Origin of the sequence: Streptomyces sp. CG4 (genome assembly GCF_041080655.1) — a bacterium.
In the GTDB taxonomy this organism is placed as follows: domain Bacteria; phylum Actinomycetota; class Actinomycetes; order Streptomycetales; family Streptomycetaceae; genus Streptomyces.
Genome location: NZ_CP163525.1, coordinates 3,772,104 through 3,828,032, shown reverse-complemented (window position 1 = coordinate 3,828,032; position 55,929 = coordinate 3,772,104). Strand labels below are relative to the sequence as shown.

Annotated in this window: 53 protein-coding genes (2 of these 53 running past the window's edge); 27 read left to right on the top strand and 26 right to left on the bottom strand. The window is 71.1% G+C overall.

Going from position 1 to position 55,929, the window contains the following annotated elements:
• The 3 genes in view from AB5L52_RS17305 to AB5L52_RS17295 are tightly spaced (at most 1 nt apart) and all read left to right on the top strand, a layout consistent with a single transcriptional unit that may run on beyond the window.
• Positions 1–946, top strand: partial view of a glycine betaine/L-proline ABC transporter ATP-binding protein gene (locus tag AB5L52_RS17305; RefSeq protein WP_351021441.1) — the 3' portion only. It extends 119 nt beyond the left edge of the window; 946 of the gene's 1,065 nt are visible here — the last part of the coding sequence; the start codon falls outside the window, past its left edge; the stop codon is at positions 944–946.
• Positions 946–2,895 carry an ABC transporter permease subunit gene (locus AB5L52_RS17300; protein ID WP_351021439.1) on the top strand — a complete coding sequence of 650 codons (1,950 nt, stop codon included), beginning with the start codon at positions 946–948 and terminating at the stop codon, positions 2,893–2,895. The genes AB5L52_RS17305 and AB5L52_RS17300 overlap by 1 nt, the downstream gene beginning before the upstream one ends.
• Before the next feature lies 1 nt (position 2,896).
• Positions 2,897–3,850, top strand: a complete 954-nt coding sequence (locus AB5L52_RS17295) for an ABC transporter substrate-binding protein (RefSeq protein WP_351021437.1) — start codon at positions 2,897–2,899, stop codon at positions 3,848–3,850.
• 6 nt (positions 3,851–3,856) lie between these two features.
• Here the strand turns inward: AB5L52_RS17295 and AB5L52_RS17290 are convergent, their stop codons facing one another.
• Genes AB5L52_RS17290 through AB5L52_RS17280 form a run of 3 tightly spaced genes read right to left on the bottom strand, consistent with a single transcriptional unit; the run spans position 3,857 to position 5,540 of the window.
• Positions 3,857–4,579: an isocitrate lyase/phosphoenolpyruvate mutase family protein gene (locus AB5L52_RS17290; protein WP_351021435.1), complete on the bottom strand. Its 723-nt coding sequence runs from the start codon at positions 4,577–4,579 to the stop codon at positions 3,857–3,859.
• The gene (locus tag AB5L52_RS17285; RefSeq protein ID WP_369368909.1) at positions 4,576–4,974 is read right to left on the bottom strand and encodes a carboxymuconolactone decarboxylase family protein; all 399 of its coding nucleotides are present in this window, start codon (positions 4,972–4,974) and stop codon (positions 4,576–4,578) included. Before AB5L52_RS17285 ends, AB5L52_RS17290 begins: the two co-directional genes overlap by 4 nt.
• 38 nt (positions 4,975–5,012) lie before the next feature.
• Positions 5,013–5,540, bottom strand: a complete 528-nt coding sequence (locus tag AB5L52_RS17280) for a carboxymuconolactone decarboxylase family protein (protein ID WP_369364888.1) — start codon at positions 5,538–5,540, stop codon at positions 5,013–5,015.
• Positions 5,541–5,587: 47 nt separating this feature from the next.
• Here AB5L52_RS17280 and AB5L52_RS17275 point away from each other — a divergent pair, with 47 nt between their 5' ends.
• Positions 5,588–7,000, top strand: a complete 1,413-nt coding sequence (locus tag AB5L52_RS17275) for a PLP-dependent aminotransferase family protein (protein WP_369364886.1) — start codon at positions 5,588–5,590, stop codon at positions 6,998–7,000.
• 119 nt (positions 7,001–7,119) lie between these two features.
• Here AB5L52_RS17275 and AB5L52_RS17270 read toward each other — a convergent pair whose 3' ends face one another.
• Positions 7,120–7,407, bottom strand: coding sequence for a hypothetical protein (locus AB5L52_RS17270; RefSeq protein WP_369364884.1), 288 nt, complete (start codon positions 7,405–7,407; stop codon positions 7,120–7,122).
• An 11-nt stretch (positions 7,408–7,418) separates the two neighbouring features.
• Between AB5L52_RS17270 and AB5L52_RS17265 the strand changes: the two genes are divergently transcribed.
• Positions 7,419–7,676 carry a hypothetical protein gene (locus AB5L52_RS17265; protein ID WP_369364882.1) on the top strand — a complete coding sequence of 86 codons (258 nt, stop codon included), beginning with the start codon at positions 7,419–7,421 and terminating at the stop codon, positions 7,674–7,676.
• A 68-nt stretch (positions 7,677–7,744) separates the two neighbouring features.
• On the opposite strand, the gene AB5L52_RS17260 is transcribed toward AB5L52_RS17265, so the two are convergent.
• The 3 genes from AB5L52_RS17260 to rocD form a co-directional block, all read right to left on the bottom strand.
• Complete coding sequence (locus tag AB5L52_RS17260) at positions 7,745–8,575, bottom strand: DMT family transporter (protein WP_351021664.1); 831 nt, start codon at positions 8,573–8,575, stop codon at positions 7,745–7,747.
• 79 nt (positions 8,576–8,654) lie between these two features.
• On the bottom strand, positions 8,655–9,659 hold the full coding sequence (locus AB5L52_RS17255) for a hypothetical protein (protein WP_369364880.1): 1,005 nt from the start codon (positions 9,657–9,659) through the stop codon (positions 8,655–8,657).
• A gap of 29 nt (positions 9,660–9,688) precedes the next feature.
• Positions 9,689–10,894, bottom strand: a complete 1,206-nt coding sequence (rocD, locus tag AB5L52_RS17250) for an ornithine--oxo-acid transaminase (RefSeq protein ID WP_369364879.1) — start codon at positions 10,892–10,894, stop codon at positions 9,689–9,691.
• A 266-nt stretch (positions 10,895–11,160) separates the two neighbouring features.
• Between rocD and AB5L52_RS17245 the strand changes: the two genes are divergently transcribed.
• The 3 genes from AB5L52_RS17245 (at position 11,161) to AB5L52_RS17235 (ending at position 14,548) form a co-directional block, all read left to right on the top strand.
• Positions 11,161–12,612: a glycine hydroxymethyltransferase gene (locus AB5L52_RS17245; protein WP_351021422.1), complete on the top strand. Its 1,452-nt coding sequence runs from the start codon at positions 11,161–11,163 to the stop codon at positions 12,610–12,612.
• A 164-nt stretch (positions 12,613–12,776) separates the two neighbouring features.
• Complete coding sequence (gene trpS, locus AB5L52_RS17240; protein ID WP_351021420.1) at positions 12,777–13,793, top strand: tryptophan--tRNA ligase; 1,017 nt, start codon at positions 12,777–12,779, stop codon at positions 13,791–13,793.
• Positions 13,794–13,963: 170 nt separating this feature from the next.
• Positions 13,964–14,548, top strand: a complete 585-nt coding sequence (locus AB5L52_RS17235; RefSeq protein ID WP_351021418.1) for a 2'-5' RNA ligase family protein — start codon at positions 13,964–13,966, stop codon at positions 14,546–14,548.
• 4 nt (positions 14,549–14,552) lie between these two features.
• Here AB5L52_RS17235 and AB5L52_RS17230 read toward each other — a convergent pair whose 3' ends face one another.
• Positions 14,553–15,317 carry a decaprenylphospho-beta-D-erythro-pentofuranosid-2-ulose 2-reductase gene (locus tag AB5L52_RS17230; RefSeq protein WP_369364876.1) on the bottom strand — a complete coding sequence of 255 codons (765 nt, stop codon included), beginning with the start codon at positions 15,315–15,317 and terminating at the stop codon, positions 14,553–14,555.
• Between the two features lie 116 nt (positions 15,318–15,433).
• Between AB5L52_RS17230 and AB5L52_RS17225 the strand changes: the two genes are divergently transcribed.
• Positions 15,434–16,345: a YihY/virulence factor BrkB family protein gene (locus AB5L52_RS17225; protein ID WP_369364874.1), complete on the top strand. Its 912-nt coding sequence runs from the start codon at positions 15,434–15,436 to the stop codon at positions 16,343–16,345.
• Here AB5L52_RS17225 and AB5L52_RS17220 read toward each other — a convergent pair.
• On the bottom strand, positions 16,293–17,507 hold the full coding sequence (locus tag AB5L52_RS17220; RefSeq protein WP_351021412.1) for a D-alanyl-D-alanine carboxypeptidase: 1,215 nt from the start codon (positions 17,505–17,507) through the stop codon (positions 16,293–16,295). The genes AB5L52_RS17225 and AB5L52_RS17220 overlap by 53 nt on opposite strands.
• Before the next feature lie 91 nt (positions 17,508–17,598).
• Here AB5L52_RS17220 and AB5L52_RS17215 point away from each other — a divergent pair, with 91 nt between their 5' ends.
• Both AB5L52_RS17215 and AB5L52_RS17210 read left to right on the top strand, forming a co-directional pair.
• On the top strand, positions 17,599–17,838 hold the full coding sequence (locus AB5L52_RS17215; protein WP_351021410.1) for an SCO4848 family membrane protein: 240 nt from the start codon (positions 17,599–17,601) through the stop codon (positions 17,836–17,838).
• A gap of 239 nt (positions 17,839–18,077) precedes the next feature.
• Positions 18,078–19,622, top strand: a complete 1,545-nt coding sequence (locus tag AB5L52_RS17210) for an ABC transporter substrate-binding protein (protein ID WP_351021408.1) — start codon at positions 18,078–18,080, stop codon at positions 19,620–19,622.
• Here AB5L52_RS17210 and AB5L52_RS17205 read toward each other — a convergent pair whose 3' ends face one another.
• From AB5L52_RS17205 to AB5L52_RS17175, 7 genes are all read right to left on the bottom strand, one after another.
• Entirely contained in the window at positions 19,623–20,402 is a 780-nt protein-coding gene (locus tag AB5L52_RS17205; protein WP_369364871.1) for a TetR family transcriptional regulator, read from the bottom strand.
• A 47-nt stretch (positions 20,403–20,449) separates the two neighbouring features.
• On the bottom strand, positions 20,450–20,860 hold the full coding sequence (locus tag AB5L52_RS17200) for a VOC family protein (protein ID WP_351021405.1): 411 nt from the start codon (positions 20,858–20,860) through the stop codon (positions 20,450–20,452).
• 144 nt (positions 20,861–21,004) lie between these two features.
• Positions 21,005–21,766 carry a succinate dehydrogenase iron-sulfur subunit gene (locus AB5L52_RS17195; protein WP_351021403.1) on the bottom strand — a complete coding sequence of 254 codons (762 nt, stop codon included), beginning with the start codon at positions 21,764–21,766 and terminating at the stop codon, positions 21,005–21,007.
• The gene (sdhA, locus tag AB5L52_RS17190; protein ID WP_351021401.1) at positions 21,766–23,520 is read right to left on the bottom strand and encodes a succinate dehydrogenase flavoprotein subunit; all 1,755 of its coding nucleotides are present in this window, start codon (positions 23,518–23,520) and stop codon (positions 21,766–21,768) included. The genes AB5L52_RS17195 and sdhA overlap by 1 nt, the downstream gene beginning before the upstream one ends.
• 19 nt (positions 23,521–23,539) lie before the next feature.
• Positions 23,540–24,022, bottom strand: a complete 483-nt coding sequence (locus tag AB5L52_RS17185; RefSeq protein WP_351021399.1) for a succinate dehydrogenase hydrophobic membrane anchor subunit — start codon at positions 24,020–24,022, stop codon at positions 23,540–23,542.
• 5 nt (positions 24,023–24,027) lie between these two features.
• The gene (gene sdhC / locus AB5L52_RS17180) at positions 24,028–24,408 is read right to left on the bottom strand and encodes a succinate dehydrogenase, cytochrome b556 subunit (protein ID WP_076087831.1); all 381 of its coding nucleotides are present in this window, start codon (positions 24,406–24,408) and stop codon (positions 24,028–24,030) included.
• A 190-nt stretch (positions 24,409–24,598) separates the two neighbouring features.
• A complete protein-coding gene (locus tag AB5L52_RS17175; protein WP_369364867.1) occupies positions 24,599–25,171 on the bottom strand; it encodes a 2-oxo-4-hydroxy-4-carboxy-5-ureidoimidazoline decarboxylase in 573 nt (190 codons plus the stop codon).
• Positions 25,172–25,364: 193 nt separating this feature from the next.
• On the opposite strand from AB5L52_RS17175, the gene AB5L52_RS17170 reads away from it, so the two are divergent.
• The 5 genes from AB5L52_RS17170 to AB5L52_RS17150 all read left to right on the top strand — a co-directional run bounded on the left by AB5L52_RS17170 (position 25,365) and on the right by AB5L52_RS17150 (position 30,099).
• Positions 25,365–26,978 (top strand): glycoside hydrolase family 20 protein, encoded by a 1,614-nt coding sequence (locus AB5L52_RS17170; RefSeq protein WP_369368907.1) that lies wholly within the window; start codon positions 25,365–25,367, stop codon positions 26,976–26,978.
• Positions 26,979–27,152: 174 nt separating this feature from the next.
• On the top strand, positions 27,153–27,722 hold the full coding sequence (locus AB5L52_RS17165) for a hypothetical protein (RefSeq protein ID WP_351021395.1): 570 nt from the start codon (positions 27,153–27,155) through the stop codon (positions 27,720–27,722).
• Between the two features lie 168 nt (positions 27,723–27,890).
• Positions 27,891–28,277, top strand: a complete 387-nt coding sequence (locus AB5L52_RS17160; RefSeq protein WP_351021660.1) for a hypothetical protein — start codon at positions 27,891–27,893, stop codon at positions 28,275–28,277.
• A gap of 214 nt (positions 28,278–28,491) precedes the next feature.
• Entirely contained in the window at positions 28,492–29,133 is a 642-nt protein-coding gene (locus tag AB5L52_RS17155; RefSeq protein WP_351021658.1) for an RNA polymerase sigma factor, read from the top strand.
• A gap of 114 nt (positions 29,134–29,247) precedes the next feature.
• Positions 29,248–30,099, top strand: coding sequence for a hypothetical protein (locus tag AB5L52_RS17150; protein WP_369364865.1), 852 nt, complete (start codon positions 29,248–29,250; stop codon positions 30,097–30,099).
• Between the two features lie 70 nt (positions 30,100–30,169).
• Here the strand turns inward: AB5L52_RS17150 and AB5L52_RS17145 are convergent, their stop codons facing one another.
• The gene (locus AB5L52_RS17145) at positions 30,170–33,115 is read right to left on the bottom strand and encodes a FlgD immunoglobulin-like domain containing protein (RefSeq protein WP_369364864.1); all 2,946 of its coding nucleotides are present in this window, start codon (positions 33,113–33,115) and stop codon (positions 30,170–30,172) included.
• Between the two features lie 362 nt (positions 33,116–33,477).
• Here AB5L52_RS17145 and AB5L52_RS17140 point away from each other — a divergent pair, with 362 nt between their 5' ends.
• On the top strand, positions 33,478–34,353 hold the full coding sequence (locus tag AB5L52_RS17140; protein ID WP_369364863.1) for a helix-turn-helix domain-containing protein: 876 nt from the start codon (positions 33,478–33,480) through the stop codon (positions 34,351–34,353).
• A gap of 120 nt (positions 34,354–34,473) precedes the next feature.
• Complete coding sequence (locus tag AB5L52_RS17135; protein WP_369364861.1) at positions 34,474–35,805, top strand: cytochrome P450; 1,332 nt, start codon at positions 34,474–34,476, stop codon at positions 35,803–35,805.
• 60 nt (positions 35,806–35,865) lie between these two features.
• Here AB5L52_RS17135 and AB5L52_RS17130 read toward each other — a convergent pair whose 3' ends face one another.
• The 3 genes from AB5L52_RS17130 to AB5L52_RS17120 form a co-directional block, all read right to left on the bottom strand.
• Complete coding sequence (locus tag AB5L52_RS17130) at positions 35,866–37,092, bottom strand: MAB_1171c family putative transporter (RefSeq protein ID WP_369364859.1); 1,227 nt, start codon at positions 37,090–37,092, stop codon at positions 35,866–35,868.
• Between the two features lie 59 nt (positions 37,093–37,151).
• Positions 37,152–37,643 (bottom strand): hypothetical protein, encoded by a 492-nt coding sequence (locus AB5L52_RS17125; protein WP_351021383.1) that lies wholly within the window; start codon positions 37,641–37,643, stop codon positions 37,152–37,154.
• A gap of 458 nt (positions 37,644–38,101) precedes the next feature.
• Positions 38,102–39,280, bottom strand: a complete 1,179-nt coding sequence (locus AB5L52_RS17120) for a family 1 glycosylhydrolase (RefSeq protein WP_351021381.1) — start codon at positions 39,278–39,280, stop codon at positions 38,102–38,104.
• 709 nt (positions 39,281–39,989) lie between these two features.
• Here AB5L52_RS17120 and AB5L52_RS17115 point away from each other — a divergent pair.
• Together AB5L52_RS17115 and AB5L52_RS17110 are read left to right on the top strand one after the other, a co-directional pair.
• Complete coding sequence (locus AB5L52_RS17115; protein ID WP_351021379.1) at positions 39,990–40,652, top strand: RNA polymerase sigma factor; 663 nt, start codon at positions 39,990–39,992, stop codon at positions 40,650–40,652.
• The gene (locus AB5L52_RS17110; RefSeq protein WP_369364856.1) at positions 40,652–41,761 is read left to right on the top strand and encodes a hypothetical protein; all 1,110 of its coding nucleotides are present in this window, start codon (positions 40,652–40,654) and stop codon (positions 41,759–41,761) included. Before AB5L52_RS17115 ends, AB5L52_RS17110 begins: the two co-directional genes overlap by 1 nt.
• Positions 41,762–42,048: 287 nt before the next feature.
• Here the strand turns inward: AB5L52_RS17110 and AB5L52_RS17105 are convergent, their stop codons facing one another.
• On the bottom strand, positions 42,049–42,906 hold the full coding sequence (locus AB5L52_RS17105; protein ID WP_369364855.1) for a L,D-transpeptidase family protein: 858 nt from the start codon (positions 42,904–42,906) through the stop codon (positions 42,049–42,051).
• 80 nt (positions 42,907–42,986) lie between these two features.
• Here AB5L52_RS17105 and AB5L52_RS17100 point away from each other — a divergent pair, with 80 nt between their 5' ends.
• Together AB5L52_RS17100 and AB5L52_RS17095 are read left to right on the top strand one after the other, a co-directional pair.
• Positions 42,987–44,567: a methylmalonyl-CoA mutase gene (locus AB5L52_RS17100; RefSeq protein WP_369364853.1), complete on the top strand. Its 1,581-nt coding sequence runs from the start codon at positions 42,987–42,989 to the stop codon at positions 44,565–44,567.
• Positions 44,568–44,659: 92 nt separating this feature from the next.
• A complete protein-coding gene (locus tag AB5L52_RS17095) occupies positions 44,660–45,241 on the top strand; it encodes a Uma2 family endonuclease (protein ID WP_351021371.1) in 582 nt (193 codons plus the stop codon).
• A 5-nt stretch (positions 45,242–45,246) separates the two neighbouring features.
• Here the strand turns inward: AB5L52_RS17095 and AB5L52_RS17090 are convergent, their stop codons facing one another.
• Entirely contained in the window at positions 45,247–46,617 is a 1,371-nt protein-coding gene (locus tag AB5L52_RS17090; protein WP_369364850.1) for an FAD-dependent monooxygenase, read from the bottom strand.
• A 71-nt stretch (positions 46,618–46,688) separates the two neighbouring features.
• Here AB5L52_RS17090 and AB5L52_RS17085 point away from each other — a divergent pair, with 71 nt between their 5' ends.
• Positions 46,689–47,339, top strand: coding sequence for a TetR/AcrR family transcriptional regulator C-terminal domain-containing protein (locus AB5L52_RS17085; RefSeq protein ID WP_369364848.1), 651 nt, complete (start codon positions 46,689–46,691; stop codon positions 47,337–47,339).
• Between the two features lie 4 nt (positions 47,340–47,343).
• Here AB5L52_RS17085 and AB5L52_RS17080 read toward each other — a convergent pair whose 3' ends face one another.
• The 4 genes from AB5L52_RS17080 to AB5L52_RS17065 all read right to left on the bottom strand — a co-directional run bounded on the left by AB5L52_RS17080 (position 47,344) and on the right by AB5L52_RS17065 (position 51,928).
• Positions 47,344–48,285, bottom strand: coding sequence for a class I SAM-dependent methyltransferase (locus AB5L52_RS17080; RefSeq protein WP_369364846.1), 942 nt, complete (start codon positions 48,283–48,285; stop codon positions 47,344–47,346).
• A gap of 92 nt (positions 48,286–48,377) precedes the next feature.
• Positions 48,378–49,529, bottom strand: a complete 1,152-nt coding sequence (locus AB5L52_RS17075; RefSeq protein ID WP_351021363.1) for an acyltransferase — start codon at positions 49,527–49,529, stop codon at positions 48,378–48,380.
• Positions 49,530–49,619: 90 nt separating this feature from the next.
• A complete protein-coding gene (locus AB5L52_RS17070; protein ID WP_351561659.1) occupies positions 49,620–50,954 on the bottom strand; it encodes an alpha-2,8-polysialyltransferase family protein in 1,335 nt (444 codons plus the stop codon).
• Positions 50,951–51,928 carry a glycosyltransferase family 2 protein gene (locus tag AB5L52_RS17065; protein WP_351021656.1) on the bottom strand — a complete coding sequence of 326 codons (978 nt, stop codon included), beginning with the start codon at positions 51,926–51,928 and terminating at the stop codon, positions 50,951–50,953. Before AB5L52_RS17065 ends, AB5L52_RS17070 begins: the two co-directional genes overlap by 4 nt.
• Before the next feature lie 198 nt (positions 51,929–52,126).
• Here AB5L52_RS17065 and AB5L52_RS17060 point away from each other — a divergent pair, with 198 nt between their 5' ends.
• The 4 genes from AB5L52_RS17060 to AB5L52_RS17045 all read left to right on the top strand — a co-directional run.
• Positions 52,127–53,449 (top strand): DUF6716 putative glycosyltransferase, encoded by a 1,323-nt coding sequence (locus AB5L52_RS17060; RefSeq protein WP_351561661.1) that lies wholly within the window; start codon positions 52,127–52,129, stop codon positions 53,447–53,449.
• A 17-nt stretch (positions 53,450–53,466) separates the two neighbouring features.
• On the top strand, positions 53,467–54,705 hold the full coding sequence (locus tag AB5L52_RS17055) for an NTP transferase domain-containing protein (RefSeq protein ID WP_369364844.1): 1,239 nt from the start codon (positions 53,467–53,469) through the stop codon (positions 54,703–54,705).
• Positions 54,706–54,717: 12 nt separating this feature from the next.
• The gene (locus AB5L52_RS17050) at positions 54,718–55,656 is read left to right on the top strand and encodes an N-acetylneuraminate synthase family protein (RefSeq protein WP_351021355.1); all 939 of its coding nucleotides are present in this window, start codon (positions 54,718–54,720) and stop codon (positions 55,654–55,656) included.
• A 62-nt stretch (positions 55,657–55,718) separates the two neighbouring features.
• Positions 55,719–55,929, top strand: the 5' end (the start) of a protein-coding gene (locus AB5L52_RS17045; RefSeq protein WP_351021353.1) for a hypothetical protein. Its footprint extends 938 nt past the window's final position; 211 of the gene's 1,149 nt are visible here — the first part of the coding sequence; the start codon lies at positions 55,719–55,721; the stop codon falls past the right edge of the window.

Sequence of the window (55,929 nt, the reverse complement as noted above, 5' to 3'; positions counted from 1 at the left end):
GCGCGCCCGCACGGGCTGCACGGCGGCCGTCCGGGACGTCTCCTTCGACGTCCGCAAGGGCGAGGTCTTCGTGGTGATGGGCCTGTCCGGCTCCGGCAAGTCGACCCTGGTCCGCTGTCTGACCCGGCTGATCGAGCCGACGTCCGGCACGATCGCCATCGACGGCGAGGACGTCCGCGCGATGGACAAGGCCCGGCTGCGCGAACTGCGCCGGCACCGCGCCGCCATGGTCTTCCAGCACTTCGGCCTGCTCCCGCACCGCACCGTTCTCGACAACGTGGCCTACGGCCTGGAGATCCAGGGCGTCGGCAAGGCCGAGCGGCGCGAGCGGGCCGCCGAGGTCGCTGCCTTGGTCGGCCTGGAGGGCTTGGAACACCGCCGGCCCGCCCAGCTCTCCGGCGGCCAGCGCCAGCGTGTCGGGCTGGCCCGGGCGCTGGCCGTCGACCCCGAGGTGCTCCTCTTCGACGAACCCTTCAGCGCCCTCGACCCGCTCATCCGGCGCGACATGCAGGACGAGGTGGCCCGCCTGCACCGCGAGGAGGGCCGCACGATGGTCTTCATCACCCACGACCTCAGCGAGGCCCTGAAACTCGGCGACCGCATCGCCCTCATGCGCGACGGCAAGGTCGTCCAGCTGGGCACCCCGGAGGAGATCGTCGGCTCCCCGGCCGACGACTACGTCCGCGAGTTCGTCCGCGAGGTCCCGCGCGAACACGTGATGACGGTCCGGACGGCGATGAAGCCGGGCGACTGCGGCGGATCCGAGCATCCGGGCGCGCTGGACCCGGGCGCCCTGGTGGCCGACGCGATCAGGACGGTGGCGGGCCTGGGCACCGCGGCCTGCGTGACGGAGAACGGCAAGTGCCTGGGCGTGGTCGACCACGAGCGCCTGCTCGGCGTGGTCGCCGGCGTACCCGGTCCCCGTACCAGCCCGGAGGCCGTCTGATGGCAACGATCACCGTCCCGACCTCCACCGGCACGGCCAAACCCCGCATCCTCAAGAGCCGAGCCGCGGGCAAGCTCCTCCTGCTCGCCCTCGTCGCCGCGGTCCTGGCCCCCTGGGCCGCCACGCAGTGGCCCGGCGCCACCTGGCCGCACGACCTGACCGTCAGCCTGTCCAAGCCCCTCGCCTCGGCGAGCAACTGGGTCATCGACAACCGGGACAGCCACCCGCTGTTCCTGTACTTCTTCGGCTACATCAGCAACGCGGTCGTCCTCTCCGTACGCGCCGTCTACCTCACCCTGCTCGCCGCGGGCTGGACCGGCGTCACGGTCTTCGGCGCCCTCGTCGCCTGGCGCGTCGCCGGTGCCCGGCTGGCCGCGGGCACGGCGATCGCCTTCCTGGCCTGCGGCGCACTGGGCATGTGGGTCCCGACGATGCAGACCCTCGCGCTGATGGTGGTGGCGGTCCTCGCCTCCGTGATCGTCGGTGTGCTGCTCGGCCTCGCCGCCGGTCTCTCCGACCGCCTGGACCGCGCCCTGCGCCCGGTCCTGGACACCATGCAGGTGCTCCCGGCCTTCGCCTACCTCCTCCCCGTCGTCCTGGTCTTCGGCATCGGCGTCCCCGCGGCCGTCCTCGCCACCGTCGTGTACGCCGCCCCGCCGATGGCCCGCCTCACCGCGCTCGGCCTGCGGGGCGCCGACCCCGAGGTCCTGGAGGCCGTGGAGTCGCTCGGTGCGACCCGCCGCCAGCGGCTGCTGACCGCCCGTATCCCGCTGGCCCGGGGCGAACTCCTCCTCGGCCTCAACCAGACGATCATGATGGCGCTGTCCATGGCCGTCATCGCCTCGGTCATCGGCGCCGGCGGCCTCGGCGACCGCGTCTACCAGGCGCTCGCCTCCGTCGACGTCGGCGCCGCCCTCGCCGCCGGCATCCCGATCGTACTGCTCGCCATCGTGCTGGACCGGGTGACCGCGGCCGCCGGGGCCTCAGCGGGCGCAGAGCCGCGGCCCAGGACGATCGGCTGGCCGTACGCGCTCGCCGTCACCGCGGCCGTCGCCCTGGCCACCCGCCTCCTCGGCAGTCTGGACTGGCCGGCCGGCTGGACCCTGGACATCGCCGAACCGGTCGACCACGCCGTCGACTGGATGACCAACCACCTGTACACCGGTGTCCCGGTCGTCGGCGGTACGGCCGACTGGGCGGGCCACTTCACCACCTGGGTGCTGGACCCCGTCCGCTCCGGACTGCTGTGGCTGCCCTGGTGGGCGCTGCTGCTGATCGTCGCCGCCCTGGCCTGGTCGATCGGCACCTGGGGCACCGCCCTGACCGCCGTCCTCGCCATGGCCGCGATCGGTGTGCTCGGGGCGTGGGAACCGGCCCTCGACACGCTCTCCCAGGTGCTGGCCGCCGTCGCCGTCACCCTGGTCCTCGGGTTCGCGACCGGTATCGCCGCCGCCCGCAGCGACCGCGTCGAACGCGCCCTGCGCCCGGTCCTGGACGTGTTCCAGACCATGCCGCAGTTCGTGTACCTGATCCCGGTCGTCGCCCTGTTCGGTGTGGGCCGCGCGCCCGCCGTCGCCGCGGCCGTCGTCTACGCCCTGCCGGCCGTCGTGCGGATCACCGCGCAGGGCCTGCGCCAGGTCGACCCGGCCGCGCTGGAGTCGGCGCGCTCGCTCGGCGCGACCGGCCGCCAGCAGCTGTGGCAGATCCAACTGCCCCTCGCCCGACGGTCGTTGCTGCTCGCCGTCAACCAGGGCGTGGTCCTGGTCCTGGCCGTCGTCATCATCGGCGGCCTGGTCGGCGGCGGCGCCCTCGGCTACAGCGCGGTCTTCGGCCTCGCCCAGGGCGACCTGGCGACCGGTCTGGTGGCCGGTGCCGCGATCGTCTGCCTGGGCCTGATGCTCGACCGGGTGACCCAGCCGACCGAGCGACGCGCGAAGAAGGGAGCGTGACATGCGCGCACGTACGACACTCGCGGTGGGCTCGCTGCTGTTGCTGACGGTGACCGGCTGCGGTGCCGCCGACATGACCAAGCAGGCGTCGCCCTTCGCCAACGCCCGGGGCACGAAGTCCGTGACCCTGTCCGTGCAGTCCTGGGTGGGCGCACAGTCCAACGTCGCCGTCGCCCAGTACCTCCTGGAGCACAAGCTGGGCTACCGCGTCGACACCGTCCAGGTCGACGAGGTGCCCGCCTGGGACGCGCTCAGCCAGGGCCGCGTCGACGCGATCCTGGAGGACTGGGGCCACCCGGACCAGGAGAAGCGGTACGTCGAGGACAAGAAGACCATCGCCCACGGCGGCGACCTCGGGGTCACCGGCCACATCGGCTGGTTCGTCCCCACCTACCTGGCCAAGCAGCACCCGGACATCACCGACTGGAAGAACCTGAACAAGTACGCCGACCTCTTCCGCACCGCGGAGAGCGGCGGCAAGGGCCAGCTGATGGACGGCTCCCCGTCGTACGTCACCAACGACAAGGCCCTGGTGAACAACCTGAAGCTGAACTACCAGGTCGTCTTCGCCGGCTCCGAGGCCGCCCAGATCACCCAGATGAAACAGTTCGCCAAGCAGCAGAAGCCCTTCCTGACCTACTGGTACTCACCCCAGTGGCTGTTCAAGAAGGTGCCCATGACCGAGGTGAAGCTGCCGCCGTACAAGGACGGCTGCGACGCGGACCCGGCGAAGATCACCTGCGCCTACCCGCACACCCCGCTGCAGAAGTACCTCAACGCCGGCTTCGCGAAGTCCGGCGGCAGGGCGGCGGCCTTCCTGAAGAAGTTCCAGTGGACGACCGAGGACCAGAACCAGGTCTCCCTGATGATCGCCGACGAGAAGCTGTCGCCCCAGGACGCGGCGAAGAAGTGGGTGGACAGCCACCCCGACGTATGGAAGCGATGGCTGTCCTGAACGGCCCTATCGGGCCAGGGCGTCGGCGATGTCCCGCAGGGCGGCCGTCGCCATCCGCTGGAGTCCCGGCCCGAACGTGATGCGGGTGGCCCCGAGTTCGCCGAGTGCGGTGAGCGAGGGGCCCTCGCCGTCCGGGCGGGCGTTGATGTTGACCGGGCCCTCGATCCCGGCCCGCAGCAGCGGCAGCACGTCCGCCGGGGCGGAGATCGGATAGACGCAGTCCGCGCCCGCCGCCACGTACAACGCGGCCCGCTCGATGGCCCGTTCGGGGTCCTTGTCGCCGTGCACGAAGACATCGACCCGGGCGTTGAGGAACAGCCGGTCGCCGGCGGCCGCCCGGAACTCGGCGAGGAACTCCGCCTGTTCGCGCGGGTCCTTCAGCACGCCCCCGGCCGAGTCCTCCAGGTTGCAGCCGACGGCCCCGGCCTCCAGCAGCCGCTCCACGATCTCCTTCGGCGCGAGTCCGTACCCGCGCTCTATGTCCGCCGACACCGGCACGTCCACGGACCGGGTGATCCGCGCGACCGCCGCGAACATCTCATCGGCCGGGGTCGACCCGTCCTCGTACCCGAGCGACGCGGCCACCCCTGCGCTCGGCGTGGCCAGCGCCGGGAACCCGGCCTCGACGAACACCCGGGCGCCGGCCGCGTCCCAGGGGCCGGGCAGGACCAGCGGATCGTCCTGGGCGCGCCCCAGATGCAGTGCGCGGAACTCCTCGACCTTGCTCACGGCCGGTAACCCCCTGGCGGGACTCGACGGCTGACCATCAGGCGGTTCCAGCCGTTGATGACGGCGATCAGGCCGATGAGATGGGCGAGTTCGGCCTCGGTGAAGTGTCGCGCGGCCCGCTCGTACACCTCGTCCGGCACGCCGTCGGTCAGCAGGGTGACCGCCTCGGTCAGTGCCAGCGCGGCCCGCTCCCGCTCGCTGTAGAGGTCCTCGGTCTCCTCCCAGGCGTTGAGCATCTGCACGCGATCCTCCGACTCCCCGTGCTTACGGGCCAGTTGGAGGTGCATGTCGAGGCAGAACGCGCAGTGGTTGAGCTGCGAGGCGCGGATCATCACCAGCTCGGCGAGGACCGGATCACCGAGCCCCTTCTTCGCGGCCGCGCTCAGCGCGGACATCGCCCCCGCGACCTCGCGGTCCAGTATCCGCGTACGGCTCACTTGTACTGTCCCGGCTGGTAGTGGCCGGGCATCGCGCGGGTGGTCACCCCGAACCGGTTCCACGCGTTGATCACCGTGATCCCGGCGATCAGCTGGGCCAGCTCGGCCTCCTCGAAGTGCTCGGCCGCCCTCTCGTACACCTCGTCCGGCACGAAGCCTCCCCCAGAGCCGAAAGCCTGGGAGGTGCCCCCAGTCAGGACGGTGATCGCCTCGGTCAGCTCGATCGCCGCCAGCTCCTTCGCGGTGTAGAAGTGCTTCGACTCCTCCCAGGCGCTGAGCTGCACGATCCGCTGGACGGTCTCGCCCGCCGCCAGCGCGTCCTTGGTGTGCATGTCGAGGCAGAGCGCGCAGCGGTTGAGCTGCGAGGCGCGGATCTTCACCAGCTCGTACAGCGCGGGGTCCAGGCCCTGCCTGGCCGCCGCGTCGAGCCGGATCATCGCCTTGTAGACGTCGGGCGCCAGCTGGGCCCAGTGCATGCGGGGGGTGTGCTCGGGGGCGTACTCAACGGTTTCTTCAACGCTCATGGCTTCGACCCTAGGAGCCGGGCAGCCCAGGGGTATGGTCCATTTCCATGGTGGAATCCTGGGCCACTTTCGGCATCGACCTGCACCTCGAACCGACCGGCGCGGGCGGGCTGCGCCGGGGCCTGACCGACGCGCTGCGGGACGCCGTCCGCAGCGCCCGGCTGGCCCCCGGCACCCGGCTGCCCTCCTCCCGCGCCCTCGCCGCCGACCTCGGCATCGCCCGCAACACCGTCGCCGAGGCCTACGCGGACCTGGTGGCGGAGGGCTGGCTCACCGCCCGCCAGGGCTCCGGGACCCGGGTGGCGGAACGGGCCGCCGTGCCGCCGCCGTCCACCGCCACGCCGCCCGGCGCGGGAGCCGCACCCCGCCAGGGGCAACCGGCCCGGCCGACGTACAGCCTCCTGCCCGGCAGTCCCGACCTGGCCGCCTTCCCGCGCGCCGAGTGGCTCAAGGCGGCCCGCCGCGCGCTGACCACCGCCCCGTACCACGCCCTCGGCTACGGCGACCCGCGCGGCCGCCCGGAACTGCGCACCGCCCTCGCCGGCTACCTCGCCCGCGTGCGCGGCGTCCGGACCGACCCGGAGACCATCCTGATCACCTCCGGCTTCGCGCACGCCCTGCGCATCACCGGCACGGTGCTCGCGGCGCGCGGGGTGCGCACGGTGGCGGTCGAGTCGTACGGCCTCGACGCCTACCGGGGCCTGCTCCAGCAGGCAGGCCTCGCCACCCCCGCGCTGCCCTACGACGAACTCGGCACCGACACCCGGGAGCCGGGCGACGCCGGCGCCGTCCTGCTGACCCCCGCCCACCAGTTCCCCATGGGCACACCCCTGCACCCCGACCGGCGGGCCGCGGTCGTGGACTGGGCCCGGCGCACCGGCGGACTGGTCCTGGAGGACGACTACGACGGCGAGTTCCGCTACGACCGCCAGCCCGTCGGCGCCCTCCAGGGCCTCGACCCCGACCGCGTGCTCTACTTCGGCACCGCGAGCAAGTCCCTGGCGCCCGGGCTGCGGCTGGGCTGGATGGTGCTGCCCCCGGCCCTGGCGTCGGAGGCCGCGGCGGCCAAGGGCAGCAGCGACACGGTGAGCGTCCTCGAACAGCTCACCCTGGCCGAGTTCCTCACCTCCGGCGCGTACGACCGCCACGTCCGCTCGGCCCGGCTGCGCTACCGGCGCCGCCGCGACGCCCTCGCCGCCGCCGTGACCGCCCGCGCCCCCGAGGTCACGGTCACCGGGATCGCCGCCGGCCTGCACGCGCTGCTCCGCCTCCCGGCCGGCCTGGAACAGTCCGTGATCCAGGCCGCCGCCTGGCAGGGCCTGGCCCTGCAGGGCCTCTCCGCCCACCGCCACGAGACCGCTGCCACCGAGCCCCTGGACGCCCTGGTCGTGGGCTATGCGACACCACCGGACAGCGCTTGGGCGGGGGCGTTGGACGCGCTGTGCAGGGTGTTGCCCTGAGGGCGCTGCTCGGGGTGCGAGGAGCGGGCGGGGGCTCTGCTGCGTCAGCCAGCGGTGAGGTAGGAGGGGGAGAGGAACAGCGTGGCGAAGGTGTAGGGGCCGTTGCGCTGGTCCGCAGACTACTGGCCGCGTTCCTGAGCCTTCTCCTGCCTCCCCACGGAGCGCACCGTGCCGACACGCCGCCGCCCCTCGCCGCCCCTCAGGCCGTTCCCGCACGCTGCCTCGCACCTGCGCTTCGGCCGAGGCCGTACCCGGCGGACGTCATCGCCGCCGACGGTCTGCCCCTGGTCCGGCCGTACCTCGCCGTCTGGGAACGCGAGCGTGACGAACGTGACCGGCGGCGCCTTCAGCGGAAGCGGCGTCGGGCGGCGGTGCTCGCGCCCCTGGGCCAGGACTACGCGCCGCATGAGGCCGCCGCATGAGGATGCCGCGTTTCCGCAGCATCGGTGTAGACCCGGCCACCGGCAAGGAGGCACTCGTGGTCGCGCGCCCCGGCGGTCCCCTTGAGGCGCCGGCCGACGCGCAGGCCCTGGAGACCGCCGCCGTCCTGGTGGCAGTCGTCGGTGCCGTACTGGAGGCGGGGGAGGCGTCGGACCTCGAACTCGCCGCCCTCGTACCGCCCTTGCATGCGGCGCTCGACGAATGCGTCGGCATGATCGTGGCGGACCGGGAGTGACGGTGCAGAGGTGGGTGTCCAGGTGTCGTCCTGGGCACCCACCGAGTGGCCGGTTCGAGGAGGCGGCCTCAGCCTTCTTCCGCCACCGGCGCCTCCCCGAACCGCGCGAGCAGCAGCGCCCCCGCCACCGCCACGGCGAACCCCAGCGCCGCGAGCCAGGTCAGGCCCTCGCGGGTACGGTCCCCGAGCCACACCACCCCCACCGCCGCGGGGCCGATCGTCTCGCCGATGACGAGGCCGGCCGTGGCGGTCGTGACCGACCCCCGCTGGAGCGCCGAGGTGAGCAGCACGAACGCGGCGCCGCCGCCGAGCAGCAGCGCATACGTCGCCGGGTTGGTCAGCAGGTCGGCCGGGTGCAGAGAGTCGATGAGGCGGACCGCGACCTCGACCACGCCGAACCCGCACCCGGCCCCGAGCCCCAGGAGCAACGCGCGGGTGCGCCCGCGCAGGCGGCCGCCGACTCCGCCGAGCAGCAGTACGCCCGCCGCCGCCGCGACCAGCGCGTACTTCAGCCAGCCCGGAGCGCTCCGGTCACCCTCCGTGCCGGAGGCCAGCCCGAGCATCGCCAGCCCCGCGCACACCACCCCCACGGCGGCCCACTCGATCCCGCTCAGCCGTACCCGCAGCAGCCGCGCCGCCACCAGCGCCGTCACCGCAAGGCTCGCCGCCAGCGCCGCGCCCACCGCGTAGATCGGCACCGACCGCAGCGCCGCGATCTGCAACAGGAACCCGACCCCGTCCAGCGCCAGCCCGGCGATGTACCGCCACTGCCGCAGCGCCCGCAGCAGCAGCGCGGCGTCCCCGCCACCACCTCCGTCGTCGCCCGCGGTGCGCGCGGCCATCGCCTGCAACACCGTCGCCGTACCGAAACAGACCGCCGCGCCGAGGGCGCACATCATTCCGAAGAGCACGAAGTGACTCTATGGGGTGATCCATCCGGCGGAGGGGGCGGTCCTCCGGAGGCTACGGCGCCGGGGGCTACGGCGCCGGAGGGTTCCAGCCGCCGTACGCCTGGGCGGGCGGCTGCAGGCCGGGCAGGCCGGTCATGGCCGGGCGGCGGTCGCCGGGCGCGAGCAGGCAGAGGACCACGACGCCTACGGCGATCTCCATGAGTATGGTGACGTGCTCCAGGATCATCCGTGTGGGCACGCCGTGGAAGGCGAACGGCACGTGCGCCGTGGCCAACAGCGTGAGGGTCGCCGCGCCGATGACGATCAGCGTCGCGCCGAGAGCCATCCCCAAAGCTCTCGCCAGCGGGGTCCTGATGAACGCCAGGACCGCGCTGACCACGCACAGTACGGCGATCGCCCAGCCGGTCCAGAACGGCGGAGGCGCCAGCAGGGAGTTGAGGGGGCCCTTGCCGATGAACATGTTCCAGTAGGACCCCGGTCCGTACCGGTCGGCGGTGTACTCGTGCATGTAGTACAGCTGCCAGGCAAGGGACACGAGCGCGTAGACGGCCAGGAGGACTCCCGCGGTGACGGCGGGGCCGAGCCGCGGCGGCGCGGCGGTGGCTGCGTTCCCCGTGAGCCGGCGGTCCGTCAGCGCGATGACGAGGAGAGCGATCGCCCCGAGGACCCCCGCCAGGGCGGTGAGCAGCAGCCGGGTGTGGTCCGGCGCGCCGTCGGCCCAGTCCGTGCTGAAGATCCACACCGTGGGGGTCCGGAAGGCGAGGGTGAGCAGGGCGGCCATGAGCAGGGTGCTGGGACCCACGGGCTTCCGCGCCGTGCAACAGGCGATGACGTAGACGGCCAGGAGGACCACGTCGAGGTGGTTGGTCGCCAGCAGCCCGTGGTGCTGTCCCGGGAGCATCCCCCCGGACCAGGTCCACACGGTGTCGTGCAGTCCGACGTCGCCGAAGTCCTTGACCATCCAGGCGAGTTCGAGCGCCGCCAGCACGCCGCAGACGACCGCGCCGACCAGACGCGCGGTGGACGCGGGTGCGGTGGGCACCGTGGGTGGCACCGCGTCATTCATGGCCATTCCGTCTCCCCCGGGACACACGATGATCCCTAACTCTCCAGCACCGCCCGCAGCTGCGCCAGCCCCCAGTCCAGGTCCTCCTCGGAGACGACCAGCGGCGGAGCGATCCGGATGGTGGAGCCGTGGCTGTCCTTCACCAGCACACGCCGGTCCATCAGCTTCTCCGACACCTGCCGCCCCGTGCCGAGCCTCGGGTTGATGTCCACACCCGCCCACAGCCCGCGCCCCCGTACCGCCGTGACCCGACCGGTGCCGAGCAGCCCGCCCAGCTCGCGGTGCAGCCGCGCCCCCAGCTCGGCCGCCCGCGCCTGGAACTCGCCCGTCCGCAGCATCGCGATCACCTCCAGCGCCACCGCGCAGGCCAGCGGATTCCCGCCGAACGTCGACCCGTGCTCGCCCGGCCGGAACACGCCGAGCACCGCCGCGCTCGACACCACCGCCGAAACCGGCAGGATCCCGCCGCCCAGCGCCTTGCCCAGCACATACATGTCCGGGACCACCCCTTCGTGCTCGCACGCGAAGGTCCGCCCGGTCCGGCCGAGACCCGACTGGATCTCGTCGGCGACGAAGAGCACGTTCCGCTGCCGGGTCAGCTCCCGGACGGCCGGGAGGTAGCCGGCCGGCGGCACGATCACCCCGTTCTCGCCCTGGATCGGCTCCAGCAGCACCGCGACGGTGTTCTCCGTCAGCGCCTCCCGCATCGCCGTCAGATCCCCGTACGGCACGATCTGGAACCCCGGCGTGTACGGCCCGAAGTCCGCCCGCGCCTCCGGGTCGGTGGAGAAGCTGATGATCGTCGTCGTACGACCGTGGAAGTTGCCGCCCGCGACCACGATCTTCGCCATCTCCGCGGGCACCCCCTTCACCCGGTACCCCCACTTCCGGGCCGTCTTCACCGCGCTCTCCACCGCCTCCGCGCCGGTGTTCATCGGCAGCACCATCTCCATCCCGCACAGTTCGGCCAGCTCCGAGCAGAACGCGGCGAACCGGTCGTGCAGAAAGGCGCGGGAGGTCAGCGTCACCCGCTCCAGCTGCGCCTTCGCCGCCTCGATCAGCCGCCGGTTGCCGTGCCCGAAGTTCAGCGCCGAGTAACCGGCCAGCAGATCCAGATACCGCCGCCCCTCCACATCGGTCATCCACGCCCCCTCGGCCGTGGCCACGACGACCGGCAGCGGGCGGTAGGTGGGCGCGCAGTGCGCCTCGGCGGCGGCGACGAGGTCTTCAGCAGCGGTCATGGCCTCTCCCGGATCCGGCGGGAACACGACGGTGGGCTCCTTCCTATCCTCGCTCGCATGGTGGACGAGGGCCTGCCACGCCGGGCACGCCCGGTAGGCTGACCAGCGGGCCGTGACTGGCGCGCGGGGCTCTGCCGTGACGGCAGAGCCCAGGATGGGACGGACCATCGGGGAGCGGCCCTAGTGTGATGTGTGCCGTGCGCCTGGGCCGAACGTGAACGCAGTACGCAACGTGAACGCTGTACGCACGCCGTCCGGAGGTCCTCATGCCAGAGCAGCAATCCCTCTCCACCGAGTCCACCGCCTTCCGCGCCGCCCTCGACGTCATCCGCACCGTCGAACCGCGCATCGCCGACGCCATCGGTCAGGAGGTCGCCGACCAGCGCGAGATGCTCAAGCTGATCGCCTCCGAGAACTACGCCTCCCCGGCGACCCTGCTGGCGATGGGCAACTGGTTCAGCGACAAGTACGCCGAGGGCACCATCGGCCGCCGCTTCTACGCCGGCTGCCGCAACGTCGACACCGTGGAGACGCTGGCCGCCGAGCACGCGCGCGAGCTCTTCGGCGCCCGCCACGCCTACGTCCAGCCGCACTCCGGCATCGACGCCAACCTCGTCGCCTTCTGGGCCGTCCTCGCCGACCGGGTCGAGGCCCCCTTCCTGGAGAAGGCCGGCGCCCGCCAGGTCAACGACCTCTCCGAGGCCGACTGGGCCGAGCTGCGCCAGGCCTTCGGCAACCAGCGCATGCTCGGCATGTCCCTGGACGCCGGCGGCCACCTCACCCACGGTTTCCGCCCGAACATCTCCGGCAAGATGTTCGATCAGCGCTCCTACGGCACCGACCCGGCCACCGGCCTCGTCGACTACGACGCGCTGCGCGCCCAGGCCCGCGAGTTCAAGCCGCTGATCATCATCGCCGGCTACTCGGCCTACCCGCGGCTGGTGAACTTCCGGATCATGCGCGAGATCGCCGACGAGGTCGGCGCGACCCTGATGGTCGACATGGCCCACTTCGCGGGCCTGGTCGCCGGCAGGGTCTGCACCGGCGACTTCGACCCGGTCCCGCACGCCCAGATCGTCACCACCACCACGCACAAGTCGCTGCGCGGCCCGCGCGGCGGCATGGTGCTGTGCGACGACTCCCTCAAGGACCAGGTCGACCGCGGCTGCCCGATGGTCCTCGGCGGCCCGCTGCCGCACATCATGGCCGCCAAGGCCGTCGCCCTGGCCGAGGCCCGGCAGCCCGCCTTCCAGGACTACGCCCAGCGCATCGTCGACAACTCCCGCGCCCTCGCCGAAGGCCTCATGCGGCGCGGCGCCACGCTGGTGACCGGCGGCACGGACAACCACCTCAGCCTGATCGACGTCGCGACCTCCTACGGCCTCACCGGCCGGCAGGCCGAGGCCGCCCTGCTGGACTCCGGCATCGTCACCAACCGCAACGCCATCCCGGCCGACCCCAACGGCGCCTGGTACACCTCCGGCATCCGCATCGGCACCCCGGCCCTGACCACCCGTGGCCTGGGCACGGCGGAGATGGACGAGGTGGCGGGCCTCATCGACCGCGTCCTGACCACCACCGAGCCGGGCACCACCAAGTCGGGCGCCCCGAGCAAGGCCGCCCACGTACTGGACGAGAAGATCGCGGACGAGATCTCCCACAGGGCGACGGACCTGGTGGCAGGCTTCCCGCTCTACCCGGAGATCGACCTGGGCTGATAGACGCCCTGCGGGGCAGCCGACCCAGGGGCGCGGGGCCGCATCAATGTGCGGCTCCGCCGCGGGGCGCGACCAGCCCACCACGGTCCGCAGCCCCCACGCCCCCGAGCCACCCCCCACCTCACGGGCCAATCCCACCCCGAGCCTCTGAGAGAATGGGCAACATGGCCACCGCTGACCAACCCCGCGTGCTGTCCGGCATCCAGCCCACCGCCGGCTCGTTCCACCTCGGCAACTATCTCGGCGCCGTCCGCCAGTGGGTGGCCCTGCAGGAGTCCCACGACGCGTTCTACATGGTCGTCGACCTGCACGCGATCACGGTCCCGCAGGACCCGAAGGAGCTGCGGGCCAACACCCGGCTCGCCGCGGCCCAGCTGCTGGCCGCCGGTCTGGACCCGGACCGCTGCACGCTCTTCGTCCAGAGCCATGTCTCCGAGCACGCCCAGCTCGCCTGGATCATGAACTGCCTGACCGGCTTCGGCGAGGCGAGCCGCATGACCCAGTTCAAGGACAAGTCCGCCAAGCAGGGCGCCGACCGGGCCTCCGTCGGCCTGTTCACGTATCCGATCCTGCAGGTCGCCGACATCCTGCTGTACCAGGCGAACGAGGTGCCGGTCGGCGAGGACCAGCGCCAGCACATCGAGCTGACCCGCGACCTGGCCGAGCGCTTCAACGGCCGCTTCGGCCAGACGTTCACGATCCCGTCGCCGTACATCCTGAAGGAGACGGCGAAGATCTACGACCTGCAGGACCCGTCGATCAAGATGAGCAAGTCGGCGTCCACGCCGAAGGGCCTGGTCAACCTGCTCGACGAGCCGAAGACCACCGCCAAGAAGGTCAAGAGCGCCGTCACCGACACCGACACCGTGATCCGTTACGACGCGGAGAACAAGCCGGGCGTGTCGAACCTCCTCACCATCTACTCCACGCTCACCGGCAAGTCGATCGCCGAGCTGGAGCAGGACTACGAGGGCAAGATGTACGGCGCCCTCAAGACCGACCTCGCCGACGTCATGGTCGAGTTCGTGACGCCGTTCCGGGAGCGCACCCAGCACTACCTGGACGACTCCGAGACGCTCGACTCGATCCTCGCCAAGGGCGCGGAGAAGGCGCGCGCGGTCGCCGCGGAGACGCTGGCGCAGGCCTATGAGCGGGTCGGTTTCCTGCCGGCGAAGCACTGAGACGCACACACCGGCGCTGCGGCGCACGACCGTACACACGTCCGAGTGGGCGGAGCGCTGCACATCACTTCCGCTGCGCCTGCCCACAGGACATCCATAGCCGTACAGTCGATAGCCGACGGCCCGGTGAGACGGCCGAGAAGACCACAGACGCGACGACAGGAGACGACGTGGGGACCGTAACGATCGGCGTGTCGATCGCGGTCCCGGAGCCTCACGGCAGCCTGCTCCAGGAGCGGCGCGCGGGCTTCGGCGACCCCGCGGCTCACGGCATCCCCACGCATGTCACGCTGCTGCCGCCGACCGAGATCGAGGAGCCGGAGCTGCCGGCCGTCGAGGCGTATCTCACCGAGGTCGCCGGGGCCGGCCGGCCGTTCCCGATGCGGCTGTCGGGCACCGGCACGTTCCGTCCGCTGTCCCCGGTGGTCTACGTCCGTGTCGTCCAGGGCGCCGAGGACTGCACCTGGCTGCAGCAGCGGGTGCGGGACGCGTCCGGGCCGCTGGCGCGCGAGCTGCAGTTCCCGTACCACCCGCATGTCACGGTCGCGCACGGCATCGACGAGGCGGCGATGGACCGCGCCTTCGCGGAGCTCGCCGGCTTCGACGCACAGTGGCCGTGCACCGGCTTCGCGCTCTACGAACAGGGCACCGACCTGATCTGGCGCAAGCTGCGGGAGTACACGTTCGGAGTGTCGGTGGTACCGCCTCAGCCGGGCCACGCGGACATCGAACGCGGGACGATCGCGAGCCTGTAGCCCCCTACAGCGGCAGCCTGCGGAACAGCGCCCGCGGGATGTGCCGCAACGCCGACATCACCACGCGCAGCGCGCCCGGTACCCACACCGCTTCACAACGGCGGCGCAGGCCCAGCTCGATGGCCGTGGCGACGGCCTCCGGGGTGGTGGCGAGGGGGATGCGGTCCCGGCCGGCCATCCCCGTGGTACGGACGTGTCCGGGGCGTACGACCATGACGTGCACGCCGGTGCCGTGGAGGGCGTCGCCGAGGCCCTGGGCGAAGGCGTCCAGGCCGGCCTTGCTGGAGCCGTAGATGAAGTCGGCGCGGCGGGCCCGCTCGCCGGCGACGGAGGACAGCACCACGAGCGAGCCATGGCCCTGGGTCTGCAGGGCGCGGGCGGCGACCAGGCCCGCGCTGACGGCGCCGGTGTAGTTGGTCTGGGCGACCCGGACGGCGCGTACCGGGTCGCGCTCGTCGTGGGCCTGGTCGCCGAGGATGCCGAAGGCGAGCAGCACCAGGTCGATGTCGCCCTCGGCGAAGACCTTGCCGAGGACACTCTCGTGGGACTCGGGGTCGAGGGCGTCGAAGGCGACGGTGCGGGTGTCCGCACCGAGGGTGCGCAGCTGCTCGGCGGCCTGGTCCAGGGCCGGCGAGGGGCGGCCCGCCAGCCACACCGTGCGCGCGCCGCGAGCGATCAGCCGGCGAGCGGTGGCCAGCGCGATCTCGGACGTGCCGCCGAGGACGAGCAGCGACTGGGGAAGCCGGAGGGCGGCTGAGGATGCAGGCATGACGGTGACCGTATCGCCCTGATATGAGTGGTTAGTTACTGAACATTCGCCCGCTCCACACAATGGGTGATTAGTGGGATGTCTTACGAGTGTGCCGTCAGGGGCAGGAACGGATCATGGACTGGCTGAAGAGACTCCCCGGCATCGGGCCGCTCGTCGTCCGGCTGATGGAGACGCATGCGTGGCACGCCTACGAGCGGCTGGACCGGGTGAAGTGGACGCGGCTGGCCGCGGCCATGACGTTCATCAGCTTCGTGTCGCTGTTCCCGCTGCTGACCCTGGTCGCCGCGGTCAGCGCCGCCACGCTCAGCGCGGACCGGCAGAAGACGGTCGAGCTCAAGATCTCCGAGCAGTTCCCCGGCGTCGTCTCCGACCAGCTGGACCTCACCTCGCTCGTCCACAACGCCGGCACCGTCGGTGTCATCGCGGGCGCCGTGCTGCTGTTCACCGGCATCGGCTGGGTCGGTCAGATGCGGGACTGTCTGCGCGCGGTGTGGCAGCTGCCGGACCGGCAGCAGAACCCGGTGGTGGCCAAGGCCAAGGACGCCGGCATCCTGCTCGGCCTCGGCGGGGCGCTGCTCGTCACGCTCGCCGCGTCCACGTTCGCCTCGGCCGCCGTCGGCGTCGTCTCCCGCCATCTCGGCCTGGCCGCGTACGGCTGGGGCAGTGTGCTGCTGCGGATCGCCGCGTTCGCCGTCGCCGTGCTCGCCGACTTCCTGGTGCTGGTCTACGTCCTGACCCTGCTGCCCGGCGTCGAGCCGCCGCGTCGCCGCCTGGTGGTGGCCGCACTGCTCGGGGCGGTCGGCTTCGAACTGCTCAAGCTGCTGCTCAGCGGCTATATCCAGGGGGTCGCCGCGAAGAGCATGTACGGCGCGTTCGGCGTCCCCGTCGCCCTGCTGCTGTGGATCAACTTCACCGCGAAACTGGTCCTGTTCTGCGCCGCATGGACGGCGACGCAGAACGGCGGGAACGGCCTCAGGGACGCGGCCGACGGCGCATCAGGTCCGGCAGCGGCCACCGGCGATTGATCAGGAACGCCGCGCCCGCGAGCAGGACCAGCACCCCGCCCGCGATGGCCGCGGCGGTGCCGACGCCGCCGGAGCCGGTGGTGTCGCCGGCCACCGGCCTGGACCCGGACCCGTGGTTCCGCGCGGACTGCCCGGCCGAGGCGCCGGGGCTCGGCAGGGCGCTCTTCGGCGGCACCAGCTCACCCACCGGGTTGACCTTGCCGGCCGCCTGGAAGCCCCAGTCGAACAGCTTGGCCGTCTCCTTGTAGACCTCGTTGTGCTCGTGCTTCGCCGGGTTCATCACCGTGACCAGCAGCACCCTGCCGTTCCGCTCGGCGACCCCGGTGAACGTGGCGCCCGCGTTGGTGGTGTTGCCGTTCTTCACCCCCGCGATGCCCTGGTACACGGGCACGTCGGGGTCGCCGCTCAGCAGCCGGTTGGTGTTGCGGATCTCGTGGTCCCCGAACCTGGCGCTCACGGTCGAGCAGTAGTCGCGGAAGTCCTTCTTCTGCAGCCCGGAGCGGGCGATCAGCGTCAGGTCGTACGCCGACGACAGCTGACCCGGCTCGTCGTAGCCGTCGGGCGAGATCACGTGGGTGTCCCGGGCCTGCAGCTCGTCGGCGTGGTCCTGCATGTCCTTGACGGTCTGCGCGACCCCGTCGTTCATCGCGGACAGCACGTGCACGGCGTCGTTGCCGGAGCGGAGGAAGACACCGAGCCACAGGTCGTGGACGTTGTAGGTCAGGCCCTCCTTTATCCCGACCACGCTGGAGCCCTCGCCCATGCCCGCGAGGTCGGACGGCGCCACCTTGTGCTGCATGGTCTTCGGGAACCGGGGCAGCAGGGTGTCCGCGAACAGCATCTTCAGCGTGCTGGCCGGCGGCAGCTGCCAGTGCGCGTTGTGCGCGGCGAGCACGTCGCCGGACTCGGCGTCGGTGACGATCCAGGAGCGGGCGGTGATGTCCTTGGGCAGGTCGGGCACGCCCGGAGCGGCATTGACCTGGGTGCCGGGCTGACCGAGCCGTTCGCCGCCCACCGTCGACATACGGGCCGGGGGAGTGGCCGTGGCACTCGTCGAGGGGGTCGGGGCGGCGAGCGCGACGGGCGTACCGACGGACAGGGACAGCAGGGTGGCGGAGGTGACCAGCAGGGATCGACGGCCGGTCTGCTTCGGAGCGGGCACGGACGAGAACGTACCCGGCGCGGACCGTGAAGTCCCGCTTCCGACCCCACCCCCGACACGGAACCGGACAGAGGCCAGCGATACTGGCCTCATGAAGCTCAGCCGCCCCGTCTCCTGGTTCCTGCTCGCCTTCGGGGTGTGGAGCTGGGTCATCTGGGTCACTTTCGTCAAGAACCTCGTCAAGGACAGCAGCGGGCTCGCCTTCGACCACGGTCACCCGACCGCGTACTTCTGGGTCCACCTGCTGCTGGCGGTCGTTTCCTTCGTATTGGGGACGGTCATCGGGGTCATCGGGTTGCGCGGACTGCGCGCACTGCGCCGGATGTCATAGCGGCGCGAACCTCTCCCACCCCGAGCGGGGAACCGCTCCCACACCTGTGAAGGCGCTGTGGAACCGGCCGGAACAGCGCCTCGGTAAGTTCTTGCACAACTGGTTCAGAAAGCCCTTCCCCCGGCTGAAACAGGTGTGATTAGGTGAGCCGCGCCACTAGGGGAGTGGCGAAATCGTGCTGGCCAGGGGTAGGGCCTTGTGAAGGGCCTGGGGAGGGCACCACCATGCGATCTGTTCGCATGCGCATTCTCGTGACGCTGCTCGCACTCGCGGTCGTGGGAATCGGCGGCTGGCAACTGCTGCCGTCGCAGGAGAACAAGAACAAGACGATCACGGTCGGTACGACGGACGCCGTCACGGACCTCGACCCGGCCGGTGCCTACGACGCCGGTTCCTGGGCGTTGTTCAGCAATGTCTTCCAGTCGCTGCTGACGTTCGAGCCGGGCGGTGTCGCTCCGGTCCCGGACGCGGCGCAGAGCTGCGACTTCCAGGGCGCGGGCCTGCGGACGTACCGGTGCACCCTGCGCCCCGGGATCACCTTCCCGAGCGGCCGGCAGATGACCGCCGAGGACGTGAAGTACTCCTTCGACCGGGTCAAGAGGATCAACTCCGATGTCGGCCCGGCGTCGCTGTTCGCCACGCTCACCTCGGTGACCGCCGACAACGCCACCACGGTCACCTTCCATCTCGGCTCGGCGGACGCCACCTGGCCGCTGAAGGTCGCCACCGGCGCCGGGTCGATCGTGGACAAGGACGCGTATCCGGCGGACTCCCTGCGCACCGGCACCGGTGCCGACGGCACCGGCCCGTACACGCTGACGTCGTACACCAAGGACCAGCGGGCCGAACTCGCCCCGAACAAGCGCTACAAGGGCTACCTCGGCGGCATCGGCCGCCCGATCGAGCTGCGCTACTACACCGACTCCGAGAAGCTCGACGGCGCCTGGAAGGGCAAGGAGATCGACGTCGCGACCCGGACCCTGTCGCCGGGCGTGCTCTCCGCGCTGAACCCGAGCGACCCCAACAAGCGCGTCACCGAGTCCGACAGCGCCGAGACCCGCAACCTGTACCTCAACACCCGCACGGGCTCCCCGCTGCACGACGTACGGGTGCGCCGCGCGCTGGCCTGGCTGGTCAACCGCGAGCAGCTGGCCGCGCAGGTCTACCAGGGCACCGTCGACCCCCTGTACTCGCTGATCCCGACCGGCATCACCGGCCACACCACCTCGTTCTTCGACAGCTATCCGACGCAGAGCGTCAGCAAGGCCCGCGCGCTGCTCACCCAGGCCGGGGTGAGCCTGCCGGTGCGCTTCACCTTCGGCTACGGCATCGGCCGGGGCACGGGCAAGGAGGAGGCGGCGGCGCTGAAGAAGCAGCTGGAGGCGGGCGGCCTGTTCCAGGTGGACGTCCAGGGGTACGAGTGGACCGACTTCCAGAAGCGCTGGGCCGCCGGGAAGATGGACGCCTGGGCGGTCGGCTGGGTGGCCGACTATCCCGACCCGGACACCTTCGGCGCCGCGCTCGTCGGCTCCGGCTCCACGATGAGCACCGGCTACAGCAACAAGCTGGTCGACCATCTCATCCTGGACAGCCAGCAGTACGCCGACCGCAGCCGGGCCGCGAACGACTTCAGGGACATCCAGCGGGACGTCGCCCAGGACGTCCCGCTGGTCCCGCTGTGGCAGCGCAAGGAGTACGTGGTCAGCACCGAGGACGTGGGCGGCAGCCAGTACCTGGACGACGGCACGGGCGTCTTCCGCCTGTGGCGTCTGCAGTGGATCTGATCAGCCGTCTTCCTGCTCGCGCCCCTTGGTCCCCCTGGTCTCCCCGGTCCCCCTGGTCCGTGGATCCGGCAGTGCCTTCGTCATGCCGGGCAGGAAGTCCGTGAACAGTTCGTGGATCTCCAGGACCAGGGGGCGCAGGACGCGGAAGCGGGCGAGCGCCACTCCGCGGGCGGTCAGCCGGGCGCCGCGCCGGGCCAGGCGGTAGCTGCGTTCGCGGCCCTCCGTGCGGTCGAAGATCCAGTACAGGACCAGTCCCATCTGGGCGAGCCACATCAACTCCGGGAGGACGTCCCGCAGTTCGGGCGCGACCTTGGACCTGGAGCCGGCCAGCACCTCCCGGTGGATGGCGATGGCCTGCTCGCGGGCGTGCTCGCTCTCCGGCGAGAAGGGGCTGAGCGGGCTGTCGGGGTCGGCGGCGTTCTTGAAGAACTGCACGGCGAACTCGTGATAGGGGCGGGCGATGTCGAGCCAGCCGGTCAGCACGCCCGCGAGCCGCGCCTCCAGGTCGGTCTCCCGGTCCAGGACCTCGCGGACGGCCGCCTGCTGCTCGGCGGCGATCCGGTCGTAGAAGCCCTGGATCAGGTGTTCCTTGCCCGCGAAGTAGTAGTAGGCGTTGCCGACGGAGACGCCGGCCTCCTTGGCGATGGCCCGCATGGTGGTCTTGTCGTACCCGCGCTCCTGGAACAACCGCATCGCGGTCTGGAGGATCAGCGCACGGGTCTGCTCGGACTTGCTGCTGGGGAGACCGGCCGCCTCGGGACCGTCGTTGTTCGCGGGCACGCCAATGAGCCTAACGAGTGCCGAGGGCACTCTCCGACCAGGTCGGTTCAGCCCCTGCGGCCCAGCTCCCGGCGCTTGGTGTAGTCCGTGAAGCCGAGGACGTTGCCCCAGGGGTCGGCGATCTCCACCGTCCAGCCGGTGGCTTCCTGGAACGCCTCGTCCAGCGCCGTGATGCCGGCGTCGGCCAGCTCCCGCGCCGCCACCCGCGCGTCGGGCACCTCCAGCCAGATGCGCGGCGAGTGCCACGGCGGCGTCCGGTGCCCCAGTGCCGCCTCGGCGCGCAGCAGGATTCCGGGCGTCTCCGCGCCGACCTTCACCAGCGCGATCCCGGCCTCGTCGAACCGGAACCCCACGGTGAACCCGGCCCGTTCGTAGAAGTCGACGGCCTCGCCGAGGTCGCCGACGGGCAGCAGCACGTTGTCGAAGCCGAGCAGTTCGTACGACTCTTTGTCTGACATGTCGTCAGATTAGAACCGTCGAGCAGGGAAACCCGTCAACAGCGTGGCGAAATGCGGCAAAAACGCCCGAGGGCCCTGCTTCCAGAGGATCGGAAGCAGGGCCCTCGGCCCACTTGGGAAGGATCGGTGAAGATCCCGTGAAGATCAGTAACGGCGGGTGATCAGCGCGCGCTTCACTTCCTGGATCGCCTTGGTGACCTCGATACCGCGCGGGCAGGCGTCCGTGCAGTTGAAGGTCGTCCGGCAACGCCACACGCCGTCACGGTCGTTGAGGATCTCCAGGCGCTGCTCGCCCGCCTCGTCCCGGCTGTCGAAGATGAAGCGGTGGGCGTTCACGATCGCGGCCGGACCGAAGTACTGGCCGTCGTTCCAGAACACCGGGCAGGAGGACGTGCAGGCCGCGCAGAGGATGCACTTCGTCGTGTCGTCGAAGCGCTCACGGTCCTCGGCGGACTGCAGCCGCTCGCGCGTCGGCTCGTTCGTGTCCTTGGTGACCAGGAACGGCATGACGTCCCGGTACGCCTGGAAGAACGGCTCCATGTCCACGACCAGGTCCTTCAGGACCGTCAGGCCCTTGATGGGCTCGACCGTGATCGGCTTCTCGGGGTTGATGTCCTTGATCAGCGTCTTGCAGGCAAGGCGGTTCTTGCCGTTGATCCGCATCGCGTCCGAGCCGCAGATGCCGTGCGCGCACGAGCGGCGGAAGGTGAGAGTGCCGTCGACGTCCCACTTGATCTTGTGGAGGCCGTCGAGGACGCGCTCCTTGGGGTCGATCTCCAGCTGGAAGTCTTCCCAGACCGCCTCCGCGGAGACCTCCGGGTTGAACCGGCGGACGCGGAACGTGACGGTGATGTAAGGGGACGCGGCGGACTCCGCCTCCACCTTGTCCAGAACGGGGGTAGCCATCAGTACTTACGCTCCATCGGCTGGTAGCGGGTCTGGACGACCGGCTTGTAGTCGAGACGGATGGACTCGGCGCCGTCGTCGCCCACCTCGCGGTACGCCATGGTGTGGCGCATGAAGTTGACGTCGTCGCGGTTGGGGTAGTCCTCGCGGTAGTGACCGCCGCGGGACTCCTTGCGGGCCAGGGCGGAGACGGCCATGACCTCGGCCAGTTCGAGCAGGTTGCCCAGCTCGATGGCCTCCAGCAGGTCCGTGTTGAACCGCTTGCCCTTGTCCTGGATCGAGACGTTCTTGTAGCGCTCGCGCAGCTCGGCGATCTTCTCGACGGCCGTCTTGATCGTCTGCTCGGTGCGGAACACCATGACGTTGGCGTCCATGGTCTCCTGCAGCTCCTTGCGGAGCGTGGCCACCCGCTCGTTGCCGGTGGACTCGCGCAGCCGCTCGATCTGCTCGACGACGAACGACTCCGGGTTCTCCGGCAGCTCGACGAAGTCCGCCGTGTGGGCGTACTCGGCGGCGGCGATGCCGGCGCGGCGGCCGAAGACGTTGATGTCCAGCAGCGAGTTGGTGCCGAGGCGGTTGGCGCCGTGCACGGAGACACAGGCGACCTCGCCGGCCGCGTACAGACCCGGGACGACCGTGGTGTTGTCCGACAGGACCTCACCCTCGACGTTCGTCGGGATGCCGCCCATCGCGTAGTGCGCGGTCGGCTGGATCGGGATCGGGTCCGTGTACGGCTCGATGCCGAGGTAGGTCCGCGCGAACTCGGTGATGTCCGGCAGCTTGGCGTCCAGCTGCTCCGGCGGGAGGTGCGTCAGGTCGAGGTAGACGTGGTCGCCCTCGGGACCACAGCCACGGCCCTCGCGGATCTCCGTGTAGATGGAGCGGGAGACCACGTCACGCGAGGCGAGGTCCTTCATGACCGGCGCGTACTTCTCCATGAAGCGCTCGCCGTCCTTGTTGCGGAGGATGCCGCCCTCACCACGGGCGCCCTCCGTCAGCAGGATGCCCATGCGCCAGATGCCGGTCGGGTGGAACTGGAAGAACTCCATGTCCTCCAGCGGCAGACCCCGGCGGTAGCACGCGGCCTGGCCGTCACCCGTCAGGGTGTGCGCGTTGGAGGTCACCTTGAAGAACTTGCCGGTGCCGCCGGAGGCGTAGATGACTGCCTTCGCCTGGAAGACGTGGATCTCACCGGTGGCCAGCTCGTAGGCGATTACACCGGCGGAGTGCTTGACCCCGTCGACCTCGGTGATCAGCTGGTCCAGGACGTAGAACTCGTTGAAGAACTCCACGCCTTCCTTGACGCAGTTCTGGTACAGCGTCTGGAGGATCATGTGGCCGGTGCGGTCCGCGGCGTAGCAGGACCGGCGGACCGGGGCCTCGCCGTGGTTGCGGGAGTGACCGCCGAAGCGGCGCTGGTCGATCGTCCCGTCGGGCGTCCGGTTGAACGGCAGGCCCATCTTCTCCAGGTCGAGGACGGCGTCGATGGCCTCCTTCGCCAGGATCTCGGCGGCGTCCTGGTCGACCAGGTAGTCACCGCCCTTGACCGTGTCGAAGGTGTGCCACTCCCAGTTGTCCTCCTCCACGTTGGCGAGCGCGGCGGCCATACCGCCCTGCGCGGCGCCCGTGTGGGAGCGGGTGGGGTAGAGCTTGGTCAGCACGGCGGTGCGGCTGCGCTTCGTCGACTCGATGGCCGCGCGCATGCCCGCGCCACCGGCGCCGACGATGACGGTGTCGTACTTGTGGATCTTCATGATTCTCGCAGCCCCGTGCCTAGCGGATGTTCGGGTCGAAGGTGAAGATCACCAGCGTGCCCAGCAGGATGGTGAACACCGTGGCCGTGTAGAGCAGGCCCTTCAGCCACAGCCGGGTGTTCGCGCGCTCCGCGTAGTCGTTGATGACCGTGCGCAGGCCGTTGGCGCCGTGCAGCATCGCGAGCCAGAGCATGAGGAGGTCCCAGACCTGCCAGAAGGGGCTCGCCCAGCGGCCGGCCACGAAGGCGAAGCCGATCTTGGAGACACCGCCGTCCAGCACGAGCTGGATCAGCAGGTGGCCGAGGACCAGGACGACCAGCACGACGCCGGACAGGCGCATGAACAGCCAGGCCGCCAGCTCGAAGTTGCCCCGGGTCGACTTCGGGGTCTTCTTGGTGCGCTTGCGTGGCGCCTCGATCAGCGGGGCCGGGTTGTCGACGTCGTAGAGCGGGGCGCCCTCGACGGGGCCGACGCCGGACGCGGTGGTTTCAGTCGTGGACATCTGCGTCAGCTCCCGAACAGGACACGAGCGGCGTGGCCGAGCACGGGGTAGATCGCACCGGCCATCAGGACGACCCAGACACCCATCACGGTCCAGAACATCTGCTTCTGGTAGCGCGGGCCCTTCGACCAGAAGTCGACGGCGATGACGCGCAGGCCGTTGAGCGCGTGGAAGAGGATGGCGGCGACGAGGCCGTACTCCAGCAGCGCGACGATCGGGGTCTTGTACGTGGCTACGACCTTGTCGTAGTCCTCGGGGGAGACACGCACGAGAGCGGTGTCCAGGACGTGAACGAACAGGAAGAAGAAAATGAGGACACCGGTGACTCGGTGAGCCACCCACGACCACATTCCTTCCCGGCCGCGGTACAGCGTTCCAGCCGGCACGGAAGTCCCTCCGGGAGCGGGGATTGGGGCCGCGCCGGCTTCTCTGTCGGTCGGGCCCGGCCGGGTACGGTCCACCGGCCCCCAGCATCGTATCCATGCGGTGCGCTGCCGCTTACGGGGGGCCTGGCTGTGTGATCAAACTGGCACCGGATGGGGTACGGCCGGGCGGCTACCGGGGTGGTGTGTCCTCTTATTTGCCGTGTGCGGGTGCGTTGTGGCTGGTCGTGCCCCGCGGCGGAGCCGCTGATGGACAGGGTCCCGCGCCCCTGAGGAGTTGCGCCAACCGCTCGTTTGCCAGTTGCCGGAGTTCCTCCGCCGCTATCACCCGTTCCTCCTCCGGATCGTTTGTCAATCGTGATCGGATGGCTTCGAGGATGCGGTCGAGGGACTCGTCCGGGTGGGTGTCGCCCAGATAGATGACGAACGCGTGCCCGAATCGGGCCTCGTAGGCCGCGTGGGCCGCGCTCAGGGCCATGTGGGCCGCGGAGTAGGTGCCCTCGGGCAGTTCGGGGAGGGATTCTCCCGCCAGGGCCTCCGAAAGGTCGCCCGGTGACAGGTCGTACGCCGCCTCGTCCGCCGCGGCCAGGAGGGACTCCAGGTCGGGATAGGGGCGGTGGTCCGCGATGCGGTGGGACCAGCGCAGGCTGTGCAGGCAGTGCAGCAGGAGGGAGCGGGCCTCGTCGGTGGGTGCGGTGTTGAACGCGTCGAGGGGCCTGGGGAGAGAGGGTAGGCGGTGGGCGGGCAGCGTGGTTCCTCGCGTCACATGTGGCGTGGCAGGGGATGCTGTGAAAGGTGTGTCGTCAGGTTATCGAGAGTGGTCACTGTGTGTCCGTGTGATGCCTGAAATTCACCCGAACGGCAGAGTTTCGGAAGGGCTGGATGACGGGCGACGCGCGGATCGGTCGTACGTTGGCAGAGTGACCCAGCACAAGCGCCGGGCTATGGCGCAGCAGGTGATGCGTAAGCGGACGGTCGTGGCCGCCGCGTTCGTCGGGACCGTCGCGCTCGGCACGGGCGTCGGGGTGTGGGCCTCGTCGGGCGGTGACGGCGGGGCGGGGGACGGGAGCGCGCGGCAGTCGTCGTCCGGCCGGGTGGCCGAGACCGGCGGTGCGGCCACGCCCTCGGCGAGTTCGACCGGCCGGTCCTATCCGCTCTCCCCGGCGCCGCGCACGATACCCGCCGTGCGCTCGCACACCGCGGCGCGCGGACCCGGCTGGAGACCGCAGAAGGCGGACCGGGTGGTCGTCAGCGACGGGGAGCTGGCCGGTGCGGGGGAACTGGTGGCCGGGGAGCTGGGGCTGACCTATGCCGGGCAGAAGGACGATGTGCGGGCGGGGGACGTCCGGCTCGCGCTCGGCGGCGGGGGCGGGAACCAGGAGTCGTACACGATGACCGTCCGCGACGGGCGCGTCGACATCAGCGGGCCGGGCGAGGCGGGGGTGTTCTACGGCACCCGCACGCTGAAGCAGGAGGTCCACGGCGGCGGTACGGCGCCGGAGGGGGTCGTACGGGACGAGCCCGCCAAGCCGGTGCGCGGGTTCATGCTGGACATCGCGCGCAAGCCGTTCAGCGAGTCCTGGATCGAGGACCGAATACGCGAGCTGGGGGACCTGAAGTTCAACGAGCTGGGGCTGCACTTCTCCGACGACCAGGCCTTCCGGATCGAGTCCACCAGCCATCCCGAGATCGTCTCCAAGGACCACCTCACCAAGGCGCAGGTCAAGAAGATCGTGGACCTGGCGAACAGCCGGCACATCACCGTCGTGCCCGAGATCGACTCGCCGGGGCATCTGGGCGCGGTCCTCGCCGCCCACCCCGACCTGCAGCTGCGCAACGCGAGCGCGGTCGCCACCAAGGGCGCCGTCGACATCTCCAAGCCCGCCGCCGCGAAGCTCGTCGACGATCTGCTGAACGAGTACGCGGGGCTGTTCACCGGCAGTCAGTGGCACCTCGGCGGCGACGAGTACCAGGCGCTGACCGTGAAGGACCCGCAGGCCTCCTATCCGCAGCTCGCGGCCGCCGCCCGGCAGAAGTACGGCTCCGGCGGCACCGTCGCCGACCTCACCACCGGCTGGCTGAACGACCGCGCCGCAACCGTCCGCGCGCACGGCAGGACCATGCGGGCGTGGAACGACGGCTTCTACCGCGGTACGTCCGTGCAGGCGGCCAAGGACCTCCAGGCCGCCTACTGGACCGGCAAGGAGCTCGGCGCCCGGCAGCCCGTGGAGTACCTGAGCGCGGGCCGCAAGCTCGTCAACTACAACGACGAGTTCCTCTACTACGTCCTCGGGCAGCCGCAGACCTTCGTCTACCCGACCGGGCAGCGGATCTACGAGCAGTGGAGCCCGCTCGTGCTGCGCGGCACGACCGCCGTACCGGCGAGCTACGACGGCCAGGTCCTCGGCGGGACGTTCGCGGTGTGGTGCGACTTCCCGGACGCGCAGACCGAGGACCAGGTCGCGGCAGGGATACGGATGCCGCTGCGAGCCACCGTGCAGAAGCTGTGGGATCCGGGCAAGCCGCCTTTGTCCTGGCTGGACTTCCAGCAACTTTCAGCCAAGCTCGGCTGAACCCACCAAGGGGCGCGGGGAACTGCGCGACCACCCACAAACCACCACCACCCGGCATACAACAGACACCCACCATCCCAGTAGCCGCCCCCTGTGACACCCGGAGGGTTTCGCACGCAGTAAGGGGAAGTGCGGGCTCCGTACCGGTCGGCGCCCCGGCGAGGGAGACATTTCATGAGCCTGGTGGAACGAATCGCACAGGCCGACGAACGCGGACTGGCGGCCAGCGGACTGGCTTGTTTGGACCGGTGCCTGCCTCTGCTCGGTGCCGACGACGAACTGCTGCGGCCCCTGTGGGCGAGCCTCGCCGACGGCTCCGACTGGGGCGGAAGTCTGCAGAAGGCCCGCGGGGCGCTCGGCACGGAGGAGCCCGGCGACGAGGAGGCGGCACGGCTGGTCCGCCGGATGCTGCAGGCGGCACCGGCCGACCGGACCGCCGAAGCGGTACGGCCCTGGGCGGACGCCTGCTCGGTCGCCGCGCTGCGCGTGCACCGGCTGCTGGACCCGGCGGCGGACGGCACGCCGGACGCCGCCGGCCTCGACGCGGGGCGGGCGGGCGACACGGCGGACCTGCCGCCGCTGGTCGCGGCCGAGCTGCGGCGGCAGACCGCCGTACTGGACCTCTTGGCCGAGCACGGGCCGCACGGTCTGCGTCGCGCGCTGGACCTGTCGGTCGAGGGGCGTCGGGTGTTGCGTGCGGTGGTGTCACGCCGGGCACGTGTCGAGGCGGGGTCCGGGGAGTGACGGGCACCGGATGCGGGGGCGTCTCCCGGTCAAACCCCCTGCATGAGCAAGTCCTGTGACTGTCGTGCGGTGGAGCTGGGGTAGTCCTGCGACGGTTGGCGGAACGTATCTCTGAGGCGTGACGGATGGGCGGAACCCATCGCTCTTCCCTATGTGACAGCCCAGTACGTGACACCCCAGCAGGAGACCCGGCCACAGGCCGCGGCGAAGCCCGTGCGATGGGCCGCGGACACCGTGGCGACGATGCGCGAGGGCGCCCGGGTCCGGCTCGACTACTCGGCGCAGAGCCTGTGGCGGGTCGACCGGATGATCGAGGAGATTCGGCGCGAGGGGCCGCCGTACGCCGCCGTCGACAGCGTGCTGCGCGGCTTCGGCGCCTACGCCGGTGAGGTGATCGTCCGCCAGACCGGCGCCGAGTGGTGGACGACCGGCGGCGACCACTGGGTGCGCACCCCCGACGGCCGGCTCTGGGACCCCATCGACGAGGCCCGCCGCGCCTACGGCGGCCACGGCTCGCTGCGCCTGCTCTGCCGCGACGCGACCGCCCCCCACTGATCGGGGTGGGAGCGTCACGGGGCCGGGCGACACTTCCCAGCGCAACCGTCCACGAAAACGTCACCGTCCCGTCGGCCGGGGCCGCCGTATCGCTGTGACACTTCTGTGAGGCCCGGCGCAGATGATCGTGGAAGGCGGAGACACGGCCGGAGCGTGTCGGACCGTGACGGACGCGCCACGCAGTGGCCATGAACTCGGCACGAACGAGGACGTCTTGGGCCAGGGAGGCGAACCCCGGCGCGCGCAGCCGCGGGACGGGGAGCTGGGCGCGGCCGTCGCGCGCGCCCAGGACGGCGACGAGTCCGCCTTCGCGGTGGCCTACCGGATCGTGCAGCCCGGCCTGCTCGGCTATCTGCGGGGCCTCGTCGGCGAGGACGCGGAGGACGTGGCCGGTGACGCCTGGCTGGAGATCGCCCGCGACCTCGGCCGCTTCAAGGGCGACGGCGCCGGCTTCCGCGGCTGGACCGCGACCATCGCCCGGCACCGCGCCCTGGACCATCTGCGCCGTCGGCGGGTACGGCCCCGCAGCGCGCCGCTCGAACAGGACGCGCTGGAGCTGCCCGGCCGGCTCAGCACCCACGACCAGGCCCTGGAGTCGCTCTCCACCGAGCGGGCGCTGGAGCTGGTGCGCAGCCTGCCGCGCGACCAGGCCGAGGCCGTGCTGCTGCGGGTGGTCGTCGGCCTCGACGGCCCGGCTGCCGCACGCGTCCTCGGCAAGCGCCCCGGCGCCGTCCGCACGGCCGCCCACCGGGGGCTGAAGCGGCTCGCCCGGAACCTGGGTGTCCAGGGCGCCGCGGACGACGGTGGTGAAGGTGTGACGGATGACGGCCCCCGCACGCTGGGTGAGTCGACATGAACGGCGCGGACCGCCCCCCGTACGGACACGGGGAACACATCGGTTCCGGACCCGGTACGAGGTCCGGAAGGGGGTCGTGCGTCTCCGGTACGCCGGACGAGGACGGGAACAGACATGGGTGAACGGCACAGCGGCGACGGTCCCTTCGGCCGTCGGCACGGGCACCCCGGCGGCACCCTCTCCGCACCGGACCACGTCGACGGGTACGGGCATCTCACGGCCTCCGGATGCGAGGCGTGGCTCGCCGCCGCGCTGCGCGCCGGCGGCGTCGACGCCGAGGCCGAGCGCCGGGCGGTGGCCGCCTTCCGGGCCGCCCGCGAGCCCCGGTTGTCCGCCGCGCGCACCCGGCGCCGGGACGACTGGCGGCCCGCCGTGCCGCGCCGCGGGCGGCGCTCGCTGCGGACCACGCTCTCGGTGGCGCTCGCGAGCCTCGCGCTGGGCGGTGTCGCCGTCGCGGCGATCGGCTCCGCCCGGTCCGGCCCGGACGCCCGGCCGGACACCCCGCGGCCGGCCCGCCCGTCGGCGAGCGGCCCGCACCGGTCGGCCGCTCCCGGCGCCTCGGCCGGGACCACCGGGCCGGGCTCGGCGAGCCCGGCCGGCCGCCCGCACCACCCGGCCACCGCGCGGGACACGGTGGCCCACTGCCGTGCCTACGAGCGGTCCGGGGAGCGGGGCGGCGCGCTGGACGCGACGGCCTGGCAGCGGCTCGTCGCGGCGGCGGGCGGCTCGGACAAGGTCGCGTCCTATTGCGCGACCCAGGTGACGAACGGCACAACCGGAAACGGACGGAAGGTCAAAAAGGACGCCAAGTCGGGTGAGTCGGGTGCCGGGCCGGAGTCGCACGGCGACAACTCGAAGCCCAAGCCGGTGGCGGGGGGCGCGAAGCCGGAGACGGGGAGCGGGAAGTCCGCCCCGGGGGCCGCGAAGCCGGGCGACGCACGCGCCAAGGCCGCCAACGGCGGCTGAACCGGGGCGGTTTCTACCGCTTACCGCCACGCCACGGTGAACTCGCGGCATGCCTGCGGTCCACCGGAGATCAGGACATACCGGTGTAGTTCCAGCCGGTCGCTGCCTTGATCCGTCCGCCGAAGGAGCCGTTCCCGAGACCCGGGTTGACCCACATGGTGCCGGAGGAGTCCCGTTCGACGAGGTCGGGCTTGCCGTCGCCGGTGAGGTCGCCGGCGCCGATCACGGCGTTGTACCCGGTGCCCCAGTTGCCGAAGACCAGCTTGCGGGACCGGAAGTTGCCGTGGCCGTCGCCTGCCATCAGCCACAGGCTGCCGGAGTGGTCGTAGGCCAGCAGGTCCCCGATCGCGTCGCCGGTCACGTCACCGATCGAGATCAGCTTCGTGTAGGTCAGCCCGGAACGGATCAGTTGCCGGGCTCCCAGCGTCCCCCGCTGGGTGACGGGGACGACATACAGGTCACCGGTCGAGGCGCTCCACGCCACCAGGTCCGGGGTGCCGTCGCCGTTCAGATCACCCGGCGAGGAGAGCCACTTGTACTGATGGAAGCCGGTGCCCAGCGAGGCGTACGGGGTGTTCGGCGAGGGCCAGTGCCCGCATCCGGCACGGTACGCGCGCAGTTCACCGCCGGGCATGCGCACCAGCAGTTCGTCGCAGCCGTCCCCGTTGATGTCGCCGAAGGGCACCGCGGTGATCCCGCTCGGCCAGCCGCTGCTGCCGCTCGTGCCGGTGAACGTGCCGTCCGCGCGGGACGAGAAGTGGGCGGTGAGCCGGCCCGTCGAGGTCAGCGTGGTCAGGGAGCCGAGGCCGCTCGCGCTGTAGTCCCGGTAGGTGTCCGCGGCACCGGTCAGCCGCAGGGTGCCGGTGGCCACCGCGCCGGTGCCGTCGGCCGCCCTGGCCGTCATCTTCCAGGTGTAGGTGCCGTTCGGGAGCGCTGCGCCGCTGTCCGTGCGGCCGTTCCACGTCACGTCGACCGAGGCCCCTGCGACGTCGGCCGTCTGGGTGCGCAGTACGTGGCCGAAGGGGTCGCTGAACGTCACCGTCGCCGAGGCCGCGGGACGCGACAGCTGAACGGTCAGCCTTCTGCCGCTCGTCCGCGGGTCGATCACGGCGATCGGGGAACGCGGCACGGAGACCGGCACCAGATGGACGCGCTGCTGGGAGTCGACATAGGCCGCGGGGCCGCCGAACCTGTCGACCGTCCAGACCCCGGTGGCCGCGCCGGCGAACCCGGTGGTCACCGGTGCTGTTCCCGCGCCGTTGTGGAAGTCGGTGAGCATCAACGCGCCGGTGGCCGGGTCGCGCAGGACCAGGTAGCCGTCCCCGAGTTGAGCCTGCCCGTAGCGGACCGGGATGTTCTTGCCCGCGGTCAGGTCCCACACCCCGGCCTTGTCGGTGACTCCGTCGACGTGCACGCAGGACCAGTACAGCCAGCGGCCGACGGCCTGGACCGCGGACAGGTTCCCGCACGCCGGGTCCACCGGGAGATCCGCCGTGTACCGCTTCGAGACCAGGTCGTAGGACCGGACGGCACCGTGGTGGCCCGGGTCCTCCTCCCAGACCTTCCGGCCCCACAGTGACGCCGCCTCGGTGGTCGACTGGTAGGGGAGCGCGCTGGGGGCCTCGAAGTCCTGGACGAAGAAGTATCCGCTGTCGTGCTGGAGGATGTAGCGCCCGGAGGCGGCCACCGCGGCGCCGGTCGCGTAGAGGTGCTGGGAGGATCCGCCGGCGCCCGGCGAAACGATGCCGTCGGATGTCTGGTAGGCCACTTGCCCGTTGCCGCGCGCGATGACCCCGGTGCCGTGCTGCGTGACGGTGGTGCGCGGCCCGGCCTGCAGGGAGGAGCTGATGTCGCGCTCGTACACGGGGTCGGGCAGCGCCGAGTTGGACACCCAGTCGTCATTGGCCAACGTGCCCGCGCCCAAGGAAAGATCCCGCACCTGCGCGGGAAGCGGCGGCACCTGGCGTACGACGGAGCTTGTCGGCACCTGGCCGGAAGCCGCGGTGATCCTGCGGACCGCCCAGTCCTCGGAGCTGGTTCCGGCGGTGACCAGCACGCTGCCGTCGGGCGCCGTCACCAGGTCCGGCTGTGCCCAGGGGAACAGCTTCTGCGTGGCCCCGCCGCCGATCGGTACCGCCTGCAAGGCATCGCCGGGGGCCGTGTAGGTCGTGGTGATCAGGTGGTTCACGAGGATCCAGCCACCGGTCACGGCGATGTCGGCAACCCCAGCGTCATTGTTCGCGGCGGCGGCCGGCAGGGGCGTCCGCGTCGGCGTCGCGCCGGGATCGTCCCGGGGGACGGTGTCGACGTACGTGGGCCAGGAGTTCGGATGGGCGTACACCTGGCCCGCCGAAAGACCGATCTTCACCGAGGTGATGTCCGTCCCCGCGAAGATCTCGTGCACGGTCGCGGCAGCGTAGTCCACCAGGAACGGCAGCACTCCGGAGGCGGTGCGCAGATACAGCACGGCACCGGCGTCGTCCTGGGTCAGCACTCCGGCGAAACCGGTCACCTCCGGCGGGCACGGGATGGGCGTGTCGGTGACCTGGCCGTTCGCGGACCGCACCAGGTGCAGCACCTGCGGGCCGCTCTGCTGCGCGTGGGTGAGGATGGACGAGCCGGTGTAGGCGTGCGTCCACACCTGTCCCGCGGGCGGCTGGATGGACGTGGTGGCCCGGGTCGCCAGGTCCTCGATGTGTACGACTGTGGTTCCCGACTCCGGCACGATGCCCAGGCCGTCGTGGGGGGATTCGACCGCGGGCGTGACGGTGTAGGACTGCCCCGAGGCGTCGTCGGTCCACTGCGTCCCGGACGTGCCCTGCTGTGTGTGCAGATATCCGGTGTCACCCGCCGCCTTCACGGTGTCCTCGGGTGGCAGGTATGCGGCATCGGCCGGTAGCACGACCTCGCCGGAGGTGTCCGCCTGCGCGGGCCCTGCTGCGAACCCGAGGCCCGGAACCAGGCTGAATGCTGCGGACGCGGCCACCAAGCCGCGTCTGAGGGCGCGTTGAGCCACCCATCCCTCCCCAAAAGGCAGCGCATGGCTGGATCACAATGGCCCCGTACCGTCACAATCAGCGCACAGCGCACAGCGCGACTGCGAAAAGCGAAGCAGAAAACGCCGGCTGGGGCCCCACCCATGCAAGTGGCTGGATCTTAGCGCTGCTCACTTGTCGCAAGGGCAACGAATGCGTGGCGTTTGGCGCAGCAGAGATGATGGCGCCCGCCTGGTGGCGACCCCCGTGCGTCACCAGGCGGGCAGGAGCGGCGGTTGATCTCGCCGATACCGGAACTTACGATAGATGCGGCGCGGTATCAAGTGAGAGGTTAAAGTTCCCCTGTTCCCTTCCCGAGGTCGATCAGTGGCAGGAGTCCCACATGCCCCCACGCCTCTTCGACGGCAGGCGCGTGCGCGCCGCACGTCGGGGGAAGGACCTCACCCAGAAGCAGCTGGGCGCGGCAGTCGGCGTCACCGGCACGGCAGTTGCGCGATGGGAGGGCGGCGAGGACTTTCCTCCGGGTGAGAAGCTGCCCGCCCTGGCCGCGGTGCTGGGGGAGCCGATCGATGTCCTGTTCCCCCGGGACGGAGTGCCGGACCTGGCGGACCTGCGGTGTGACGCCGGTCTGAGCCAGCGGGAAGCCGCTGAGGCCATCGGCGCCAGTCGCGTGCCGTTGAGCAACGCCGAGCGCGGCAAGCGCAAGCTCAACGACGCGTACATCGAGCCCCTGGCGAAGGCGTACAAGGCGAGCACCGAGGAACTGCTGGCGGCGCAGGAGCGCTCCTTCGGCAACCTGGCGCCGGACGAGCCGCCGGCCGGGCAGTGGCCCATCCCGCGGACCCTCGCCGAGAAGATCACCTACATGATGACGACCTATCCGCCGGGCAACCAGCCCCCGCAGGACGCGGAGATCGCCCAGGCCATCAACACGAAGGCCGGACAGGATCTGGTCACGGCGGATGTCGTCCGGGCGCTGCGGACCGGCGCGCAGACCGTCGTCGGCCCGCAGGACCCCGCGGTACTCGAAGGCCTGGCCGAGGTGTTCAGCGTGCCGGTGATGTATTTCCAGCCAAACGAACAGGCGGCCCGACAGATCACCGAGGTCGCCGAGCTGCTGAAGGCGATCAACGACCGCAAGATCCTCGCTCTCGCCGCTCGCGGCAACGAGGACGGCCTGTCGCCGGACATGATCAGCGTCGTGGCCAATCTGGCCGCTGGAATCCGCACGGGCACCATCCCGGGCGACGACCGGTAGCACCCCGGTGGCCGGGTCGCATCAGTGCCGAGGCGAGGGCGGCTGCCACTCCCGTACAGTCCGTCGTACCAGCAGTCCGTCGTACCAGCGCTCCGTCAGCGGTTTACCAGGAGAAGAACCATGGACACCGAAGCCGGTCCCGGCTCCCTGCCGTACGTCCCTGGAACGGGGCGGCCGGTCCCCGAAGCCGAGCCCGGACTCGTGGAGCGGTGGCGTGCGCAGGGAGGCGAACTGGTCGAGCTGCTGACCCAGGTACGTGAACGGCTCGGCGGGATCGCCGCCTTCCGCCTCGGGCCGACTCCCACCGTTCTCGTCACCGACCCGCGGGCGGTCCAGCACGTACTCGCCCGGCACCCCGAGCGGTACGTCAAGCGCTCCCACCGCGCCCGCCTGCTGATCGGCGACGGCGTCGTCGCCGCCACCGGCGAGCCGTGGAAGCGACAACGCCGCTTGCTGCAGTCCCAGTTCACCGGTACCGGGATGCGCCGCTACGAACAGCGGATCACCGCGGCCGCCCGGACCACCGCCGGGCGCTGGGCCGGATACGCCCGGACCGGGCAGACCCTCGATGTCGGGCAGGAGATGCGCCGCTTCGCCCTCGACGCCATCTGGCGCTCCCTCACCGGGCATCCCCTCGATGACGAGACCGAGCGTGAACTGGCCGCCGTGGCAGCCGTGGCGGCCGCCCTTCCGACCCTGCCCGCCGATGCCGGCGACGCCCGGGACGCCGTTGCCGCCGATCTCGCCCGGATCGATGCGGTCGCCCGGCACGCCATCGAGGCCGCCCGCGGCGGGGCGGCCGGCCCCGACGGTCCCGGCTTGCTGCAGGTCCTGATCGACGCCGCTGCCGAACACCCCGAGTACACCGACCAGTTGATCCGCGACGAGCTGGTCACGTTGCTCGTGGCCGGGCACGAAACCACCGCCACCACATTGACCTGGCTCTACCTGCTCCTCGACCGGTACCCCGCCGCCCGCGAACAAGCTCTCGCCGCCGGCGGCGAAGGCTCACCCCAACGCCGCCAGGCCATGCAGGCCCTGGTCCACGAGACGCTCCGGCTCTACCCGTCCGCCTGGATCCTGCCCCGCTACGCCGCCGAGGACGACACCCTCGCCGGCTACGCCATCGAGGCGGACACCGACCTGCTGATCTGCCCGTACCTCACGCACCGCGATGCCGAACTGTGGCCGGCACCCGAGGACTTCGATCCACGGCGCTTCATCACCCCGGACGGCCGGCCCGCGCACCCGGGCGCCTACCTCCCCTTCGGCATCGGCCCCCGCGCCTGCCTCGGTATGCAATTCGCGCTCCGCGAATCGACCGTCCTGCTCGAACACCTGCTGCCGGCCCACACCGTCGCCTTCCAGTCCACCCCCACGAAGGCGGCGTACGGCATCACCGTCCGCCCCGACGGCCCCACTCCGGCAACCTTGGCACCGCACCTCACCTGAAGCCTGCCTTCGCGCCGCTGCGGCACATCGGCGACGGCCCGAGCGATGCTCAAGCGATGTTCATACGGCGGGCTCCTGCTCGGCCTCGGCAAGCAACTGCTCGGCCTGGGCCGCCGTGATCGAGGCGTAGGCCTTCTGCACGCGCAGAAGCCACGATTCCTGGGCCCTGGTGTCCACGATCGGCTTGGTGGGCAGCGCGGCGGAGGCGACCTCCAGTCGCCGCCCGGCAGTCGCGGCCTGCAGTGCCGCCTTGATCCAGTAGGCCTCGGCGGCGGGCTTCGGGTCCGGGAGGTCCTCCGCGGCATCCTCGGCCACCGACAGCAACTCCGGCGGCGCGTAGTGGCGCAGCTTGTCCTCCACGTCGGTGATGTCCGCGACCCAGCGGTCGAGGCGGACGTCGACCGGCAGCGAGAAACGGGTGAGCTCGCGCAGCCGGGGAGCCGGCGGGGCGAAGGACGTGCCCGGAAAGGCCGTCACCAGATCGCGCCACAGCGGGTGGAGGCAGCGCAACGCGTTCCAGGCGCGCCAACGCGCGGCGACCGCACGGGTGGCGGGGACGCTTGTCCCCAGGGCGAGCATCAGGAAGAACACCTGGAACCACACCGCGGTCCACGTGACCACCTGCTGATCGGCGGCGTGACTCAGCGGAGCGGCTACGTCGATCCAGATCAACGCGATGCGGGCGGCCGTGTAGAGGACACCCATCCACATGGAGACGGCCATCAGCAGCAGGCCCGTGCGCAGGAGCCTGGTCTCCGCGCGGCGGAAGGCGCCGGTCCACTGGTAGCCGGATGCCGTCGCGACAGCGATCGTGTAGAGGTAGAAGACGCTCAGGTAGGCCGCCGCTCCCCATTGACCCGTGTGGTCGGTCACGAAGTCGGTGCTCGGTCTCTTCCGGTCGACCACGGTGAAGAAGAGCACGGTCATCAGGACCATGACAATCAACGCGCCCTTGGGGGCGACACGAGCCATCCAGCGCGAGGCGGCGATGTGCCGGGGGACCACAGGTTCGCTGGTCTTGCCGTAGCTGGTCGCGACGTACGTCACCATGGCCATGAGTGCCACGGCGCCGACCAAGTGCTTGAGCAGGACCGACAGATCGACAACCGGCACAGCGTCCAGCAGGCGCATCACCCCTGGTGTACTGAGCCACAAGGTCACGGCGAAACCCGCGTAAATGCCCCACAGGGACAGTCGGTAGGCGTCGCCGTAACGGACAGCGGGGACCCGCCACACGGCGACAACCGTCAACACCAGAGCAGCAAGGTACTCAAGCAAGGCAAGCACGGCGAAGGAGACTCCTGACGAGGGGGGGGTGCCCCGGCTCGGCCGGGGCCCGAAAGCAGTTACCGCGTCCCGCGGAGGCGCGGAGGGGCGACGGGGTGGGACAGGGAGTCCTCAAGAAGGCTGACCATGTCCTCGCCCGCCGAGGGCTGTTGGCGGACGATCCGCTTGATGAGCGAGGCCGAAAGCTCCGCCTCCTGCTCTTCGGGGGTGTCGTAGCGGGCCCGCGCCTGGACCACCGCACCGGGACCGAGACGGCCGAGGAGCCCTTGGTAGAGATCGCCCGGGATGTACTGCTCGATCTCCTGCCGGCCCAAGGTGGTGCCGTGGTCGAACCACTCATGGCAGAGCTCGTGAAGGATCGTGTGCTCGGTCCCCGTCTGCGTCGGCCGGCGCCGGTACAACACGTACGTGACCTGGTCGGTCCTGACGCGCAGACCGCACGCGGCGCGCAGCCCGCCCTCGGGCTCGGCAAGCTCCACCAGGTGGATGGAGCGACCCCGCGCATCCTCCATGTTCCGCACCAGCGCGTCCACACTGAAAGGGCTGGGCATGGGCAGATCAGCAAGAAGCCGCACACACCGCTTGTGCAACGCGCGAGGCGACAACGGCGCTTTGCTGCGCCACCACATGTGCTCCTCCTGCAAGGCCCTGGGACACGGGCCAGCCATCAGCGCGGCCGCACCCACGCAGTACCCGGGCTGACCTGTCGGTTTCGCGCCGGAACTGGCGAAGAGGACAGTACACAGTCGAAATGACGACCCACCCCCGGCTGGTCGCCTCACGTGAGACGCTCCCTCACCTGCCGCTTCAGGTGATCACTGCAGTGACCTGGTCTTTTCGCGTCGCCACGCAACTGCGAGACAGCAGCTGTCGGGTACCCGGTGATGGCCAAGAGGTGACACACGGCCAAGGCGTTATCGAAACGTTTTGTTGTCTTCGGTAACTTATTCGGCCGGTCGGTCATCGGGCCCTCCCCGGCCACCGGGATGGGGAGGTCGGCCGCAGGTGGCTAGGCCCGCATCAGAGCCTGGATGGCGGTGGCGCTGGGGCGAGGCTCGCGGTTGTGGTCGAACAGCCCGAAGGGGACGGAGAATCCGTTCAGCCACTCGTAGTTGTCCACCGCTGTCCACAGGTGGACGCCGGCGATGTCCATACCGCCGGCGAGCGCATCGGCGACCTGGCGAAGCGCGGCGGTCAGGTAGGCGATGCGCTGGGTGTCGTCGTCACCGCCGTAGCCGATCTCGGCCACCAGGTAGCGCTTGCCCGGCAGTTCTGTGCGCAGGCGGGTGAGGACCTGGCCCAAGCCCTCCGGCCAGACGACGTAGCCTTGCGGGCCGACCGGTTCACCGGCCGGATAGGGGATGATCTTCCCCTCGGCGGTGATGGCCGGGTTGTAGTAGTAGCTGAAGCCGTAGAGATCGAATGCGCTTTCGTACCGCGGCGTGCGTGCGAGGGAGAGCCACGAGTCCCACACGGCCGCATCCAGATCGGCCGTCGCCGCCGCGGCGGCCGCGCTGTCGTCGGCCGGGTGCGGCACGGCCAGCGACTCGTTCGTGGCGGTGGGCCGACCGCCCTGGCGCAGGCGCAGGGCCGCCTCGAAGTCGGCCTGGTGGATGGCCCGAAGGACCGTGCGGAACTCGTCGCGCGAAGTGTGTCCCGGCGGGAACGTGCCGGCCAGGTAGCCCTTGAGCGCGTAGCTGAAGGGGTTGTTGACCGGCATCCAGCCGTCGGCCAGGTCGCCGAAGGTCTCGCCGATGAAGTCGACGTGGCGGGCCCACGTGGCGTGGGCCGAGGGAGCGAGGAATCCGCCGTCGGCGGCGAACCACTTCGGCAGGGCGGTATGCAGGAGACAGACCCATAGGCTCAGCCCCGACCGGCGGCCGGCCTGCAGGATGTGCCGGTAGTGCTCGATGGCCCGGGCGTCGTGCCGGCCTGGTTGCGGTTCGAGCCGAGCCCAGTCCAGCGACAGCCGGTAGTCGCCGAATCCCCAGTCGGCCAGCAGGGCGAAGTCGGCCGCGTACCGGTCGCCGAAGCCGTTTCCGTCGCCGCTGGCGGGCGCCTTGCCGGCTTGCTCCCAGCCCCACCAGTTGTCTGCCGGAGTCGCACCCTGGGTCTGGGTGGCCGAGCTGGAGGAGCCCCAGCGGAACCCGGCGGGGAAGCGCACAAGGCCTGCGGTGGGCGTCGTCAAGGCTACGGTCTCCTCATCGAGGCTGGCAGGGCGATCCGCAGAGTGTGACGGTGAGAGGCCCTGTGCCAGGGCGGGCACCATCGCCGCGCACCCGAGCACGAAGGACCGCCGGGTGGTTAAGTTGGCCTTCGACATGTGCAGTTCAACCAGCTGCAGAACGCGCCACGGTCTTCTCCTTGCTGAGCGGTGCTCGGGGATGAGGCTACCTGGTGGAGATCTTGCAGGGCATGCCGGGCCCCTGCCGCGAGGACACCCTTCGCCGTCGTACGCGGGGGAGGACCCCGTGGAGGTCTCCGCGAATGTGAGGCATCACTCACCGGCAGGCCCGCGACCGGGACGGCTCGGCGCATCGGCCTGGGAGGCATCGCGTGAAGTGCCGGACGCGCTGGTCACGCTGCTGGGCACGGCGACGGGTGGCACCCCGCATCGTCGCAGGTCAGAGGGGTAGGTGCCGGGGCAACGGCCGGGGCCGCCACCCCCCACAGGAGAGGCCCCGGCCGTCGCGCTGACGGGCCGCGCGCGACCCGTACTTCCTTCAGCGCCGGGAGTGCGTTTTCTGTCACACCCCGACCACGCTCGGCCCTTACCCTGCGCACACCCGCACCTTGTCAACAGTTAGTTGCATCTTCTACGGACATGGACGAGGCGCGGTTTCACGCCGTAACGTGCCTTTCGCGCCGGACCGGGAAACAGGCGTAAAGGGAGTCAGGTGCTGGGGGACGACGCGGAGCTGACCGCCGCGGTGCGTGCGGCCCAGGACGGAGACGAGGCCGCATTTCGTACGGTGTATCGCGCCGTGCAACCGCGGCTGCTCGGGTATGTCCGCACGCTGGTCGGTGATCCGGACGCCGAGGACGTCGCGTCCGAGGCCTGGTTGCAGATCGCCCGCGACCTCGACCGGTTCAGCGGAGACGCCGACCGCTTCCGTGGCTGGGCCGCCCGGATCGCCCGTAACCGCGCCCTGGACCACATACGGATGCGCGGCCGCCGCCCCGTCATAGGCGGCGACGAGACGGAGCTGACCGGCCGGGCCGCCGAGTCCGACACGGCCGGCGAGGCCATCGAGGCCCTGGCCACCGACGGCGCCCTCTCCCTCATCGCGCGGCTCCCGCAGGACCAGGCCGAGGCGGTCGTCCTGCGCGTGGTGGTCGGCCTCGATGCCAAGACCGCCGCCGAGACCCTCGGCAAACGCGCCGGTGCCGTACGCACCGCGGCGCACCGCGGCCTGAAACGCCTGGCAGAGCTGCTCGGCGACGATCCGGAATCGGCGGGCGTGCTGGATGCGCTCCCACCCCAGAGAGAACCGCGCGGTCGCGCGGTGTCGTCCGCGACTGTGACGGATACGCGTGCGCGGACGCAGAAGGACATGTGATGGCCGACGAGCAGGACAAGTGGCTGAACCGTGAGACGGCGGACCGTCTGCTGCGCGGTGAGCCGCTGGAAGCCGTCGACGCCTCCGCACGTGACCAGGCCGAACGCCTCTCCCGAGTGCTCGGCGCGCTGTCCGCGGAGGCGGCCCCCGCCACCGGTGAACTCCCCGGCGAACAGGCCGCCCTGGCCGCGTTCCGCAAGGCCCGTGAGGCCGCCGACGCCGAACGGAGCGCCGTCGCCCACGCCGACGGCGCCCCCGCCCTGCCGAGGCCCGGCGCCGACTCCGGCCTGGTCCGCATCGGCGCCCCGGCCCGTACCGGAATCCCGGCCCGGCGGCCCCGCTGGGCCCGGCCGGTGCGCCTGGCGCTCGCCGCCGCGCTGACCGTGGGCACGCTCGGCGGGGTCGCCATGGCCGCCGGGACCGGGATGCTGCCCACGCCGTTCGGGCCCGCGCACCCCGCCTCCTCCGTCTCCGCCGGCGCGCCCTCCGACGGGCCGCCCGCCTCGGTCTCGCCGGAGGGCAGCCACGGCCCGACCCCGAGCCCCGGCACCCCGAGCCGCGGCGCGGGCACGCGCCGCGGCGGCGCCTCCGGCGAAGCCACCGGACCGGACAACCCGCCGGGCAAGAACGCTTCGCCGGGCGCCGGCGACCCCTCCGGCACGCCCGGCAGCCGATGGAAGGACGCCGCCGCGGCCTGCCAGGACATGCGGGACGGCAAGAGCCTGGACGCCGGGCGCCGGCGTGCGCTGGAGAACCTGGCGGGCGGCAGCGCCCGGGTGAGCCGCTTCTGCAAGGTCGTCCTGACCGCCGTCGGCTCGGTCGACGGCCAGGGGAACGGCGGCCAGGGCGACGAGAACGGCGGCAACGGCGGCAACGGCAAGGGCAAGGGCGGCAAGGGCAAGGGCGACGGCAACGAGAACGGCCAGGGCGGTGACGGCGGTCACTTCGGCGACGGCGGCGGAAAGGGCACGTCCGTCGGCGGCACGGGCTGGTTCGGCGGCATCCCGCCCCTTCCGCCCCTTTCCTCGGCCGTCGCTCCGGCGCACTCCCTCCCCGCGACCGGCACCCCGCTCGTCCCGGCACCCGGCCCGACGGACACCGCGCTCTGAGCCCGCGCCCCCTCAAGCGCGCCCCCTCCCACCCACCTGACCTGCGATTTCGTGGTCCGCGAAAAATAATTCGCGCGGGGTGTGACGTTTTTCGAGCCCGGTACGCAGTACTGAGTGAGCCGACTGGTCATCGGCCATCGCACTGAGCCGGGGTTCCCCCCGTACCCACGGCTCGTGCACCTGGCGCGGGCGGGACACGTTCCCCCGGTCCCGCCCGCGCCCCGCTCTCTTCCCCCCCTCGCTCGCCGGACGACGGCGTTCGCCCGTGGACGACTCTCAGCCGGCCCTCACCAGTGGACGACGACCTTGTCGCCCACCCGCACCTGCGCGAACAGCTGCTGGATCACGGCCTGGTCCCGGACATTCACGCACCCGTGGGAGCCGCCTGCGTAGCCGCGCGCCGCGAAGTCGTACGAGTAGTGCACGGCCTGGCCGCGACTGAAGAACATCGCGTACGGCATCGGCGAGTGGTAGAGCGTCGACACCCAGTTCCGTGCCTTCCAGTAGATGTGGAAGACGCCCTCCCTGGTCGGTGTGTACTGCGTCCCGAACCGCACCGCCGTCGTCGTCACCGTCCGGCCGTCGACCATCCAGCGCAGCGTCCGTGTCGTCTTGTCGATGCACAGCACGCGGCCGGTCAGGCAGCGCCGGTCGGGTGCGCCGGCCGGCTGACCGCCCATCAGATACAGCTCCCAGGTGCCGGGCGGGTGGGTCATCGACACCAGCCGCTGCCAGGTGACGGTGTCCGTCCGCCCGGTCTGCGGCAGCCCGCGCTTGCCCTGGAAGCCCCGCACGCCGTGCTCGGTCAGTGCGCCGTACGAGCCGGACGGCCCCTCGGACAGCCAGTCCAGCTGGCGCAGCCGCGCCTGCAGTTCCCGTACGCCGGGCCCGCTGTCGCCGCGCGACCACAGGACGCGGGGAGCGGGAGTGAGAGCCGGGGCCGGAGCCGGGGCGAGGGCGGGCGGTGCGGGCTGGGCCGTCCGGGTGGGGTCCGCGGGCAGCGTTTGCGGGGTCTGGACGTGCAGGGGCGCCCTGGCTTTGGCGTCGGGGGCCCTGGCGTCCGTGGGCTGCACGGTGCAGCCGCAGAGGGCGGCGAGGGCGGCGGCCGAGGCGAGTACGGCGGCGGGTCTTCCCGAGATCCTCATGCCGGGGATGCTTCCCCGCGTGACCGCTGTCGAACGACGGGGCATGGTGAGGGGTGACAGGACGTACTGCGGAGGCATCCATGGCGCGTGAGTCGGAGTCGGGGCTGCCGATCGAGCCGGTCTACGGACCACAGGCGCTGGACGGCTGGAACCCGGGCGAGAAACTGGGCGAACCGGGCGCGTACCCCTTCACCCGCGGGGTGTACCCCACCATGTACACCGGCCGCCCCTGGACCATGCGGCAGTACGCCGGTTTCGGTACGGCCGCCGAGTCCAACGCCCGCTACCGGCAGCTGATCGCCCACGGCACCACCGGCCTGTCGGTCGCCTTCGACCTGCCCACCCAGATGGGCCACGACTCGGACGCGCCCCTCGCCCACGGCGAGGTCGGCAAGGTGGGGGTGGCGATCGACTCGATCGAGGACATGCGGGTGCTGTTCGACGGCATCCCGCTCGACCAGGTCTCGACGTCGATGACGATCAACGCACCGGCGGCCCTGCTCCTCCTGCTCTACCAGCTGGTGGCGGAGGAACAGGGGGCGCGGCCCGAGCAGCTGACCGGCACGATCCAGAACGACGTGCTGAAGGAGTACATCGCACGCGGGACGTACATCTTCCCGCCGAAACCCTCCCTGCGGCTGACGGCGGACGTCTTCAAGTACTGCACCGCCGAGATCCCGAAGTGGAACACGATCTCGATCTCCGGCTACCACATGGCCGAGGCGGGCGCGTCACCCGTTCAGGAGATCGCGTTCACCCTGGCGGACGGCATCGAGTACGTCCGTACGGCGGTCGCGGCGGGCATGGACGTCGACGCTTTCGCGCCCCGCCTGTCCTTCTTCTTCGTGGCCCGTACGACGCTGCTGGAGGAGGTCGCCAAGTTCCGCGCGGCGAGGAGGATCTGGGCGCGGGTGATGCGCGAGGAATTCGGCGCCCGGAACCCCAAGTCCCTGATGCTCCGTTTCCACACCCAGACGGCCGGCGTCCAGCTGACGGCCCAGCAGCCGGAGGTCAACCTGGTCCGGGTGACCGTCCAGGCCCTGGCCGCGGTGCTGGGCGGCACGCAGTCGCTGCACACCAACTCCTTCGACGAGGCGATCGCCCTGCCGACGGACAAGAGCGCCCGACTGGCCCTGCGCACCCAGCAGGTCCTGGCGCACGAGACGGACGTGCCCGCGACGGTCGACCCCTTCGCGGGCTCCTACGCGATGGAGCGGATGACGGACGACGTGGCGGAGGCGGCCGTCGACCTCATGCGGAGGGTCGAGGACCTGGGCGGGGCGGTGGCGGCGATCGAGCACGGCTTCCAGAAGGCCGAGATCGAGCGCAACGCGTACCGGATCGCCCAGGAGACGGACGCCGGCGAACGGGTCGTCGTGGGCGTCAACCGCTTCCAGCTCGACGAGGAGGAACCGTACGAGCCGTTGCGGGTCGACCCGGCGATCGAGGCCCGGCAGGCGGACCGCTTGGCCAAGCTGCGGGCCGAACGGGACCAGGGCGCGGTGGACACGGCACTGGACGCGCTGAAGAAGGCGGCCGAGGGGGAGGAGAACGTGCTGTATCCGATGAGGGAGGCGCTGCGGGGGCGGGCGACAGTGGGGGAGGTGTGCAACGCGCTGCGCGAGGTGTGGGGGAGTCATGTGCCGGCGGATGCTTTCTGAGCTGGGCGATTACTCCGTATGAGTGATCACGAGCGGAAGCGGCACGTACCCGGTTACGCTCGTGAAAAGTGGGCCCCGAAGAGGAGGACGCCATGGCCGTACTGCAGCAGGAGCTGACTCTGGGCGAGGCTGCCGACCAGCTTGCCCGTGCACTGCCTGGCCACCGCGTGGAGATTCTCCAGGGGAGGCTCACTGTGACACCGCCGCCGGATGGTTCGCACGCTCTGTCGCTGACGAAACTGGGCAGGGCTTTCGATCGGGCGGGGCTCGTTGAGGCGGGGTATGAGTACGTCCAGGGCGTCGGGCTCTGGTTGCCCACCTTGCCCGAAGACTTCGCGATCCCTGACTTCTCCGTCGTCGACCCGGACTTCCGCGACGCCCATGTCACGAAGAACTACTACGCACCGAACGTCTTCCGCATGGTCGTGGAAGTGACGTCCTCGAACTGGTCCGACGACCTCGGTCCCAAGGTCGAGTGCTACGCCCAGGCCGGCCTCCCCGTCTACCTCATCGCGGACCGCAAGCACGAGGAGGTCCTGCTGTACACCGGCCCAACCGACGGGAAGTACCCCGACCCCGTCCGCTTCAAGCGTGGCCAGACCATCCCCATCCCCGAATCCGTCGGCGTCACCCTGGACCTCTCCGTGGACACCCTCCTCGACGGCGACGACTGACCGTCTCACCCCGAGAAGCGCCCGAGATACTCCCTGAGCCCCTCCGCCGACTCGCCCGCCCAGCCCACGTACCCGTCCGGGCGGATCAGGAAGACCCCCGGGCCGTAGGACTCCGGGACCGCCGGGAGGGCTCGGACGCCGGGGAGGGAGGTTTCCGCGCCCAGCAGGGTCCAGTGCGGTCCCCGGAACGCGTCGAAGAGGCGGACGCCGTCCACCGTGCCGTCCGGGGCGCGGTCGCCTGCCCGGACGCCCGACGGGTTGTCCCGCATCTCCACGCTCAGGGACGACTCCCGGTAGCCCAGCCCCAGTTGTGTCGTCTTCCGTCCGCGGGTCACCTCGCCGTGGTGTACGCCCGTCGACAGGTCGAGCATGGCCGCCGCGTTCGCCCGGCGCTCCTCCTCGTAGGTGTCGAGGACTGAATCCGGTGCTCCGGCGCGCAGCACCGCGCCCAGTTTCCAGCCCAGGTTGTAGGCGTCCTGGACGCTGGTGTTCAGGCCCTGGCCGCCGGCCGGGGAGTGGAGGTGGGCCGCGTCGCCGGCGAGGAGGACCCGGCCCACCCGGAAGCGGTCCGCCAGTGCCGTACGGGGCCGGAAGTCCGAGGCCCAGCGCACTCCGGTGACGTCCTCGGCGGCCAGGTGGGTGTACGCGGCCACCAGTGCGCGGATGCCGTCCAGGGACACGTCGGGTTCCGTGCCCTCCGGGAGCCGCACCTGCATCTGGAAGACGTCGGTGCCGGCCAGCGGGCACAGAGCCACGGCGCTGCCGTCGTCCTTGGGGAAGGTGTGCCAGTAGTCCCGGTCCAGCCCCTGCACCCACACGTCCGCCACCACGAACGGCGCCGGGTCGACCGTCTCCCCGGCCATGCCGACGCCCAGCGCACGCCGGACGACCGACCGGCCGCCGTCGGCGGCGACGACGTACCGCGCACGGGCGGACGTACCGTCGGCGAACCGGACGGTCACGCCGTCCGCGTCCTGCGCCAGGCCCGTCACCTCCCGCCCGAAGGCCACCTCGCCGCCCAGCTCGGCCAGCCGCTCGTACAGGACTTCCTGGGTCCGCCACTGCGCGACCATCAGCGGCTCGGCGTACGGCGCACCCTCGTCCGGAGCCACCGGCTCGAACAGCACCTGCTCGTCGGCCCGCTCACCGTCCTTCCAGACCATCTGGCTGGGGTAGGGGCCGCCGGCCGCCCGGATCGCCTCCCCTACGCCGAGGTCGTCGAACACCTCCTGGGTGCGCGGCTGGATCCCCTTGCCGCGTGAGCCGGGGAACAGGGCCTCGGACCGCTCCACGACCCGTGCGTCCACGCCGCGCCGCGCGAGGTCGATACCGAGGGCCAGGCCGGTGGGACCCGCGCCCACGATCAGGACATCCATGACTTATCCCCTTAACGTTGTTAAGTGCCGTCGCCCATGAGCTTGCCCTTAACGCTGTTAAGCTGTCAAGTGTGAGCCCCGAGAAACGTGCCCCGCTGGATCGCCGCCGCGTCGCCGACACGGCTTTGCGGCTGCTGAACGAGGTCGGCCTGGAGGGTCTGACCCTGCGTGCCATCGCCAAGGAGCTGGACGTCAAGGCGCCCGCGCTCTACTGGCACTTCAAGGACAAACAGGCGCTGCTGGACGAGATGGCGACGGAGATGTACCGCCGGATGGTCGCGGGCACCGCGCTCGATCCCGCCGACACCTGGCAGGAGCGGCTGCTGAGGTCGAACCGCGGGCTGCGGGCCGCGCTGCTCGGCTACCGCGACGGGGCGAAGGTCTTCAGCGGCTCACGTTTCACGGGCACGGAGCACGCCCCCGCGCTGGAGGCGAACCTGCGGCTGCTGACGGAGGCCGGGTTCACCCTCGACCAGGCCGTCCACGCGGGCCGTACGGCGAGCGCGTACACCGTCGGCTTCGTCATCGAGGAACAGGGCGTGCAGCCCCTCCCGGGCGAGCGCCGGGAGGGGTACGACGTGGCGGAACGCGCCCGGCGGCTGGCCGAGTACCCGCTGGCCGCCGAGGCCGGGCAACTGCTCTTCGACGGCTACGACGCGCAGTTCGAGGAGGGACTGGCGATCGTCGTCGCGGGTGTCGGGGCGCGGTACGGGATCGGCTGAGCCGTCACTTCCGGGCGGCGCGGGCGTTGCGGATCGCCCGGGTGACCACCGGCGGGAGGAGGTCGACGGCGAGTTTGCGGGCCCGGCTCCTGCTCCGGCGCGGTGCGGGCCGAGCCGGAGACGGCGCGGGAGTCGCGGCGGGCGCCGGGGCCGCCTGCTCCTGCGGCACCGGCTCCTCGGCGGCCTCCGCGTGCTTGGCGGGCGGGAACTCCGGTGCCCGCATGCCCTTCGACTTCAGCCGGACGATCCGGTGCCCGGCGGCCTCCTGGACGCTCAGATCGCAGTCGGACCGCTCCCGCACCATCGCCAGCAGCTCCTCCTGGACCGGCTCCGGGTCGCCCCAGGTGCCGTACAGCTTCTGGGTGCTCAGGCAGATGGGGCGCAGGCCGCGGTTGAGTACGGCCTCCCAGGTCGCTATCGAGACACCGGGGGTGTGCTCGGAGCGGAAGTCGTCCAGCACGACGATGCCGTCCGGGAGCAGCAGATCATGGGCGGCCCCGATGTCGCCGTGCACATGCTCGTACAGATGCGAGGCGTCGATGTGCACGAACCGGCAGGAGCCGGCCTCGACCTCGGCGGGCACCACGGAGCTGGGTCCCTGGAGCACCCGGGGGAGGTCGTCGTGGAAAGAGGTGTAGTTCTCCTCGAAGAGCCGCCGGGTCAGCGCGCTGTACGACTTGGCCGACTCGGCCTGGTTGGCGTCGTCGGGGGCGTCGCCCTCGAACAGGTCGCACACGGTGTACCGCTCGGCGGGCTGCCGGTGCCGCCCTATGAAGATCGCGCTCTTGCCCATATAGACGCCGACTTCCAGCAGGTCACCCCGCATCCCGGCCGATTCCTGCCGGTTCAGGAACCAGTCGAAGAGCAACTGGTCGAGCACCGGGAACCAGCCGGGGACGTCATCGAGACATCGGGGCGGTCGCGTCGTTTCCTGGATGGTGGCCATGCGGAGTGGGCACTCCCTTGTGCGGCGTCTGTGGGATCCCTGCGGGGGGCCTGTGCGGCGTGGGCTCTACGGTGCCTGCCCGCAGGGTCCGTTCAAAACCCAAGCCCAGATGAACGACTGGACAACTTCCGTTCCTTCAGCGCCCTCTTGAGCCGCGGGCCGAACGGCCGCTCCACGAACCGGTGGATCAGCCACGCCAGCCCCAGCATCCCGAGCACGGTCACGCCGAGCGTCGGCCACGCCGGCAGGCCGAGCCCCCGGTGCAGCACCCGGATCGCGAACCAGCCCAGGTGCTCGTGGATCAGGTAGAAGGGGTACGTCAGCGCGCCCGCGGTGACCAGCCAGGGCCAGGAGGCCCACCGCGTCCAGCCCAGCGCCACGACGGCGACGGCCGCGAAGGCGACGGTGACGATCAGGATGACGACGTACGGGTCGCGGTGCGGGTGCGGGCCCCACAGTCCGAGGGTGGCCTCCCGCTGTGCCAGCAGCCAGGACATCGCGACGATGCCCCACGTCAGCAGGTCGCTGCCGAAGCGGTGGATCAGATACAGCGCCAGCCCGCCGATGAAGAAGGGGGCGTACTGGGGCATGATCACCTGGTTCAGCAGGTTGTCGTTCGTGCTGTGGCAGAGCACGGAGGCCAGCGTCCAGACGCAGGCGAACAGCACCACCCGGCGGTAGGTCACCCCGCGCAACACGACGAGCAGCGCGAACAGCACGTAGAACCGGACCTCGACCCAGAGCGTCCAGCACACGCCCAGGACGCGGGTCGCGCCCATCGGCTGCTGGAGCATCGTCAGGTTGACCAGGAACTCGTCCAGCCGGACCGCGTGGACCACGGCGGGCAGCGCGAGCGATGCCCCCGTGATCAGGACCAGCGCGACCCAGTAGGCGGGGTAGAGGCGCGCGACCCGGGAGCGGAAGAAGTCGCCGAGGGTGCGGCCCCAACTGCTCATGCAGATCACGAAACCGCTGATGACGAAGAACAGCTCCACGCCGAAATTGCCGTAGACGGCAGCCCGGGACAGGGCCGGGAAGAGGTGGCCCGGACTCCCGTGCCAGGACGCGGAGACCGTGCCGCCGCGGCCGACGTAGTGGTAGAGGCAGACCATCAGCGCGGCGACGAGCCGCAGACCGTCCAGGGCGAGCAGACGGCTGCCACGCCCGCCGGTGGCGGGGCCTGGCGCCGCACGGGGTATGAGGGGGCCGGGTGCGGTGGCGACGCCGGGAGGTGAAGCAGCCATGTGCGGTTTCCTTCCTGGTTCGGGTCTTCACGGTCCGGCCGCCGACGGCTCCGGCCGTGGCAACGCTCCAACTCGGCTAGCCGCTAGCCGCTAGCCGCGTACGCGCCGACCCAGGCTGCGCGCGGTGCGGGCCACCCGGCGGACCGTCGCGTTGCGCGGGATGAACGCCAGCTGGGCGGGCACCCCGCCGGGCAGGGCCAGCGAGGACAGGCGCCGGCGCTTGAAGTAGCGCACGGTGCTTGCGTTCAGGTTCTTGGTGAGCCAGGTCTCGGCGTGCGAGCGCAGGCTCGGGTAGATCTTCGGCTGCATCGCGAAGCCCACCGCGCGGATCAGCGCACCGAGCACCTCGACGTCCATGCCGGAGCGCTGCTCGGTGACCGCGGCCCGGTCGCCGAGTGCGGGCAGCAGCGCGTCCACGATGGTCACCGGGACCCGGTTGCTGTTCTCGTACGGCGCCAGCTGCTCCAGCAGCGTCTCGGTGCCGATGCGGGCGACGGGCAGGCCGTAGAGCGCCTTCGCCGTGAGCAGGGCGGTGGAGAAGCAGCCGACGACCAGCGCGGGACGCATCCGCTGGTACAGCACCTCGGCGAGGACCGGCGTGTCGACCACGGTCAGTTCGACCTTCAGCTTCTCCGCCTCCTGCCGCAGGGAGCGGGTGAAGCCGGCCGGGGCGGACGGGTGCGGCTTGAACACCACCTTGCCGTGCCCGAGCGCGGCCGCGCCCCTCAGCATCCGCACATGCAGGTTCTCCTCCTGCTCGGCGGTGAGGATCTCCAGCTCCGACAGGTACTGGCCGAGCAGCAGCGCGGGCTCCTCGACGTCCGGCACCTCGGCGCCGGACGGCGCGAGTGCGGCGAGCACCTTGGTGAAGGCGGCGGTCGGCACGAGCTCGCCCGGCACGTCGAACTCGGTGAGCAGCAGCGGCTTCAGGCCCGGCACCAGGTCCAGGTGCAGCACCCGGTCCACCCGGGTACCGACCAGCGGATCGATCTTGTTGCGGGTGGGGCCGTAGCTCATCAGCCCGTCGGCGTAGACCGTCACCGGGGCGCCGGTGAAGATCTGCGCGAGTGCCTGGGACGGGTTGACCTGGATCGACTCGACGGCCAACTCCACGTCGTCGTCGCCCAGTTGCCACTCGTGCCGCAGGAAGCGTTCCCACAGCGGCATGTCGTCCACGCGGGGCGCCCAGCCGCCCGGGTGGAACGGGAAGATCGTCTCGTTGTACGAGATCACCTCGTCGAAGCGGTCGCGCAGCTTCTCGAAGCCGGGTGCCTCGTCCAGCGCCGGCGTGGTCTCGGGCGCGGCCGCGTTGTTGCAGACCAGCAGGATCCGCCGGTCGGCCGGGCCGAAGCAGCCGGAGTCCAGGGCGGCGGCGAGCGTGGCCGTGCCGTACAGGGTCGAGGCCTGGAAGATCTGAGTGGTCACGCGGCGGCCCCCGTTGCGGCGGGACGGCGGCGCAGCCGGCGCAGCTTGCCGGCGCGCTGGATGTCCATCGAGTCCAGCGCGTCGTCCAGCACGTCCTGCGGCATGCGCCGCAGGGCCGCGGCACTCATGGATTTCAGTTTTCTCGCCACCGGGGGCTCGAACCTTTCGATGGATCCCAGATGATGGGAAATGATGGCGCAATAGGTGCGGACCGCCTTCGGCAACAGTTCGTCCGCGTCCCGGTCCTGGGCGGTTTCTGCGACAACCTGATCGAATGCCCGAATGAAATCGAGCTGCCGGACATCACCGATCTGAGTGAGTGACGAGGCGACCCCGCGCCGGTAGAAAACGCCCAGCAGGCTCACCGCGGCGAAGGACTCCGCCTCCCGGTGCAACTTCCAGATCCACGGCCGGTCCTCGGCCGTGCGCAGCCCGTCGGTGAAGTGCAGGAGGCCCTTGTCGACCAGACGGCGGTGGTAGACGCCGGCCCAGGCGTAGGCGTAGTCCACGGACGTCGACCGGTCCGCGGGCAGGATCGCCTCGCGCGGGCTCAGCACCGTGTGCCGCCGGCCGACCGGGACCCGGAACACCTGGCGCGTGCGCGCCGTGCACTGCACATGGTCGGTGCGGATGAAGTCGCAGCCCAGCTCCTCCATGGCCGAGACCAGCTGCGGGAAGTAGCCGGGGGCGAGCCAGTCGTCGCCGTCCAGGAAGGTCAGATACTCGCCGCGTGCCCGGTCGATGCCGGTGTTGCGGGCGGTCGCGAGGCCTCCGTTCTGCTCGTGCCGGACGAAGACGGCCCCCGGCAACTCGCGCTCCGCGCGCGCGAGAATCTCTGGTGTCCCGTCGCGGGAACAGTCGTCGACGAGAATGAATTCGAAGTCCTCACGCGCGTTCGCCCTCAGGCTCCTGAGCGTGTCGGGCGCGTATTGCTGCACGTTGTAGAACGGCACGATGACGGAGAGCTTGACCACGTCAGGGACGTTAGGGGGAAGCCCGTCATTCGTCTTGACCGTCTGCTTGATGCTGAGTGAACGGCACGTGGCGAAGCTGTGAACCAGGTTATTTTCGCGTGCCCGGACGGCCCGATTCGCCATTCGGCGATGTGCTGTTAACCGTTTGTTGCATTCGGGTTGGGCCGAACCTCGGAATGGCTTTCTAGCGTCTTCGGCGTGCCAGCAAGTGCTACGAAGTCCCTGCGGGTCGCCGTCCTCGCCGATTCCGACACCCGGTGGAAGTGGGGCGCGCTCACCGCGCAACGCCTCGCTCCCACGGACGCCGGGATCCGGCTCGACGGCTACCTCCTGCGGGGACGCGCCACTCCCACAGCCCGCCAGCTGAAGGAGGTCGGCGTCCGCGCCGACTCCCTGCGCGAGGTCACCGGCGTCGAGTTCCTGCGCGCCATGGGCGGCACCGCCGAAGACCCGTACGACGTTCTCATCCTCGCGCTCGTCGGCGGCGGCGTCCAGGCCATGCTGCACGGCCTGCGCGCCACCTGGGCGGGCGCCGGCAAGCGCCCCGTCGTCGTCACCGGCTACGTCGGAGTCGTCTACGAGAAGCTCGCCGACGGACTGCTGCTGCGGCACGGCGCGGACCTCGTCCTCGCCAACTCCCGGCACGACGCGGACCGGTTCCGGGCCGTGTACGAGGGCGTGGGCGCCGACGCCTCCTCGGTCACCGAGGTCGCGCTGCCCTTCCTCGGCGGGGCGCCGTACACCGGTGAACATGAGCCGTACACCGTGGTGTTCGCGGCCCAGCCGTCCGTCCCGGAGAGCCGCAAGGACCGTACGTACCTGCTGAACCGGCTCATCCAGCACGCCCGCAGGCACCCCGAGCGCGAGGTGCTGCTCAAGCTGCGCTCCAAGCCGGGCGAACACACCACCCACATCGAGGAGTTGCCGTACCAGAAGCTGGTCCAGGGCAAGAGCGTGCCCGCCAACTTCCGCCTCGTGTACGGCCATATGGGCGAGGTGCTGGACCGCACCGACCTGCTGGTCACGGTCAGCTCCACGGCCGCCCTGGAGGCCCTGCACCGCCGTATCCCCACGGTCGTCCTGACCGACCTGGGCGTGCGCGAGGTGTTCGGCAACCACCACTTCACCGGCTCCGGCTGCCTGGCCTCCTGGGACCAGCTCGACGCCGGGCACCGGCCGACGCCCGACGCGGAATGGGTGTCCCGGCAGGGCGTCGCCGCCGACGGCACCTACGCCACCGCTTTCGACACCGCGCGTGAACGCATCGCCAAGCTGCTGGACCGACCGGGGGGGCTGCCGCCCCTCACCCCCTACTACACCCCCGAGACCGCGCCCGGCTACCTGCCCGGCATCCTCGCCCGCCACCACCTCGGCCCCGACGGCGTCCCGCTGCCCGGCGCGCCCGCCGCCGACAAGGAGCCCGGAGCGGTCCGCCAGATCGTGCGCCGCGCCGCGCGTGGCGCCTACCGCCACGGCGTGCAGCGGGTCGCCCCGGTGATCCGCCGGATGGGGGAGCTGTGACCTCTCAAGGAGATCGGATGTCCAACTCGGAAGCGGGACAGGGCGCGACGGTGCGCCGGGTGCTCGCGGTGATCCCCGCACGCGGCGGCTCCAAGGGCGTGCCCGCGAAGAACCTCGCGCCCGTCGGCGGCATCCCGCTGGTGGCCCGCGCGGTCCGCGAGTGCCGGGCGACCCGGCTGGTGACCGACGTCGTCGTCTCCACCGACGACCAGGCCATCGCCGCCGCCGCCCGGGAGGCCGGCGCCGAGGTCGTGCTGCGCCCGGCCGCCATCGCCGGCGACACGGCGACCTCCGAGGCCGCGGTCCTGCACGCCATGGACGCCCACGAGGCGCTGCACGGCGCGGCCGTCGACGTGGTCCTGCTCGTGCAGTGCACCAGCCCGTTCCTCGTCCGCGAGGACATCGACGGGGTGGTCGGCGCGGTCGTGGACAACGGCGCGGACACGGCGGTCACGGTGGCCCCCTTCCACGGCTTCATCTGGCGGGACGGCGCGGACACCCCCGGCGCGCCGGCCGGCGGCTTCGGCGTCAACCACGACAAGTCCTACCGCCCCCGCCGCCAGGACCGGCCGCAGGACCTGCTGGAGACCGGCGCCGCCTACGCCATGGCCGCGGCCGGCTTCCGCAAGCACCAGCACCGCTTCTTCGGCCACACCGAGCTGGTCCGCACCGACCCGGCGCGTGTGCTGGAGATCGACGACCCGCACGACCTCGCCCGCGCCCGGGCCCTCGCGCCCCTCTTCGACGCGGACCGCCCCGACGCCCTCCCGACCGCCGACGACATCGACGCGGTCGTACTCGACTTCGACGGCACCCAGACCGACGACCGGGTGCTGATCGACTCCGAAGGACGGGAGTTCGTCTCCGTGCACCGCGGCGACGGACTCGGCATCGCGGCCCTGCGCAAGAGCGGCCTGAAGATGCTGATCCTGTCCACGGAACAGAACCCTGTGGTCGCCGCCCGCGCCCGGAAGCTGAAACTCCCGGTGCTGCACGGCATCGACCGCAAGGACCTCGCCCTGAAGCAGTGGTGCGAGGAGCAGGGCATCGCGCCGGAGCGCGTGCTCTACGTAGGCAACGACGTCAACGACCTGCCGTGCTTCGCCCTCGTCGGCTGGCCCGTCGCGGTCGCGAGCGCCCACGACGTCGTACGCGGCGCCGCACGCGCGGTCACCACTGTCCCCGGCGGTGACGGCGCGATCCGAGAGATCGCCAGCTGGATCCTCGGCCCCTCTCTCGACTCCCTCCCCAAGTAAGGACATCCCCTGATGAGCACCAACTCCCGTCTGCGTACGTTCGGTTCGCGCGAGGTCGGCCCGGGCCGTCCCGTCTACATCTGCGGCGAGATCGGCATCAACCACAACGGTGAGCTGGAGAACGCGTTCAAGCTGATCGACGTGGCCGCCGAGGCGGGCTGCGACGCCGTCAAGTTCCAGAAGCGCACCCCGGAGATCTGCACCCCGCGCGACCAGTGGGACATCGAGCGCGACACCCCCTGGGGCCGGATGACCTACATCGACTACCGCCACCGCGTGGAGTTCGGTGAGGACGAGTACCGTCAGATCGACGAGTACTGCAAGGAGAAGGGCATCGCCTGGTTCGCCTCCCCGTGGGACACCGAGGCCGTCGCCTTCCTGGAGAAGTTCGACGTCCCCGCCCACAAGGTGGCCTCCGCCTCCCTGACCGACGACGAGCTGCTGCGCGCCCTGCGCGCGACCGGCCGCGCGGTCATCCTCTCCACCGGCATGTCGACCCCGAAGCAGATCCGCCACGCGGTCGAGGTCCTCGGCTCGGAGAACATCCTGATGTGCCACGCCACTTCGACGTACCCCGCGAAGGCCGAGGAGCTGAACCTCCGCGTGATCAACACGCTGGAGAAGGAGTACCCGAACGTCCCGATCGGCTACTCCGGCCACGAGACGGGCCTGCAGACCACCCTCGCCGCGGTCGCGCTCGGGGCGGCCTTCGTCGAGCGCCACATCACCCTCGACCGCGCGATGTGGGGCTCCGACCAGGCCGCCTCCGTCGAGCCGCAGGGCCTCACGCGCCTCGTCCGCGACATCCGCACCATCGAGGCCTCCCTCGGCGACGGCGTCAAGAAGGTCTACGACTCCGAGCTCGGCCCGATGAAGAAGCTGCGCCGCGTCGCCGGTGTCGTCGCCGAGGCGGAGATCGCCGCGGCCGCGGGCGAGCCGGTCACGGTCTGAGTGTTCTGATCGCCTTACCGGTTCCCTCACGGGTTCCCTTACGACAGGACGGTCGTACGCCGATGAGCCCCCGCGCCGGTCAGGCCGGCCACCCTCCCCGCACGCTCGCCTTCGTGGAGAGCCCGGTCCAGCTGCTGAACGTGCTGGAGTGGGCGCATCTGTACGGCCTGCGCGGCGCGGACCCGGAGCCGCTGGGCTCCGTGCCCGCGCAGGTGAGGCGGACGGTGACCGGCGACTCGCCACCGGCCGGCGCGGACCTCACGGTCGTCGTCC

Coding starts and splice junctions, on each gene's coding strand:
- AB5L52_RS17300 (WP_351021439.1), top strand. CDS start 946: ATGGCAACGATCACCGTCCCGACCTCCACCGGCACGGCCAAACCCCGC.
- AB5L52_RS17295 (WP_351021437.1), top strand. CDS start 2,897: ATGCGCGCACGTACGACACTCGCGGTGGGCTCGCTGCTGTTGCTGACG.
- AB5L52_RS17285 (WP_369368909.1), bottom strand. CDS start 4,974: ATGTCCGCGCTGAGCGCGGCCGCGAAGAAGGGGCTCGGTGATCCGGTC.
- AB5L52_RS17280 (WP_369364888.1), bottom strand. CDS start 5,540: ATGAGCGTTGAAGAAACCGTTGAGTACGCCCCCGAGCACACCCCCCGC.
- AB5L52_RS17275 (WP_369364886.1), top strand. CDS start 5,588: ATGGTGGAATCCTGGGCCACTTTCGGCATCGACCTGCACCTCGAACCG.
- AB5L52_RS17270 (WP_369364884.1), bottom strand. CDS start 7,407: ATGCGGCGCGTAGTCCTGGCCCAGGGGCGCGAGCACCGCCGCCCGACG.
- AB5L52_RS17265 (WP_369364882.1), top strand. CDS start 7,419: ATGAGGATGCCGCGTTTCCGCAGCATCGGTGTAGACCCGGCCACCGGC.
- AB5L52_RS17260 (WP_351021664.1), bottom strand. CDS start 8,575: ATGATGTGCGCCCTCGGCGCGGCGGTCTGTTTCGGTACGGCGACGGTG.
- AB5L52_RS17255 (WP_369364880.1), bottom strand. CDS start 9,659: ATGGCCATGAATGACGCGGTGCCACCCACGGTGCCCACCGCACCCGCG.
- rocD (WP_369364879.1), bottom strand. CDS start 10,894: ATGACCGCTGCTGAAGACCTCGTCGCCGCCGCCGAGGCGCACTGCGCG.
- AB5L52_RS17245 (WP_351021422.1), top strand. CDS start 11,161: ATGCCAGAGCAGCAATCCCTCTCCACCGAGTCCACCGCCTTCCGCGCC.
- trpS (WP_351021420.1), top strand. CDS start 12,777: ATGGCCACCGCTGACCAACCCCGCGTGCTGTCCGGCATCCAGCCCACC.
- AB5L52_RS17230 (WP_369364876.1), bottom strand. CDS start 15,317: ATGCCTGCATCCTCAGCCGCCCTCCGGCTTCCCCAGTCGCTGCTCGTC.
- AB5L52_RS17225 (WP_369364874.1), top strand. CDS start 15,434: ATGGACTGGCTGAAGAGACTCCCCGGCATCGGGCCGCTCGTCGTCCGG.
- AB5L52_RS17215 (WP_351021410.1), top strand. CDS start 17,599: ATGAAGCTCAGCCGCCCCGTCTCCTGGTTCCTGCTCGCCTTCGGGGTG.
- AB5L52_RS17210 (WP_351021408.1), top strand. CDS start 18,078: ATGCGCATTCTCGTGACGCTGCTCGCACTCGCGGTCGTGGGAATCGGC.
- AB5L52_RS17200 (WP_351021405.1), bottom strand. CDS start 20,860: ATGTCAGACAAAGAGTCGTACGAACTGCTCGGCTTCGACAACGTGCTG.
- AB5L52_RS17195 (WP_351021403.1), bottom strand. CDS start 21,766: ATGGCTACCCCCGTTCTGGACAAGGTGGAGGCGGAGTCCGCCGCGTCC.
- sdhA (WP_351021401.1), bottom strand. CDS start 23,520: ATGAAGATCCACAAGTACGACACCGTCATCGTCGGCGCCGGTGGCGCG.
- AB5L52_RS17185 (WP_351021399.1), bottom strand. CDS start 24,022: ATGTCCACGACTGAAACCACCGCGTCCGGCGTCGGCCCCGTCGAGGGC.
- AB5L52_RS17170 (WP_369368907.1), top strand. CDS start 25,365: ATGCGTAAGCGGACGGTCGTGGCCGCCGCGTTCGTCGGGACCGTCGCG.
- AB5L52_RS17165 (WP_351021395.1), top strand. CDS start 27,153: ATGAGCCTGGTGGAACGAATCGCACAGGCCGACGAACGCGGACTGGCG.
- AB5L52_RS17150 (WP_369364865.1), top strand. CDS start 29,248: ATGGGTGAACGGCACAGCGGCGACGGTCCCTTCGGCCGTCGGCACGGG.
- AB5L52_RS17140 (WP_369364863.1), top strand. CDS start 33,478: ATGCCCCCACGCCTCTTCGACGGCAGGCGCGTGCGCGCCGCACGTCGG.
- AB5L52_RS17135 (WP_369364861.1), top strand. CDS start 34,474: ATGGACACCGAAGCCGGTCCCGGCTCCCTGCCGTACGTCCCTGGAACG.
- AB5L52_RS17125 (WP_351021383.1), bottom strand. CDS start 37,643: ATGCCCAGCCCTTTCAGTGTGGACGCGCTGGTGCGGAACATGGAGGAT.
- AB5L52_RS17110 (WP_369364856.1), top strand. CDS start 40,652: ATGGCCGACGAGCAGGACAAGTGGCTGAACCGTGAGACGGCGGACCGT.
- AB5L52_RS17105 (WP_369364855.1), bottom strand. CDS start 42,906: ATGAGGATCTCGGGAAGACCCGCCGCCGTACTCGCCTCGGCCGCCGCC.
- AB5L52_RS17100 (WP_369364853.1), top strand. CDS start 42,987: ATGGCGCGTGAGTCGGAGTCGGGGCTGCCGATCGAGCCGGTCTACGGA.
- AB5L52_RS17095 (WP_351021371.1), top strand. CDS start 44,660: ATGGCCGTACTGCAGCAGGAGCTGACTCTGGGCGAGGCTGCCGACCAG.
- AB5L52_RS17090 (WP_369364850.1), bottom strand. CDS start 46,617: ATGGATGTCCTGATCGTGGGCGCGGGTCCCACCGGCCTGGCCCTCGGT.
- AB5L52_RS17080 (WP_369364846.1), bottom strand. CDS start 48,285: ATGGCCACCATCCAGGAAACGACGCGACCGCCCCGATGTCTCGATGAC.
- AB5L52_RS17075 (WP_351021363.1), bottom strand. CDS start 49,529: ATGGCTGCTTCACCTCCCGGCGTCGCCACCGCACCCGGCCCCCTCATA.
- AB5L52_RS17055 (WP_369364844.1), top strand. CDS start 53,467: ATGTCCAACTCGGAAGCGGGACAGGGCGCGACGGTGCGCCGGGTGCTC.
- AB5L52_RS17050 (WP_351021355.1), top strand. CDS start 54,718: ATGAGCACCAACTCCCGTCTGCGTACGTTCGGTTCGCGCGAGGTCGGC.